The sequence below is a fragment of the Pseudomonas sp. sp1636 genome, from assembly GCF_030376615.1.
Lineage (GTDB): Bacteria > Pseudomonadota > Gammaproteobacteria > Pseudomonadales > Pseudomonadaceae > Aquipseudomonas.
The window spans coordinates 1-53,654 of sequence record NZ_JARRAB010000025.1 but is presented as its reverse complement, the minus strand read 5'-3'; the positions used below and the strand labels follow the sequence as shown (position 1 = coordinate 53,654).

Genomic DNA, 53,654 nt, shown 5'->3' with positions numbered 1-53,654 from the left:
CGCTGATAATCTTGCGACTAACAGTCTTACCTCACAAGCACCCACACGAATTGCTTGATTCAGTTGTTAAAGAGCAGTGGCTGAGCCTTTCGTCTCAACCGAGGCGCGCATTCTACAGCAGCCTCATCTTCCGTCAAGTTGTTTTTCGAAGTTATTTCCTTTCTACTCAACCGCTTGCGCCTCCGATCAGCTTCTGGCATCTCGTTAGCGGGAGGCGAATTCTACAGCGTTTCAAACCGCTGTCAACCACCTCTTTCACCGCCTCCGATCACCTCGACCGAAACACCGACAAGCTCAAACCACCACCTTGTCAGCCCGACGCATTCTACACAGCTTTCGCTGCTTTACAACCTCTCTTTTTACGCTAACTTCTTGTTTTACAAGAGATTTGCAGAGAGGCCTGCGCCGGAAGAGGTGCGGATTATAGGCCCAACAGAAACTGCGTCAAGCCTTTATTCGGCTTTTAGCGTAATGCGCGCAAAAGCCTTCTTGCCCGCCTGGCAGACGTGGGTTGCGCCCTGCTTATATATAAAGGAACGATCCACCACATCGCCATCTACTCGCACGCCACCGGAACCCAGCAAGTCACGCGCCATGGCAGCGTTCTTGACCAGTCCAGCCTTGTTCAACAAAGCCGCGATAGGCATATCCTCGACTGAGACCAATTCGATTTCCGGCAAGTCTTCCGGCAGCTCACCCTCGCGCATGCGGTTACCCGCCGAACGATGAGCGCTCGCCGCCGCCTCTTCCCCATGAAAGCGCGCCACTATCTCCTCAGCCAGCTTGATCTTGATATCACGCGGATTGGCACCGCTCTCGACATCGAGCTTGAGCTGAGCAATCTCCTCCATAGAGCGGAAGCTGAGCAACTCGAAGTAACGCCACATCAGCACATCAGGGATAGACACCAGCTTGCCATACATCACCCCCGGGGCTTCCTGTATGCCCACATAGTTGCCCAGCGACTTGGACATCTTCTTGACGCCGTCCAACCCCTCGAGCAGCGGCATGGTGACAATGCACTGCGACGCCTGGCCATAGGCACGCTGCAATTCGCGCCCCATCAGCAGATTGAACTTCTGATCGGTCCCGCCCAGCTCGACGTCCGCACGCAAAGCAACAGAGTCATAGCCCTGCACTAACGGATAGAGAAACTCGTGGATGGCAATAGGCTGATTGGTCGAGTAGCGCTTGCTGAAGTCGTCGCGCTCAAGCATGCGCGCAACCGTGTACTGCGAAGCCAGCCTGATAAAGTCGGCGGGGGTCAGCTGATCCATCCAGGTGGAGTTGAACGCCACCTCGGTTTTCGCCGGATCGAGGATCTTGAATACCTGCGCCTTATAGGTCTCGGCATTCGCCAGCACCTGGTCACGCGTCAACGGTGGTCGAGTTGCACTCTTGCCACTCGGGTCACCGATCATCCCGGTAAAATCGCCGATCAGGAAAATCACCTGATGGCCCAGCTCCTGGAACTGTCGCAGCTTATTGATAAGCACGGTATGCCCGAGATGGAGATCCGGCGCCGTCGGATCGAAGCCCGCCTTGATCCGTAGCGGCTGACCACGCTTGAGCTTTTCCACCAGCTCGGATTCAACCAAAACCTCTTCTGCACCGCGCTTGATCAGCGCTAGCTGCTCTTCGACCGACTTCATGACAGGACTCACGATCACACAAATTAAAAGGGAACCAACGATACAAGATCACGGACAAATAACAAGTTTTGCCCTGAAGCTCACATATCCGCAGCCAGCTGCCGTCTTTTCGGGGTTGCCTCACAGGCATTTTGGTTATATTTTATACAATTAATGCATATCCATCGTGTTTTTCATCTTTTCTTTTCATTTATTCAAAGTCAAAGCCATCTATGACCTCTATAAGCAAAGCGCCCCCGCCATACCCAAAAACTCACATTTTGGCTGCAAGCGGCATAGCCGCACTACTCAGCCTGGCCTTGCTAGTGTTCCCCTCGCGCGAAGTCGAGGCGAAGAAAACCTACCTCAGCCTTGAGCTAGACAACGGCTCAGAGCTTGTTTCGCTGGAACAGAATGGCCTGCTCCCGGATGACCTTGATGAAGATCAGAACACCTCGCCATTCGCCAAAATCGGGCACTCCTCGAGTATTCGCGACAGCGCCAAGGACAGCATTGACGCTGCCGACGACAGATCCCCTCTGAGCACCGAAGCATCCGCCTCCACGCCAACAGAACCCCGCCACAAGGTCGTCAGGGTTGCCAATGGCGATACGCTCTCCACGATATTTGCCAAAGTCGGCCTCTCCGCCAGCAACCTTCACGAGGTTTTGAACAGTGGCAAGGAGGCTAAGCAGTTCAGTCGTCTGAAAGTTGGCCAGGCGCTAGAGTTCCAGCTATCGGCAGACGGTCGACTCGAGAGCCTGAGCAGCAAACTCAGCGATCTCGAAAGCATCAGCCTGAGCAAAAATGATAACGGCTTTGCCTTTGAACGGGTGCTTGTCAAACCGGAGGTCAGAACCGCCTATGCCCACGGAGTGATCAATAGTTCGCTGTTTTTGTCGGCCAAACGCGCCGGTCTCTCCCATGGGTTGACCATGGAACTGGCCAACGTTTTCGGTTACGACATTGACTTTGCCATGGACATTCGCGACGGCGACGAGTTCGAGATGGTTTTCGAGGAGAAAGTGGTCAACGAAAAACCAGTCGGCACCGGCAATATTCTCTCGGCGCGCTTTACCAACCGCGGCAAGACCTACACTGCCGTGCGCTACACCGACAAACAAGGCAACACCAGCTACTACAGCGCAGATGGCACCAGCATGCGCAAGGCCTTCATCCGCACTCCAGTGGACTTTGCCCGCATCAGTTCGCGCTTCTCCAACGGCCGCCGCCACCCGATCCTGAACAAAATCCGCGCGCACAAGGGTGTCGATTACGCCGCAGCCCGCGGTACGCCGATCAAAGCGGCAGGCGATGGCAAGATTGCACTTGCCGGGCGTAAAGGCGGTTACGGCAATACCGTTGTCATCCAACACGGCAGCCGCTACCGCACGCTCTATGCCCACATGCAGGGTTTCGCCAAAGGCATCCGCACCGGCGGCAGCGTCAAGCAAGGTCAGATCATCGGCTACATCGGCACTACCGGCCTGTCCACCGGGCCACATCTGCATTATGAATTCCAGGTCAACGGCACCCACGTCGATCCTCTGAGCCAAAAACTGCCCATGGCCGACCCCATCGCCCGCAATGAAAAGCAGCGCTTCCTGCAACTGAGCGCCCCGTTGATGGCGCGCATGGATCAGGAAAAAACCACCCTGCTCGCTCTCGACAAGCGCTAAGGCCGATGCCGCTCTATCTTGGCCTGATGTCCGGTACCAGCCTCGATGGCCTGGATATCGCCCTGATCGAGCAGAGCGAGAAGACCGTTCTAGTCGCCACCCAGTATCTGCCCATGCCGCAAGAGCTCCGGGCTGAGCTGTTGGCTCTGTGCGCACCGGGCCCGGACGAGCTGGCGCGGGCCGCCATGGCGGAACAACGCTGGGTGAGACTGGCGGCCCAAGGCATACATACGCTACTCCAACAGCAAGAGCTCAGCCCCAAGTCGATCCGCGCAATAGGCAGCCATGGCCAAACCATTCGCCATGAACCGACCCGCGGGTTCAGCATCCAGATTGGCAACCCCGCCCTGCTTGCCGAACTGACCGGCATCAGCGTCGTGAGTGACTTTCGCCGCCGCGATATCGCCGCCGGAGGACAAGGCGCGCCGCTGGTGCCGGCGTTCCACGAGGCCTTATTTGGCAAACAACGCAGCTATCGCGCGGTATTGAATGTCGGCGGCTTCAGCAATCTCAGCCTACTCGCACCCGATCAGCCGGCACGCGGCTTCGATTGCGGCCCGGGCAACGTACTCATGGATGCCTGGATCCACCGCCATCGCGGCGACAGTTATGACCGCGATGGCGTCTGGGCCGCCAGCGGCACGGTGCAACCCGAGCTACTCAAGGCGTTGCTCGGCGCGCCCTTCTTCAGCACCCAGGGGCCAAAGAGCACCGGCCGTGAACTGTTCAACCTGGACTGGCTCGACCAGCACCTGAGCCAGCAACCGCGCTACGCCGCGGCGGATGTGCAAGCGACATTGCTGGAGCTGACAGCCGTCAGCATCAGCATGGCCTTGAACAGCGTCCAAAGCGAGACTGACGAGTTGCTGGTCTGCGGTGGTGGCGCCCATAACCGTACGCTGATGACACGCTTGGCTGCGCTGCTTCCAGGCTGTGCCGTCAACAGCACGCAACTTCATGGCGTGCCTGCAGACTGGGTCGAAGCCATGGCGTTTGCCTGGCTGGCACACTGTTGCCTAGAAGGCATACCAGCCAACCGACCGAGCGTTACCGGCGCCAATGGGCTGCGTGTGCTCGGCGCAATCTATCCTGCCTGATTACAGATTTCCGCAAGGACAGAAACGACAACGCCGCGCACTCGGGCACGGCGTCAATCAGCGGCAACGAGATCAGATCGAGAAGGACGAACCACAGCCGCAGGTAGTGGTGGCGTTTGGATTCTTGATCACGAAACGCGAGCCCTCCAAGCCTTCCTGGTAATCCACTTCGGCACCCGCCAGGTACTGGAAGCTCATCGGGTCGACGACCAGGCTCACCCCTTCGCGCTCGACAATGGTGTCGTCATCGGCGACTTCTTCATCAAAGGTGAAGCCATACTGGAAACCCGAACAGCCGCCGCCCGTCACGAACACGCGCAACTTCAGGCGAGGGTTACCCTCTTCATCGACCAGGCTCTTCACCTTGCTCGCCGCGCCCTGCGTGAATAGCAAAGCTGTGGGGGTGAAGGTTTCGACGCTCATGCTGACTATCTCCCGGCGCTAGACGCCATACTGCGTTGAGGCCCTGCATTATCCACTTACCCTACAAAAGCGGTCAACTATTCTGCAGTAACCAGGCTTTCGGGCAACTCCAATGGCCCGGGCTGCTCTTTAAGCGGGCACAAGCCCCCCTCGATCTGCGCCCCCATGGCCATTTCCATCAAGCCGTAATACAGGGTGCCACACACGCGCGCGCGACTGCCCAGCTCAAGGTGCTCGCTGGCGTAAACATCGCCGATCACCTCACCGTCGATCACTATGCGCGGGGCGCGCAGTTCACCTTCAACCTGCCCCTCGGCACTGACCCGAATCATCCCGTCGCTAGCCTGCAAGTTACCACAGACCCGCCCATCGACCTGTACCGCCCCTTGAAAACGTAAGTCTCCGTTCAGGTGCGCCCCTGCGGCAATCAGGCTGGTCTTGCCACTGAAGCGCTGCAGGTCGATCTTACGTTTGTCTTTATTCCACATGGGTAGCTGTTACTCCTGGCCGATCCATTTGAATGTACGCTCCAACGGCTTTTCACCTTTGACCTCGGCACGCACCCTGATCTGCTGCGCGGCAAAGCCGTCAGGCAACGTCAGCTCGGCGAAGCGTCCAGCTTCAGGAATCGCCTGAAAATGCTTAAACGCAAAGGGGATCACCTGACCTCTGAATTGATCAGACAAATCTTGCGTCAGTGCGGCCAGCCCCAAGCTGGCCGCCTTACCACCTTGACGCCCCTCCACTGTTACCACTAACTGGCCCTCCAGCGGTTTGTCGTCCTTGCCCACCCGGCTAAGCAGTATTTTGTAGCGGAAATGCCTTGGACTGTCCGTGGCCTGCAACTCAAAGGTGCGAATACGCAGACCCTCCCGACGACTGGCTGGCGCCAACACGCCTTTGTAGAATGCCAGGTCTTGCTGCTGCTTGAAAATCTGCTCTTCAAGCAACTTGATGGTCAGCCGGCTCTGTTCGTTGGCCTGCTGCGCGACTTTCTCGCCGCTGCTGAGCACGACCAGGCGTTGGCGCAACTGATCCAGCTCCTGCTCCAACGCGACCAAACGCTCCTGCATCGACTGGTACTCCTCCTGGAGCACCTCGGTCGTGCGCAGCTGCCACCAGGTTCCGGCATAGAACGCGATGGGAATAGCCAGAAGCGACAACAACAGCATCAGCCGTACCCGACCGGCGCGGCGCGGATCGCTCGGGCGGACTTCCCAGCCGCCGGCCATCAGGGCAGCATGGCCGCGTGCGACAGCCCCAGGCGCTCGTCAAGGCCGAAGAGGATGTTCATGTTCTGCACTGCCTGGCCGGAAGCACCCTTGACCAGATTATCGATCACCGACAACACCACCACCAAGTCGCCATCTTGCGGCCGGTGCACGGCGATGCGACAGACGTTGGCTCCCCGCACGCTGCGGGTTTCCGGGTGGCTGCCGGCGGGCATCACGTCGACGAACGGCTCGTCGGCATAGCGCTGCTCGAACAGCGCCTGCAGGTCGACCGAGCGGTCTGCCACGGTCGCATACAGGGTCGCATGGATGCCGCGAATCATCGGCGTCAGGTGCGGTACGAAAGTCAGCCCGACCGCGGAACCGGCCGCACGCCGCAAACCCTGGCAAATTTCCGGCAGATGGCGATGTCCTTTGACGCCGTAGGCCTTCATGCTTTCACCGGCCTCGCTGAACAACGAACCGACGCTGGCACCGCGCCCGGCGCCGCTGACTCCGGACTTGCAGTCGGCGATCAAGCGCGAAGTGTCGGCCAGGCCGGCTTCCAACAGCGGAATCAAGCCCAACTGTGCGGCGGTCGGGTAGCAGCCGGGCACGGCGATCAGGCGCGCCTGTTTGATCGCTTCGCGGTTGACCTCCGGCAAGCCATAAACCGCCTCCGGCAATAACTCCGCCGCGCCGTGGGGCTGGCCATACCACTGGCTCCACTCTGCGGCGTCCTGCAGACGGAAGTCGGCAGACAGGTCGATCACCTTGGTGCCGGCCGCCAGCAACTCGCCGGCCAGGGCATGGGCAACGCCATGCGGAGTGGCGAAGAACACCACATCGCAAGCCCCCAGGGTCGCGACATCCGGGACGCTGAAGAGCAGATCGGGGTAGTGACCGCGCAGGTTCGGATACATCTCGTCGACGCGCAAACCCGCCTCTGAGCGCGAAGTGATGACTGCAACTTGCGCCTGCGGGTGCTGCGCCAACAGGCGCAACAACTCCACACCGGTGTAGCCCGTGCCGCCGACGATACCGACCTTGACCATCACTTGCCCCTTGCAAAAAGCCATTGGAAAGCTGTCGATGATAAGGCCGTAACCGCCAACGGCCAACCGCGCAGATGACGTATCGGGCACAGGCCACTACTATCGAGCCAATTTATTCTTCCGGGAGTCAAACAATGCTCTTTCTGTGGCTCAAAGCCCTGCACATCATCGCCATGGTCTGCTGGTTCGCCGGGCTGTTCTATCTGCCACGCCTGTTTGTCTACCACGCCATGAGCGCAGACCAAACCAGCCGCGAGCGTTTCTGCGTGATGGAGCGCAAGCTGTATCGCGGCATCATGCTGCCGTCGATGATCGCCACCCTGACTCTCGGTATCTGGCTGCTCAGCCTCAACCCCGGCTACTACTTCAGCCAGGGCTGGATGCACGCCAAGCTCGGCCTGATCGTCCTGCTGATCGGCTACCAACATCTCTGCGGCGCCCAGCTCAAGCGTTTCGCCCGTGGCGAGAACCGGCGCAGCCATGTGTTCTACCGCTGGTTCAATGAGGCGCCGGTGCTGGTCTTGCTCGCGGTCGTCATCCTGGTCGTAGTCAAACCCTTCTGAACCTGCCCAAGGAATCCGTATGAGCCTTCCCGCCCTGCTCGAGCAACGCCTGCGCCTGCCCGTGGTGGCCGCCCCGATGTTCCTGGTGTCCAACCCGCAACTGGTTCTCGCCTGTTGCCGCAACGGCATCGTCGGCAGCTTTCCGGCGCTCAACCAGCGCGACAGCGGCGCCTTCGAAGCCTGGCTGGAAGAGATCGGCGCCGGCCTGGAGGCCGAGGCCGCGCCCTATGCGGTCAACCTGATCGTACACGGCAGCAATCCGCGCCTGCAGGCGGATCTCGCGATCTGCATCGAACAGCGCGTGCCCATCGTTATCACCAGCCTCGGCGCAGTCAAGGAAGTGGTCGATGCGGTACACGGCTACGGTGGCCTGGTATTTCACGACGTGACCACCCGCCGCCATGCGGAAAAGGCAGCAGAAGCCGGGGTCGATGGCCTGATCGCGGTCGCCGCTGGCGCCGGCGGCCATGCCGGCACCTGGAGCCCGTTCGCCCTGATTGCGGAAATCCGTCAGTTTTTCGACAAGACCCTGTTGCTTGCCGGCTGCCTCAATCACGGCCACGAAATTCTCGCCGCGCAATTGCTCGGTGCCGACCTGAGCTACCTCGGCACCCGTTTCATCGCGACCCAGGAGAACAACGCGCCGCCGGCTTACAAGCAGATGATCCTGGACGCCCAGGCCGCCGACATCCTCCACACCCCGGCGGTATCCGGCGTGCCGGCCAGCTTTATGCGCCAGAGTCTGGAACTGGCCGGCTACGACCTCAAGCAGTTGCACAACAAGGGCGAGATCGACTACGGCGAGAAGCTCAAGCCGATCAGCGACGAGGCCAAGGCCTGGAAAACCGTGTGGTCGGCCGGCCAGGGCGTCGGCACCATCGCCGACCTACCGAGCGTCGATGCACTGGTGGCGCGCCTGGATCGCGAATACCGCGACGCGCAGCGGCGCGCCCAATTGCTGCAACAACGCTGGCCGCGATGACACGGCAAGCCTCGGGCTGCTCGACGACGTCGGCACCTTAGGCCGATTACCGGGCCGGGGTCATGTCGACAACTGCAGGCCGCTCGCAAAGCTGTGAAGCAGCCGGCATATTTATGTTCGAGTGGCTGTCGGAGAATAGCGCTTGACGCCAAACTACAGATTGGCACTGAAGAACCAAACCCGGCAACATTCGCCTGTAGGGCCGCGGCACGCCGGTTTCGCGTGGCTCAGTTCGCGCGCCTGGCCCACCCTACAAGAATCGGCATTCGCGGACAGCCTGCTAGGCTATCGCGGCCATTTACCCATAGCGCCGACAAGGAAGCTCGCATGACTCAAGCCCGTTTCAAGATTGTCTTCAATGGCGAACTAATGCCCGAAGTGGCGCTGGAAACAGCCAAAGACAACCTGGCACGCCTGTTCAAAAGTGACCGCACGCGGATCAACTCGCTATTCAGTGGCAGCACCATCGCGATCAAACGCGATCTGCAGGAAAGCGAAGCCGACCAATACCTCGCGGCCCTGCACCGCGCGGGAGCGAAAGCGCGCAAGGAGCCGGATCTGGTCGCCAGCCTGAGCCTGGTGGATACCGAAGATCACCGCGCGGCAGGGAGTGCCGACGAAGCGGCCAGCCCCCGCACGATGACCTGCCCCAAGTGCGGTCACCAGCAAACCAAGGCGGTCGAGTGTTCGGCCTGCGGCATCATCATCGAGAAATTCATCGCCCGCCAAGCCATGCTTACGGATGCGGCAACGACGAATGCCCCGAGCACGGCCCGCGACTCGGCCAACGCCCCCTATGCCACGCCTCAGGCGGCGGTGGGTGAAGCGCTGCCTGCGTTCGCCGAACTGAATGTGTTCTCGATCGACGGGCGGATCGGCCGTCTGCGCTACCTGGCCTGGTCGCTGGTGCTGATGTTCGCCGCCACCGGGGTCATGGGCGTGGTGGCGATTGCCGCCAACATTTCCGAGGTGCTTGGCGGCATATTGAGCGTCGCCGTGCTGATCGGCATGCTGGTGGTCAGTGTACAGATCGGTGCGCAGCGCCTGCATGACATAGGCTGGAGTGGCTGGCTGTTGCTGCTCAACATCGTACCCATCGTCAACAGCCTGTTCTGGCTGCTGATGCTGGCAGCTCCCGGCAGCCAAGGCGCCAATCGTTTTGGCCCGCCACCACCCGCCAACAGCACGGCAGTCAAGATACTCGCCGGGCTGTTCCTGGCACTGCTGGTCGGCAGCCTGCTGGCCCTGTTCCTCGGTGGCTTCGCCATGCTTGGCCTGGCGCTCAGCGGCATGGATCTGAGCGCGCTGGGTACACCCGGCACCTGAGCGATCACTGGGCCGCGGCAATTCGGCCGCCGGCCCAGACAACCCAGAGACCCTGGCCGAAGCGCTGCCACGCCGACTAGGCTAAGACGCTCAATTGGCGCTGACCGTACGGCCCCGGGCCCAGGCGCGCAGGGCATTGAGGTCTTCGGCCATCACCACCGACAAGGGTGCAGTGCTCTGGATGCTGTGCAGCAGCAAGGCCTGATCCACCGCCTGTTGCTGCGCCTGGGCGGCATACAGGGCGCTGACCACCGCCTGCTCGATCTCCGCCCCGGAGAATCCCTCGCTGGCAAGCGCCAGCAGAGGCAGATCGAAGCCGCTGGGCTCCAGCTCGCGCCGCAGCAGATGAATGCGGAAGATCTCCGCGCGCACGGCCCGATCCGGCAAGTCGACGAAGAACAGCTCATCGAAACGGCCCTTGCGCACCAACTCGGGCGGCAGGCGCTGGATAGCGTTGGCGGTCGCCACCATGAATACCGGCGCCTTGCGTTCGGCCATCCAGGTCAGCAGGGTGCCGAGCACACGCTGGCTGACGCCGCCGTCATGCTCGCCGCTGGCCAGACCTTTCTCGATCTCGTCGACCCACAGCACGCAGGGCGCCATCTGCTCGGCAAGCCGCAAGGCCTCACGCAGGTTGCGCTCGGTCTCGCCAAAGAACTTGTTGTACAGGCAGGCAAAGTCCAGACGCAGCAGGGGCAAGCCCCACAATCCGGCCACGGCCTTGGCGGCCAGGCTCTTGCCGCCGCCCTGCACGCCGACCAGCAGCATGCCCTTGGGCAGGTCGACGCCCTTGCCCTCGAGAAAAATCCCCTGGCGTTCGCCCAGCCAGCGCTTCAGGGTGCTCAAGCCGCCGACATCGGCGAAGCGTGCGGTGTCGTATTCGAAGCTCAACACCCCCTCAAGATCCAGTAACTGGAACTTGGTCTTGTTCAACTCCGGCAAATCCTCCTGGGTGATCGCGCCGTCATCGCAGATCACATTGCGCGCCAGCATCCGGGCTTCGGCATGGCTCAAGCCGCGCAGGTTCTTCACCACCTGCTGCAAGGTGCGATTATCGGTGCGCACCCGGGCATTGCGATTACGCTCGCTCCAGCGGCTGGCTTCCTCGCGCACGATGGCCAGCAACTCGTCTTCCGCCGGCAGGGCCAGACTGAAGCGCGCGGCGAAGCGCTGCACCTCCGCCGGTAACTTGCAGGCATGGGAAACCAATACCAGGGTCGGCGCATGTAACGCATCGCGCATGGCGACCTCTTTGAGCAGGCGCACCAGCCTGGGGTTGTCATCGAGGAAGGGATGCAGGTCGCAGAACACATACAAATTGGCCTGCGGATCGGCCTTGACCAGCCGCAACGCGGCTTCCGGCTCTTCGGTCGCGCCCTCGCCCCGCGGCTCGCCAGCAAAGCCGAGACCCTGCAGGCCCTCGGTCGCCGACCAGATATGCAACCCGAGACCGCGCTTGAGCGCCAAGCCGGTCAGGGTTTGCAGCACGCGCGGCTCATCCCAGGACTCGATAAGGATCAGCTTGACCTTGGAATCGAGCACCAGGCCCAGATCATGGATATCGTTCTTCACACCCGCTCCTTGTGGCGGCCTTCTGGCCGGGATCGACCCAACCCGTTAGCAGGCCGTTGAAAAACTACTGCGCTCGGCTATGCGGCGTTGAAATCGGCCTCAAAATGCTCATGTACTGCTCGTACACTCCGCTTTTTCGGCTGATTTCGCCTTGCCTAGCCGTCGCTCGCTACATTTTTCAACGGCCTGCTAGACTCGGGCCTCATTCAACAGGCCAGGAGACTGTCCCATGGACTGTCTGTTCTGCAAGATCGTCGCTGGGGAAATACCCGCGCGCAAGCTTTACGAAGACGATCAGGTGTTCGCCTTCCACGATATTGGCCCCAAGGCCCCGGTGCATTTTCTGGTGATCCCGAAAAAGCACATTCATACCCTCAACGACCTCGGCGAAGACGACAAAGCCCTGGCCGGGCACATTCTCTATACCGCCCAGCGCCTGGCCAAAGAACAAGGCTGCGAACAGGGTTTTCGCGTGGTGATGAATTGCAATGAACTGGGCGGGCAAACCGTTTACCACATCCATATGCACGTCCTGGGGCAACGGCAGATGACCTGGCCGCCGGGCTGAACAACGCCCCCTGCCGAATGGCCCTGACGCCGGTCAAGCCGCGGCACGCCGATTGGAGTAGACTTGCCGCTCTCTTCTCGCCGGAGGCGCCCGATGGCCAGCGAACGTCACTACTCCCCCGTAGACCGCCTGTTCCTGCAAGCGGACGCGGCTCTGCGTACCTTGCTTCCCTTCAGCGGCCAGCCCAGTCGCCCCTCGCCAGCCATCGTGCAGGCGGAGACCGAACTGGATGAGCCCACCACGCGGCATGTCGCCGGCCTGATGCGTATCAACCACACCGGGGAAGTCTGCGCCCAGGCGCTGTATCAAGGCCAGGCGCTGACCGCCAAGCTCGCGCAGGTGCGTACGGCCATGGAACAGGCCGCCGATGAGGAAATCGATCATCTGGCCTGGTGCGAGCAGCGTATCCGTCAGCTGGGCAGCCACCCGAGCGTGCTCAATCCGCTGTTTTATGGCCTGTCTTTTGGCGTCGGCGCAGTGACCGGCCTGATCAGCGACAAGATCAGCCTGGGATTTGTCGCCGCCACCGAAGATCAGGTGGTCAAGCACCTGGACGAGCACCTGTTGCAGATACCCGAGCAAGACCAGAAGTCCCGCGCCATTCTTGAACAGATGCGCGTCGACGAAGAGCAGCACGCCTGCAATGCTCTGGAGGCCGGCGGCCTGCGCTTCCCGGCGCCGCTCAAGTTCGGCATGAGCCTGCTGGCCAAGGTGATGACCAAGAGCACCTACCGCCTCTAGCAGCAAGCAGCCGTCAGTGTACCGGTGCTCGCACGGCCGAACGCCGTCCGACTTTTACTTGAGGCTTGTAATGTGGCGCGGCGTCTAACCCAGCTCGACAATCTCGTAATCGTGGCTGATCTCGACCCCGGCACGACCGAGCATGATCGAGGCCGAGCAATACTTCTCCGCCGACAGCTCCACTGCACGCTTGACCTGAGCCTCTTTCAAGCCTCGGCCCTTGACCACGAAATGCAGGTGGATCTTGGTGAACACCTTGGGTTCCTCGGTGGCGCGCTCGGCCTCGAGAAAGGCTTCACAACTCTCTACCGACTGCCTGGATTTTTTCAGGATGCTGACCACATCGAAGTTGCTGCAACCGCCCAGGCCGATCAGCAGCATCTCCATCGGGCGCACACCCAGGTTGCGGCCACCGCTCTCCGGCGGGCCATCCATCACCACCGCATGACCGCTGCCCGACTCGCCAAGAAACAGGGCTTCGCCGGCCCATTGAATGCGCGCTTTCATTACCAAGCCTCCGCTGTTAAAAAGGAACGCAGCTTAGCACAGCCCTTTTCGACGCCTGGCTGCAGCCTTCTGCATGAAAGTTCCACGACTAGATGTTAGCCATGTCGCAAAACCGGCCCTGGCCTTGGCGCGACGGTTAAGCTGACGTCGAATTACTGGCACACTGGTGCCATATAACTATAAGAAATTGCCAGTCAGACAAAGGCTTACCTTTTTATTTTCAGGACTCGGGCATGGTTGCAATAACCCTTACACCTAAAATCAAGAACCTCGACAAACTCCTCGCGCATTGTCACCGTCGGCGCTATACGGCCAAAAGCACCATCATCTATGCAGGCGATCGCTGCGAAACCCTGTTCTTCATCGTCAAGGGTTCGGTCACCATCCTCATCGAGGACGACGATGGCCGCGAAATGATCATCGCCTACCTCAACCCCGGCGACTTCTTCGGCGAGATGGGCCTGTTCGACAAGGATGGCACGGAGAAAGAACGCAGCGCCTGGGTGCGCGCCAAGACCGAATGCGAAGTAGCGGAGCTCAGCTACGCCAAGTTCCGTGAACTGACCCAGCAAGACCCGGACATCCTCTACGCCCTCGGCAGCCAGATGGCCGAACGCCTGCGCAACACCACGCGCAAGGTCGGCGACCTGGCCTTCCTCGACGTCACCGGCCGCGTCGCGCGCACCCTGCTCGACCTGTGCAAGCAACCGGACGCCATGACCCACCCGGACGGTATGCAGATCAAGATCACCCGCCAGGAAATTGGCCGCATCGTCGGCTGTTCGCGCGAGATGGTCGGCCGTGTGCTCAAGGCCCTGGAAGAGCAGGGTCTGGTTCACGTCAAAGGTAAAACCATGGTGGTGTTCGGCACCCGCTGAAGTCGCCGGGTATAAAAAAAACCGGCGCATGCGCCGGTTTTTTATTCGCCTGGATCAGTCCACATCGGAGCTGGCAATCACCCGCCGGCGCTCGGGGAAGAACAGCCGTTCCAGTTCGGCCCCCGGATTCTCCGCACGCATGAAGGCCTCGCCGACCAGGAAGGCATAGACCTCGCTGATTTCCATCAACTCGACGTCGGCGCGGTTGAGGATGCCGCTCTCGGTCACCACCAGGCGGTCGCGCGGGATTCGCGGCAACAGATCCAGAGTGGTCTCCAGATTGAGCTCGAAGGTGTGCAGGTTGCGGTTGTTGACCCCTACCAGCGGCGTGTCCAGGGTATTCAGCGCCCGTTCCAACTCATCGCCATCGTGCACCTCGACCAGCACGTCGAGGTCGAAGGCCTTGGCGGTCGCCGCCAGCTCGGCCAGCTGCGCATCGGACAGCGCCGCGACTATCAGCAGCACGCAATCGGCGCCCAGGGCCCGGGACTCGACGATCTGGTAGGGGTCGATCATGAAGTCCTTGCGGATCACCGGCAGGGCACAGGCGTTGCGCGCTTCCTGCAGGTAGCGGTCGGCGCCCTGAAAGAAATCCACGTCGGTCAACACCGACAGGCAGGTCGCCCCACCGGCCTGATAACTGCGGGCGATGTCCGCCGGGACGAAATGCTCGCGCAGCACCCCCTTGCTCGGCGAGGCCTTCTTGATTTCGGCGATCACCGCCGGCTGCTTGCGTTTGGCCTGCTCCAGCAGAGCCCGGGCAAAGCCACGCGGGGTATCGGCGGCGCGGGCCTGCCGCTCGAGGTCCTCGAGGCCGACGATGGCGCGCCGCGCCGCGACTTCTTCGGCCTTGCGGGCGAGGATCTTCTCCAGAACGGTGGGAATGCTCACCCTTGATTCTCCTGTTTGAATACCGCGGTAAAGGACACCAATTCCTGCAGTTTCTCCCAGGCCAGCCCGGTATGCAGGGCATCGTGGGCCAGGCTCACGCCGTCTTTCAGGCTACCGGCCAGATCCGCCGCATACAGTGCCGCCCCGGCATTCAGCACGATCATGTCGGCCGCCTTCTGCCCGGCTTCGGTGCTGCGCTTGCTCAGGGCGTCACGGATTAGCGCCAGCGAGGCCTCCGGCCCCTCCACTGCCAGGCCGATCAGGCTCTGACTCTTGAGCCCGAGGTCTTCCGGTTGCACTTCATACTCGCTGATCACGCCGTCCTTCAGTTCGGCGACGTGGGTCGCCGCGGCCAGACTGAACTCGTCCAGACCGTCGCGCGAGTGCACCACCAGGATGTGCTGGCTCCCCAGGCGCTTGAGTACCTCGGCCAGGGGTCGGCACAGCGCCTGACTGAACACCCCGACCACCTGGTGCTTGACGCCCGCGGGATTGGTCAGCGGGCCGAGCATGTTGAAGATGGTGCGCAGGCCCAGTTCGCGGCGCGGCGCGGCGGCATGCTTCATCGCCGCGTGATGCACCTGGGCGAACATGAAGCCGACGCCGACGCTGTCGATGCACCGGGCCACCTGCTCGGGCTTCAGGCTGAGGTAGATGCCGGCAGTTTCCAGCAGGTCGGCGCTGCCGCTCTTGCCCGAGACCGCACGATTGCCATGCTTGGCCACCTTGCCACCGGCGGCGGCGACGACGAAGCTGGCGGCCGTCGACACGTTGAAGATGTTCGCTCCGTCGCCGCCGGTACCGACCACGTCGACCACATGCTCCAGGCTGTCCAGCTGCACATGGCTGGCCAGCTCGCGCATCACCGCGACCGCGCCAACTATCTCGTCGATGCTTTCGCTCTTCATGCGCAGGCCCATGAGGAAGGCGCCGATCTGCGCGTCGGTGCACTGGCCGGTCATGATCTCGCGCATCACGTCCTGCATTTCCTCGGTGGACAGGTCGAGCTGGCCGACGATCCGGTTAAGCGCTTCCTTGATGTTCATCCGCGCACGCCTCCGTGTTGTTTGAGGAAGTTGGCAAACAGTTCGTGGCCCTGCTCGGTGAGAATGGACTCGGGGTGGAACTGCACGCCTTCGATGTTCAGGGTCTTGTGGCGCAGGCCCATGATCTCGTCGAGTGCGCCGTCTTCGAATTGGGTCCAGGCGGTGACTTGCAGGCAGTCCGGCAGGGTTTCGCGCCTGACCACCAGGGAATGATAGCGGGTCACCGTCAGCGGGTTGTTGAGGCCGGCGAACACCCCGCTATTTTCGTGGAACACCGGGCTGGTCTTGCCGTGCATCACCTGGCGCGCGCGCACCACCTCGCCGCCGAAGGCCTGGCCGATGCTCTGGTGGCCCAGGCAGACGCCGAGGATCGGCAGCTTGCCGGCGAAGTGCTCGATTACCGCCAGCGAGACGCCGGCCTCGTTGGGCGTACAGGGCCCGGGCGAGACCACGATGCGCTCAGGCTGCAGGGCGGCGATCTCGGCGACGCTCAACTGGTCGTTGCGAATCACCTGGACGTCCGCCCCCAACTCGCCGAGGTACTGCACCACGTTATAGGTAAAGGAGTCGTAGTTATCGATCATCAGCAGCATGGCAAGACTCCTCAGCGCGGGTTCTGGTCAAAGACGGTTTGTTCGGCCAGCGCGACCGCGCGGAACATGGCGCGGCGCTTGTTCAGGGTTTCTTCCCACTCCAGCGCCGGTACCGAGTCGGCGACGATGCCGGCGCCGGCCTGCACGTGCAGCTCGCCGTCCTTGATCACCGCGGTGCGGATGGCGATGGCGGTGTCCATGTTGCCGTTCCACGCCAGGTAGCCCACCGCACCGCCATAGACGCCGCGCTTGACCGGCTCCAGCTCGTCGATGATTTCCATGGCGCGAATCTTCGGCGCCCCGGACAGGGTGCCGGCCGGCAGGATCGCGCGCAGCGCGTCCATGGCGCTCAAACCTGGCTTCAGTTGGCCGGTGACATTGGAGACGATGTGCATGACGTTGGAATAGCGCTCGATCACCATCTTCTCGGTGAGTTTGACCGAGCCGGTGCTGGCGACCCGGCCGACGTCGTTGCGGCCCAGATCGATCAGCATCAGGTGTTCGGCGACTTCCTTGGCATCGGCGAGCAGATCCCGTTCCAGGGCCAGATCGGCCTCTTCGTTGGCGCCGCGCGGGCGGGTGCCGGCGATGGGGCGCACCGTGACCAGGCCGTCCTCGAGACGCACCAGTACCTCGGGCGAACTGCCGACCACATGGAAGTCGCCGAAATTGAAGAAGTACATATAGGGCGTCGGGTTGATGCAGCGCAGCGCCCGGTACAGGTCGATAGGTGCGGCCTCGAACGGGATCGACATGCGCTGGGAAATCACCACCTGCATGCAGTCGCCGGCGAGGATGTATTCCTTGATCGCGTTGACCGAATGTTCGTAGTCCGCGCGGCTGAAGCTGGAGCGAAACGCCGGCTCGGCAGCGGGCGGGGCATTCAGGTCGACGCCCAGGCGCGGGGTAATGGGCTGGCGCAGCTTGTGCAGAAGCGCCTGCAGACGCGCCTGGCCTCGTTCCAGCGCCCCCTCCTCGGCCGGATCGGCGAGGACGATGGCGTGCATCTTGCCGGCCAGGTTGTCGAACACCACCACGGCGTCGGACACCATCAGCAGGATATCCGGGGTGCCGAGCGGGTCGGGATTGCTCCCCGCCGCCAGCTTCGGCTCGACATAGCGCACGCTGTCGTAGCCGAAGTAGCCGACCAGGCCGCCGTTGAAGCGCGGCAGCCCGGCCAGGGTCGGCACCCGGTAGCGCGCCTGGAACTGCTCGACGAAGGCCAGCGGATCGGCGCACTCGTGGCGCTCCACCTCGACGCCATCGACGCTGATGCTGACGCGGTGGCCGTAGGCGCGCAGCACGGTGCGCGCCGGCAGGCCGATGATCGAATAACGGCCCCATTTCTCGCCGCCCTGCACCGACTCCAGCAGGTAGCTGTTGGCCTCATCGGCCAGCTTCAGGTAGAGCGACAACGGGGTATCGAAGTCGACCAGGGTTTCATAGGCAAGCGGAATGCGGTTATAGCCGGCAGCGGCTAAACGCAGGAATTCTTCGCGGGTCATATCAGCCTCGTGGCTTGAGGGTAAACGGTCGTGTGCAGGCGGGCTTTATGCAAAGCCAAGATCAGGTCAGAGGCGCCAGCGCCAACGGGCCAGGGCCTTGATGATTTTCATACCGGTTCTTGCGGACCAGCGCGTGCAGGTAACCACCACGGGGCTCTCTCAGGCGGGAGTAAAGTCTGGCAACACTAGCGCAGCCGCCAGACCTAAGCAACCCGGCCCGCCACCAGCAGCTGGCGCAAATCATCCAGCACCCGCAGCGGGCCCTCTTCGGCGATCGGCCGACCGTGGTTGTAGCCGTAACTCAGCGCCACGCAAGGCACACCGGCCGCCTTGGCCGCCAGCACGTCGTTGCGCGAGTCGCCGATAAACAGCGCCTGCCGCGCCTCGACCCGGGCCAGCTGCAACACATGCAGCAGTGCGGCCGGGTCGGGCTTCTGCTGCGGCAGGGTATCGCCGCCGATGATCCAGCGAAAATAACCACCCAGGCCCTTGTCATCCAGCAGCGGCCCGACGAAGCGCTCCGGCTTGTTGGTGATGATCGCCATCTCGACCTGTTGCGCGCGCAGCCAGTCGAGGGTCGCCAGCACGCCCGGATAAACCCGGGTCAAGCTGTGATCCTCGGCATAGGCCTGCATGAACAGCTCGAGCGCCTGCTCGGCGTGGGCCTCGTCGACATGTTCGTGCTGCAGGCCGCCGGCCAGGGCGCGGCGCACCAGCACCCGCGCACCATTGCCGACCCAGTCGCGTACCTGCAGGGCGCCGGCCGCCGGCTGGCCGAGCAAGACCAGGGTCTTGTCGATAGCCGCCGCCAGATCCGGCACCGAGTCGACCAGGGTGCCGTCCAGGTCGAACATCACCAGGCGCGGCAGCTCGCCAGCGAACAGTTCATGCAGTGCGGTCACCCGCGCACCTGGGCCAGCTCGGCACGCATGGCATCGATCACGGTTTTATAGTCCGGCTGGCTGAAGATCGCCGAGCCGGCGACGAAGGTGTCGGCCCCGGCGGCGGCGATCTCGCGGATGTTCTGCACATTCACCCCGCCGTCGATCTCCAGGCGGATCTCACGACCGCTGGCGTCGATCAGGGCGCGGGCCTCCTTGAGTTTCTCCAGGGTATGGGGGATGAACTTCTGCCCGCCGAAGCCCGGGTTGACGCTCATCAGCAAGATCATGTCGACCTTGTCCAGCACGTGCTTGAGCACCTCCAGCGGGGTGGCCGGGTTGAACACCAGGCCGGCCTTGGCCCCGCCCGCCTTGATCAGCTGCAGGGAGCGGTCGATATGCTCGGACGCTTCCGGGTGGAAGGTGATGTAGCTGGCGCCAGCCTCGATGAAGTCGCCGATGATGCGATCCACCGGTTTGACCATCAGGTGCGCGTCGATGGGTGCGCTGATACCGTACTTGCGCAGCGCCGCGCAGACCATCGGGCCGATGGTCAGGTTGGGCACATAGTGGTTGTCCATCACATCGAAGTGAACGATGTCGGCACCCGCGGCGAGCACCTTGTCCACTTCCTCGCCCAGGCGGGCGAAATCGGCGGAGAGGATCGACGGGGCGATGGCGAAGGGTTGCATGGCGCACCTCGGTGGCATTCACGAAAGTGGCGCATTGTACCCGAGCGAAACAGGGGGCGCCGCTCGGACGATAGTCGGCCCTTCGCAACGCAAAAGACCCGCCGCAGCGGGTCTCTTATCCAGCATCGTTTACGCCAGTTCGGCGAAGCACTCTTCGATGATCGCCAGACCGCGATCCAGCAGTTCGTCTTCGGCGGTCAGCGGCACCAGCACCCGCAGCACGTTGCCGTAGGTGCCGCAGGACAGCAGGATCAGACCCTTGTCGCGGGCCTTGGCGACGATCTGGCCGACCAGCGCGGCATTCGGTTTGTGCACATCGCCGTCCTCGCACAACTCCATGGCGATCATCGCGCCGAGGGCACGCACCTCGCCGATGCTCTTGTGCTTGGCCTGGATGGCTTTCAGACCCGTGACCAGACGCTCGCCCACCGCCTTACAGCGCTCCAGCAGGTTTTCTTCTTCGAACACCTCGATCACCGCCAGGGCCGCGGCGCAGGCCAGCGGGCTGCCGGCGTAGGTGCCGCCCAAGCCGCCGGGGGCGATGGCGTCCATGTACTCGGCCTTGCCGCACACGCCGGCCACCGGAAACCCGCCGGCGATGGATTTGGCGAAGGTGGTCAGGTCGGCGGCCACGCCCATCTGCTCCATGGCGAAGAAGGTGCCGGTACGCCCGGCGCCGGTCTGCACCTCGTCGGCGATCAACAGGATGCCGTGCTGGTCACAGAGGGCGCGCAGGCGCTGCATGAATTCTTGCGGCGCCACATAGAAGCCGCCCTCGCCCTGCACCGGCTCGATGATGATCGCGGCGATGTCGCGCGGCTCGGCGTCGTTCTTGAAGATCCGCTCGATGCTGGCGATGGCGTCAGCCGTGCTGACCCCGTGCAGCGCGCAGGGGTACTGGGCGCGGAACACGCCGCCGGGCATCAGGCCCATGCCGGCCGAATAGGGATTGACCTTGCCGGTCAGCGAGAGGGTCATCATGGTGCGGCCGTGGTAGCCGCCGGTGAAGGCGATCACCCCGGCGCGGCCGGTGGCGGCGCGGGCGATCTTCACCGCGTTCTCCACCGCTTCGGAGCCGGTGGTGACCAGCAGGGTCTTCTTGGCGAAGTCGCCCGGCACCCTGGCGTTGATCTTCTCGCACAGCTCGACGTAGGGCTCGTAGGCCAGCACCTGGAAGCAGGTGTGGGTCAGTTTGCTCAGTTGCTCCTGCACCGCCGCCACCACTTTGGGGTGCAGGTGGCCGGTGTTGAGCACCGCGATGCCGCCGGCGAAGTCGATGAACTCGCGGCCCTCGACGTCGGTGACGGTGGCATTCTGCGCGCGGTCGGCGAAGATCGGGTGGATCTGGCCGACGCCGCGGGGGACGGCGGCAGTGCGGCGTTGCATCAGGGAATCGTTGGTCTTGCTCATGGCGTCCTCGTTGGGGATGCAGGTTGTTCTGGCGGTGGAAGACGCTGCGCGGTCTTCCACCCTACGGAGCTGCAATAGGTGCGTATAGGAGCCTGGCCTAGATGCCCAGACACAGGTATTTGATTTCCAGATACTCGTCTAAACCATATTTCGAACCTTCACGGCCCAGGCCCGAGGCCTTCATGCCGCCGAACGGCGCCACCTCGGTGGAGATCACCCCGGTGTTGATGCCGACCATGCCGTATTCCAGGGCCTCGGCCACGCGGAACACCCGACCCAGGTCGCGGGCGTAGAAGTAGGCGGCCAGGCCGAATTCGGTGTCGTTGGCCTGGCGGATCACCTCGGCCTCGTCCTCGAAACGGAACAGCGGCGCCAACGGGCCGAAGGTTTCCTCGCGGGCCACCGCCATCTCGGCGGTCACCCCGCTGACGATGGTCGGCGCGAAGAAGTTGCCGCCCAAACGGTAGCCGCCGGCGACCAGGGTCGCGCCCTTGTCCAGGGCGTCGGCCAGATGGCGCTCGACCTTGGCCACGGCCTCGGCGTTGATCAACGGGCCGGTGGTGATGCCTTCCTGCATGCCGTTGCCGACCTTGAGCTTGGCCACTGCCGCCTTGAGCTTGGCGGCGAAGGCATCGAAGACGCCGTCCTGCACGTACAGGCGGTTGGCGCAGACGCAGGTCTGCCCGGCGTTGCGGTACTTGGAGATGATCGCGCCCTCGACTGCCGCATCCAGATCGGCGTCGTCGAAGACGATGAAGGGGGCGTTGCCGCCCAGTTCCAGCGAGAGCTTCTTCAGGGTCGGCGCGCACTGCTGCATCAGCTGGATGCCGACGCCGGTGGAGCCGGTGAACGACAGCTTGCGCACGATGGGGTTAGCGCACAGCTCGGCGCCGACCTCGCGGCTGGCCTCGACGTCGGCCGGGATCACGCTGAGCAGCCCGGCGGGGATGCCGGCGCGCTCGGCCAGCGCGGCCAGGGCCAGGGCCGAGAACGGCGTCTGCGGCGCCGGCTTGAGCACCATGGCGCAACCCGCCGCCAGGGCCGGACCGGCCTTGCGGGTGATCATGGCGCTGGGGAAGTTCCACGGGGTGATGGCGGCGGTGACGCCGACGGCTTCCTTCTGCACCAGGATGCGCTTGTCCGTGGCATGGGCCGGGATCAGGTCGCCGTAGGCGCGCTTGGCTTCCTCGGCGAACCACTCGATAAAGGAGGCGGCGTAGGCGATCTCGCCACGGGCCTCGGCCAGGGGCTTGCCCTGTTCAAAGGTCATGATCCGCGCCAGGTCTTCCTGGTTGGCCAGGATCAGCTCGAACCACTGGCGCAGGCGATTGGCCCGCTCTTTTGCGGTCAGCGCGCGCCAGGCCGGCTGAGCGGCTTGCGCGGCCTCGATGGCGCGGCGGGTTTCGCCGCGGCCCATGTTCGGCACGCTGCCGATCAGCTCGGCGGTGGCCGGGTTGAAGATCTCGCTGCGCGCGCCGCTGTCGGCTTCGCACCACTGGCCGTTCACGTAGGCCTGCTGACGCAGCAGGCTGGGGTCGTTGAGTTGCAGGCTCATAGGGTTCTCTTGTTATTCGCCAGATCAGGTGGGTTGCTGGGTGCGCAGTTTTTCGCTACGCCCGCGCAGCCATTCCAGGGTCAGCAACAGCAGGATGGAGAAGCCGATCAGCAGGGTCGCCGCCGCGGCGATGGTCGGCGACAGGTTCTCGCGGATGCCGCTGAACATCTGCCGCGGCAGGGTGGCCTGCTCGGGGCCGGCGAGGAACAGGGTGACCACCACTTCGTCGAAGGAGGTGGCGAAGGCGAACAGCGCGCCGCTGATCACCCCCGGGGCGATCAGCGGCAGGGTCACCCGGCGGAACGCGGTCAGCGGCGAGGCGCCGAGGCTGGCCGCGGCACGCACCAGGTTGTGGTTGAAGCCCTGCAGGGTGGCCGACACCGTGATGATGACGAAGGGCACGCCCAGCACCGCATGCACCACGATCAGCGACAGGTAACTGTTGCCCAGGCCCAGCGGGGCGAAGAACAGGTAGCTGGCCACCCCGACGATCACCACCGGCACCACCATGGGCGAGATCAGCAGGCTCATCACCAGCGCCTTGCCGCGGAACTCGCCGCGGGTCAGGCCGATCGCCGCCAGGGTGCCGAAGACCATGGCCAGCACGGTGGCGGCCGGGGCGATGATCAGGCTGTTCTTCAGCGAACGCATCCAGTCAGCGGACATGAAGAAGTCTTCATACCAGCGCAGGGAAAAGCCCTGCAGCGGGTAGACCAGAAAGCTGCCGGAGTTGAACGACAACGGGATGATCACCAGCACCGGCAGGATCAGGAACAGCAGCACCAGCGCGCAGAGGCTGCGCAGGCTGTAGTACCAGATGCGTTCGACGGGTGACAGGTAGGGGCTCAGCATAGATCTCTCTCCATCCTAAGGTTGTCCTCGCCCAGCGGGCGAGGACGACAGGGTCAGGTCAGGCCAGGCGCAACCGGCTGGCGCCGACCAGCCAGCTGTAGACCACGTAGAGCACCAGGGTGGCGCCCAGCAGCAGGCCGCCGAGGGCCGTGGCCATGCCCCAGTTGATGGTGGTGTTGGTATAGAAGGCGACGAAATAGCTGATCATCTGGTCGCTCGGGCTGCCCAGCAGCGCCGGGGTGATGTAGTAGCCGATCGACAGGATGAACACCAGCAGGCAGCCGGCGCCGACCCCGGCCAGGGTCTGCGGGAAGTACACCCGCCAGAAGCTGGCGAAGGGGTGGCAGCCCAGCGACACTGCCGCGCGCATATAGGTGGGCGAGATGCCCTTCATCACGCTGTAGATCGGCAGGATCATGAACGGCAGCATGATGTGCACCATGGCGATGTACACCCCGCTGCGGTTGAACACCAGCTGCAAGGGTTCGTCGATGATGCCCAGCGACAGCAGCGCACCATTGATCAGGCCGCCGGACTGCAACAGCACGATCCAGGCCGCCACCCGCACCAGGATCGAGGTCCAGAACGGCAGCAGCACCAGGATCATCAGCAGGTTGCTCTGCCGGGTCGGCAGGTTGGCCAGCAGGTAGGCCAGCGGGTAGGCCAGCACCAGGCAGATGGCGGTGATCACCAGACTCATCCAGAAGGTGCGCACGAAAATGTCCAGGTAGATGGCCTGGTCCGGGGTGGCACTGGCCAGCTCGCCGAGATCGTCGATGCGATGGTCGAGGGCGGCCAGCAGGTAATAGGGGGTGAAGCTCGAACTGTTGCGGCGGATCACCTGCCAATAGGCCGGGTCGCCCCAACGCTCGTCCAGGCTTTCCAGGGCGTCCTTGTAGGACGCAGGTTCGCTGGCGAAGGGCAGCGCACGGGCGGTGCTGCTGATCAGGCTGCGAAAGCCGGCCAGTTCCATGTTCAGGCGCTTGGACAGGTCGCCCAGATTACGCTGGCTGCGCGCCTCGACGATGTCCAGGCTCACGGCGCGATAGACCGCCTCGCCCGGCAGTGCCTTGCCGTTCCATTCGGTGATGGCCGCGACGGTAAGCGGCAGGCTGGCGACCACTTCCGGGTTGTCCACGCTGCGCCAGAGCAAGGCGCCGATGGGCACCAGGAAGGTCAGCAGGAGAAACACCAGCAAGGGCAGGATCAGCGCCTTGGACTTCAGCCGATTGAAGCGTTCGGCGCGGGCCAGACGCTGCTTGAGACTGGTACTGGTGATGGGCAGGTCGGTGACAGGCATTACGCTGGCCATGGAAAACTCCGCATGCAACGGCCGCACTAGGCGACGGGTAAACACAGGCAAAACAGGCAAGGCCCCGGCCTTGCGGCCGGGGTCGGGGCGGCTTTAGTTGCGCGCAGCCCAGGCATTGAAGCGCTGTTCCAGCTGCTCGCCGTAGTCGGCCCAGAAGGTCACGTCGATGGCTACCTGATCCTTGATGTTTTCCGGCGTGGTCGGCATCACGTTCAGACGCTCGGGCGCCAGCAGGTCGATGGCCTGTTTCTTGGCCGGGCCGTAGGCGATGTTTTCGGCGAAGACTTTCTGCGGCTGCGCTTGCACCGAGAAGGCGATGAACTGCTTGGCTGCTTCCTGATTCTTGGCACCGCGCGGAATGGCCCAGGAGTCGAAATCGTAGATGCCGCCGCTCCACACCACCTGCAGGTTGCTCTCGGCCTGCACCGCGGCGATCCGACCGTTGTAGGCCGAACTCATGACCACGTCGCCGGAGGCCAGGTACTGCGGTGGCTGGGCGCCGGCTTCCCACCACTGGATATGCGGCTTGAGCTCATCCAGCTTGCGGAAGGCCCGGTCGACGCCGTCACGGGTCGCCAGCACCTTGTACACCTCGGTCGGCGCAACGCCGTCAGCCATCAGGGCGAATTCCAGGGTGTACTTGGCGCCCTTGCGCAGGCCGCGCTTGCCGGGGAATTTCTTCACATCCCAGAAATCGCTCCAACCGGTCGGTGCGCCGCTGAGCTTGTCGGCGTTGTAGGCGAGCACCGTCGACCAGACGAAGAAGCCCACGCCGCACGGCTGGATAGCGCCGTCGATGAAGTCGTCCGGGTTGCCGAACAGCGCCGGATCGAGCGGCTCGAACAAGCCCTCGTCACAGCCGCGGGCCAGCTCGGGCGATTCCACTTCGAGCAGGTTCCAGTTCACGCTGTTGGTGTCGACCATGGCTTTGACCTTGGCCATCTCGCCGTTGTACTCGCCGGCCAGGATCTTGTTGCCGGTGCTTTTCTCGAAGGGCTCGTAGAAGGCCTTGACCTGCGCCTCCTTGCTCGCGCCGCCGAATGAAATCGCAGTCAGGTCGGCCGCCATCGCCGGAACTGCAAGGGCCACCCCAACGGCCAGGGCCGCCAACTTCAGGGATTTCGACATTGTTGTTATCTCCTCTGTGTCACATGGGTAAGGATGAAGCACTGTTAGTGGTTCAGTCAGGCTGCTGTGGATCGAGGGCGCGGACGTGCTCGACCTGCCAGCCGAGCGGCACCAGATCGCCAACGGCCAGAGCGGAATCCAGCTCGGCCACCGGCTGCTTGATGTAGAAATCGCTTTTGCCGCAGACCTCCATGCGGATGCGCACGTGGTCGCCCAGGTAGATGAACTCGGCGACGCGCCCGGAGAAGCGGTTCGGGCAGGCCTCGCTGTGGCCGTTCAGGCGAATCCGCTCGGGGCGTACCGACAGGGTCACCGGCTCGCCCGGCTGGCCGACGTTGACCGCCAGCGCCTCGACCCGCTCGCCACGGGCCAGGCCGACCACGCAGCGCTCGCCAGCGCGGCTGATCAGGTGGCCGCTGAGGCGGTTGTTCTCGCCGATGAAGTTGGCGACGAAGGTATTGCTCGGCTGCTCATAGAGGATGCGCGGCTCGGCGATCTGCTGGATCTCGCCCTGATGGAACACCGCGACCCGGTCGGACATGGTCAGCGCCTCGCCCTGGTCGTGGGTGACGTAGACCACGGTCACGCCCAGACGCTGGTGCAGGTGCTTGATCTCCATCTGCATGTGCTCGCGCAACTGCTTGTCCAGCGCCCCAAGGGGTTCGTCCATCAGCACCAGCTGCGGTTCGAACACCAGGGCGCGGGCCAGGGCCACACGCTGCTGCTGGCCGCCGGAGAGTTGCCCGGGATAGCGGTTGCGGAAGCTGTCCAGCTGCACCATCGACAGCGCACGCTTGACCCGTTCGCTGGTATCGGTGCGCGACAGGCCGCGCACGCTCAGGGGAAAGGCCAGGTTCTCGGCCACGGTCATGTGCGGGAACAACGCATAGTTCTGGAACACCATGCCGATGTCGCGCTTGTGCGGTGGCAGCTTGGTCAGCGAGCGACCGCCGAGGAGGATTTCTCCGGCGGTGGGGGTTTCGAAACCGGCCAGCATCATCAAGCTGGTGGTCTTGCCCGAACCGGACGGCCCGAGCAGGGTCAGGAATTCGCCCTTGCGGATGTCCAGATTGAGATCCTTGACGATCAGGTTCTCGCCGTCATAGCTCTTCTGCACACCGCGAAAACTCACCAACACATCGTTTGCCTGAGACTCGGACATCACCGCACCCTTTGTTGTTGTCTGTACGTCGTTGAGCACAGATTAGGCGCGAGGGGACACGGGAAAAATCGGCCGGGATGACGAACTGCTATCAGACCGGCGGAGAGATTGCTGTAGGAATCGCCCTACAATTTCCCAGCATGGCCGTCGGCCTTTCTCGGCCGACGGTAGGGCTCATGGCTGGCGTAGGGTGCGCCGCGCGCACCGGCGATCGACGCGGTCTATACACCCAAACTGATCGATATGTCTCCACGGCTCAGGGCAGAAATCGACGAGGCATTGGTGCGCGCGGCGCACCCTACCCGATCGGTACGGTTCCACGGCTCAAACCAGGCGATGCTCCATGGCATAGCGCACCAGATCGGCCATCGAGTGCACCCCGAGCTTCTGCATCAGGCGCGCCTTGTGGGTGCTCACGGTCTTGTTGCTGATCGCCAGGTGCAGGGCGATGTCGTTGACCCCTTCGCCGCGCACCAGGCGCTCGAACACCGAGAACTCGCGCTCCGAGAGCTGGGCATGGGGCGGCCGCGAATCGGTCAGGCCGACCTCGAAAACCATGCGGTCGGCCAGCTCAGGATCGATGTAGCGGCCGCCGCCGGCCACCTTGCGGATGGCGCTGATCAGCAGCGCCGGGTCGCTGTCCTTGGTCGCATAACCGGCGGCGCCGACCTTGAGCGCGCGGGCGGCCATCTGCGCCTCGTTGTGCATCGACAGCACCAGGATCGCCGGCCCGTTGGCCAGCGCGCGGATCCGCGGAATCGCCTCCAGGCCGTTGACCCCGGGCATGCTGATATCCAGCAGCACCACGTCGCAGGCCGTCTTGCGCAGGCACTCGAGCAACTGCTCGCCATTGCCGGCCTCGCCCACCACCTCGAGGTCGCGGGCCAGGCCGATCAACTGCTTGATGCCTTCACGCACGATGGCGTGGTCTTCAGCCACCATTACCCGAATCACGCCACTGCCTCCTCGGCCACTGCCACTCGTGCGCACAGAGTAGTGCCCTCGCCGGGCTGGCTGTCAATCTGCAACTGGCCGCCGAGCATCAATACCCGCTCCTGCATGCCGACCAACCCAAACGACTGACCCGGCTGGCGCTGCTCGGGCACGAAGCCTTTGCCGTCGTCGCTGACGCACAGGCACAGTTCGCCGTCCTCCAGGCGCAGGCTGACCTGCACGCTGTGTGCGCCGGCGTGGCGCATGATGTTGGTCAGCGCCTCCTGGAGAATGCGAAACAGGCCGATGGCCTTGGCGTCGCTGAGTGTCGGCAGGCTCTCCGGCACCTCGACCATGCACGGGATCTGGGTGCGCGCCTCGAAGCGGCGCACCTGCCACTCGATGGCCGAGGCGATGCCGGCGTCGAGAATCGGCGGGCGCAACGCGGTGGCGACATCGCGCACCAACTGAAACAGCTGGGCGATCAGGCGTTTCATGTTCTGCAGATGCCGATCCAGCTCCGGCAACTGGCCGGAGCAGGCCAGCTCGCACATGGCGGTTTCCAGCTTGAGCACGGTGAGTACCTGGCCCAGTTCGTCGTGCACTTCGCGGGCGATGCGCGCCTTTTCCTCTTCGCGCACGCTCTCCAGGTGCGCCGAGAGGTCACGCAGGCGCGCCCGCGACTCGCTCAACGCCAGTTCCACCTGCTTGTTCTCGGTGATGTCCCAGACGATCCCGTCCCACACCACCCGGCCCTCGCCCAGACGGCGCGCCGTGGCCTTGATGTCGGCCCAGCGCAACTGGCCGGCACGGGTGAGGATCCGCCCCTGCCACTGCCAGTCGCTGTCGCCGGCCAGGGCCGCGCCCTGGGTTAGCCGGTAGCTGGCCTGATCGTCGGGGTGCACCAGACTGCGAATGCCGCGGTCGGCGCGCTGCAACTCGACGGCCGGATAACCGACCAGTTCGGCACTGGCCTCGCTGATATAGGCGAACACCACCTCCTCCTCGAACGCACTGCGCTCCAGGCGAAACACCAGGCCGGGCACGTTGCCGGCGATGCCCTTGAACCGCGCCTCGCTCTCCTGCAGGGCGGCGCGGGCACGCCGGCGCTCGGTGACATCGGCGAGGAACACCACCAGGTATTCCGCCCGGTCGAAGCGCAGGAAACTCAGCGATACGTCCACCGGCAAGCCGCTGCCATCGGCGCGCAGGCACTCGCTCTCGAACCCCGGCAAGGCCTCGTCGCTACCGCGCGCCAACTTCCACAGGCTCAACCAGCGGTCCATATCCAGACTCGGTTCCAGGGCCTGTAACGGCAGCTCCACCAGCGCCCCGCCGGCATAGCCGAGCATCTCCTCGGCGGCGCGGTTGGCATAACGCACATGGCTGTCCCAATTGACCCAGAGAATGCCCACGGTGCTGTGGTCGATGGAGAACTGACTGAGGCGCAGGGCCTGCTCGGCCACCTCGCGCTGGCTCAACTCCTGGCGCACGCCGAGCAGTTGGCGCTCCAGACCGCGGCGCTGCTGACGCAGATGCAGGACGATGGCCGCGGTGCTGAGCAAGGCCAACAACAGCAACAGCGCGAGGCCGCGCCAGAAGGCCAGGGACTCGCCGATCTGCGGGTATTTCAACGGCAGCCAGCGCTCGCGCAGGCGCTCGATCTCGCGCCCGGGCATGGCCTCCAGGGTTCGTTCGAGGATCTCCGCCAGCAGCGGCTGGTCGCGCCGACTGGCGACGCGCAGCAACTGCGGCAGACCGATATCGCCGACGATGCTCAGGGCCGCGAACTGCGGCTCGCGCAGCAGCAGGCTGAGGCGCGCCTCGTCGACCACCGCGTAGCTGACCTCCTGACGCAACAGGCGCAGCAGGCCCACCCGCTCCGAACTCACCGCCTGCAGGCGCAGGTTGTTATGGGTCTTGTACAGGTACTCGAACACCGGGCTCGGCTCGCGCACCGCGACCAGCTCATCGTGCCCCAGACGGTCGAGATCGACCGCACTGATGCCGCGCTGCTCGCTCACCACCAGATGGGGCACGCGCATATAGGGTGCGGAATAGAGCCACAGGCGCAGGCCGCGCGGGGTCTGCTGCAACCCCGGCGCGAGGTCGACCTCGCCACGCCTTAGCGCGCTATCCAGCTCGCCCTGATCGGCGTAGCGCAGCCATACCGGCTCGACGCCCATGCCCTGCAGCAGGCGCGTCATCAGCTCGACGTTGGCCCCGGAAAGCCGCTGCAGGCGCCGGTCATACAGGGCCCAGGGCGCTTGCATGAGCAGACCTACGCGCAACTGCCGGTGCTCGCCGAGCCAGGCCTGCTGCTCGGCGGTGTAGAGCGGACGCAGGGGCAACGCCGAGTCTTCGGCCCAGGTCAAAAACGGCCACACCAGCAGTAGAAAGAGGATGCGCGACCAGATAGGACTCATTGCCAAAATTACTCTGCCAGGGCACCAGGGGAACATTCAGCGGCGGTGAAAATATCGCATCTCGTCGCGAGGCAGTCGCCGCAGGCGGCAAAGTTCTCACACGTGCGCATACCTTACTCCAGTCCAGGCCGGGCTAGCCAAGGGTTAGCGCTGACAAGGCGCTCGCCAAACAGTAGGCTGAGGCGCTCATCGTTCCCCCTGGAGTCCGCCATGCCCCACCTCATTCCCTCCCTGCTGGCGACCCTGAGCCTGATACTGCCGATCGGCTCAGCGCTGCAGGCGGCAGAAGCCAACACGGAGAGCCACGGCGAGCGCGCGCCACTCGCTCCGTCCGCCACCGACCTGAGCCGCCCGCCACCCGCCGAGCGCAGTGCGGATGCGGCCAGCGCGCTGAGCCGCCAGTTGCCCAGCCAGGAGCAACAGTTACTGCAGGCCGGAGATGAGTCTTTCCTGGCCCTGTGGCAAGCCGCCAATGCGGCCGAGGCCCATGGCGTGGTGGTGCTGGTCGCCGGCGATGGCGAAAGCGCCGACTGGCCCAAAGTGCTCGGCCCGCTGCGGCGCAAGCTGCCGGATGGCGGCTGGCACAGCCTGAGTCTGAGCCTGCCCGACCCGCAGGACGCCCAGCCGCTGGCGCCCGAGATTAAGCTCGCAAGCGCAGCCACAGCGGCCGATGAGCCGCCGGCCGACGCCTCCACGCCGGCCGCGGAGGGGTCGGCAGCCGCCAGCGACACCGCGCCAGCCGCCCCGACCAGCCAGGCCGACCAACCCATGGCAGACCCCGGCGCACGTCACGCCCGGCGCATCAAGCAGCGCATCCAGGCGGCGCTGGAACTGGCCCGCCAGCAGCAGGCCAAGCACATCATCCTGCTCGGCCATGGCAGCGGCGGCTACTGGAGCATGCGTTATCTCAGCGAAGAGCAACCCGCCGACGTGCGCAGCCTGCTGCTGGTGGACGTCAAGCCGGCAGCCGATGCCAGCCCGGGGCTGGCCGAGCTGCAAGCCGACCTCAAGCTGACCACCGGCGACTTCTACTACAAGGATCGACAACCCGAGCGCAACGCGGCCGCCAGACGCGCCCAGGCCAGCAAGCGGCAGGAACATCCGGCCTATACCCAGGTGGCACTCAAGGCCTTGCCGGGCAACCCCGAAGTCGAGCAGGAACAGCTGTACCGCCGACTGCGTGGCTGGCTCAGCCGGCAACTGCAGAGCCGTTGACGCGCTTGCGTCCGCCCCGCCTAACGAAAGCCGCGACGCTGGCGAACCAGCCCATAGGCCTGGTGCAGTTCACGGGTCTTTTCCGTGGCCTCGCGCAGCCGCTCAGGCGATACGCCGCTGCCGGCCAGCTTGTCCGGATGGTGGCGACTCAATAGCCGTCGGTAGGCACGCTTGATCTGCGCCGGCTCGCTCTCGGCGGTCACCCCGAGCATGCTCAGCGCCGCCTGATAGCTGCCGCTGGCAGAAACCAACGATCCCTGCTTGGGCGCATAGGCCGCGCTCAGTACTTGCTGGGTCGCCATCGACACGGCCAACCACTTGCCCCACAGCAGAATCAACTCGCGCTCGGCCTGACTGACCCGGCCGTCCACCCAGGCCATGCGCCAGCACGCACGCAGCAAGGCTTCGGCCTGCGCGCGCTGGCGGCGCAAGGGGCTGCGCAGGCCATCGCGGCCGGTCTTGCCGCGGGCGAAGGCCGCCACCGCCCGCCGCTGTCCCGGCGCATCCAGGCCCAGGCGCTGCATCTCGGCGCGCGCCTGCAGAATATGCGCCGGCAGCACCCGGCCATCGCACTTGGCCAGGCGACCGAGCAGGACGAACAGCAACTCCTCGTCGCCCGGATGCGGCTTGCCGCCCAGCCGCTCGCGCAACGCCGCCCAGCCGTGCAAGCGCAAACGCCGATCCACCACCTGACCGAGCAACCCGCCGAGCAAGGCGCCGGGAATGCTGGCCAGGGCCAGGCCGCCAACGGCGCCGAGCAGGGTCGCCGGCCAGAGCATCTCAGTGCCCCGCGGCGAGCAGACGCTCGACTTCGGCCAAGCGCTCATGGGTGCCGACATCGACCCAACGCCCGGCGAAGCGTTCGCCGCTGAGCAAACCTTCGCCCATGGCGCGGCGCAACAGCGGGGCCAGCTTGAAGGCACCCGGCTGACAACCGGCAAACAAGGCCGGGGCCAGCACGGCGATGCCGCTGTAGGTCAGGCTCGGCTGACCGGTTTGCGCCTCGCCGACCCGCTCGGCGCACAAGGCAAAGTCGCCAGCGCAGTGGTGCGGCGGATTATCCACCAGCACCAGATGAGCCAACCCAGCCAGGGGGCGACGCAGCCGGGCAAAGGGGTAATCGGTAAAGATGTCGCCATTGACCAGCACAAAGGGTTGTTCGCCCAGCAGCGGTAGCGCGCGGAAAATCCCGCCGCCGGTTTCCAGCGGCTCGCCTTCGGCCGAATACTGGATACTCAAGCCAAAATCCGCGCCATCGCCCAGGTAGTCCTCGATCTGCTGGCCGAGCCAGGCGTGGTTGATCACCAGCTCGCGGAAACCGGCGACGGCCAGGGCGCGCACGTGGTATTCGATCAAGGGTACGCCAGCGGCCTGCACCAGCGGCTTGGGCGTGTGCAGGGTCAAGGGGCGCAGGCGTTCGCCCTTGCCGGCCGCCAGGATCATTGCCTTCATGCCGGCACCGCGGCGGTCTGCGGCAGGCTGGCGAACAACTCGCCGAGTTCGGCCAACTCCGGGCGGCGCGCCAGCACGGCCTCTATATAGGCGAAGAAGCGCGGCACATCGCCCAGGTATCTGGGCTTGCCGTCACGGTGACAAATCCGTGCGAAAATGCCGATCACCTTGAGATGCCGCTGCACGCCCATCAGGTCGCTGGCACGCAGGAATTCGTCCAGCTCGGCCTGCACGGGGATTCCTGCGGCCCCGGCCTGCCGCCAATAGCCCTCGAGCCAAGCACGCACCCGCGCCTCGGGCCAACTGAGAAAAGCATCCTTGAACAGGCAGGTGACGTCGTAGGTCACCGGGCCGTAAACCGCATCCTGAAAGTCCAGCACTCCGGGGTTCGGTGCGCTGAGCATCAGGTTGCGCGGCATGTAGTCGCGGTGCACCAGCACCTTGGGCTGGGCCAGGGCGCTGTCGATCAGCAGCGCGCAGATCCGCTGCCAAGCGGCCTGCTGCGCCTCGCTCAACTCGACGCCCAGGTGGCGCCGCACATACCACTCGGGAAATAGTTGCAGCTCGCGGCGCAGCAAGGCGTCGTCATAGCTGGGCAGCGGCGCATCCATCGGCAGCCGCTGAAAAGCCAGCAAGGCCTGCACGGCATCGTCAAACAGCCGATCGGCGTTCTCTGCGTCGATCACCTCCAGGTAGGTCTGCCGGCCCAGATCGCCGAGCAGGAGAAAACCCCGCTGCAGGTCTTGGGCGAGAATCTGCGGCACATTGACCCCGGCCCCGGCCAGCCGTTCGGCGACCTTGACGAAAGGTCGGCAGTCCTCCTGCGGCGGCGGCGCATCCATCAGGATCAGGCTGCGGCCAGCGCCCTGCCAACGGAAATAACGGCGAAAACTGGCGTCGCTGCTGGCGGGCGTCAAGGTGCCGAGCGGCACGGCGCCCCAACCGCGGGCGGCGAACAAGGCCGGCAGTTGCTGGTCGAGCCAATGTTTAAGGAGCTGCAGGCGTATATCTTCATCAGGCATTACAAGGGTCTCCGACGGCGCTAGCCGTTGCGCGGGTCATGCTTTATTATCCAGCATCTTTTTCAGCCCATCGAGAGGCGTGCGGCCCCTGGGCCCAATGCGCGCAGGAAGCCCGGAAAACAAGATGGCAGTAAAATACCCTAGGTTCCGCAAAAAATTCCCTCTTCTGGTAACTGGCGGCCTTCTGGCCCTTCAGCCATTGGCCAGTCAATTCGCTGTCGCTGCCGAGCAATACGACTGCCAGGCATCCGCTACCGGAGGCTGGGCGTGCGCCCCGAAAACCAGTAGCGCTGCCGTGCCGGAGCGGCCCGAGCCGAGAGTTGCGAGCACGACCCAGCGCCGGGACAGTTCTGACGCGAGTCGAACCTCCCGCGCCACCCTGGTCACGCAGAGCGGCGGCAAAGCCCTGGCTTCGCGCAGCGCCGACTACAGCCACCTGGATTGGGTGCCTCGCGAGAATCTCAGCGAAGCGCAACTGGCGGAGGTCGGCCCTTACTGTGCTGGCGGCTATATCGAGCCAAGCCGGCCGGGGATGAACGACAAGACGCCGATGAACGAGGCACCGCTGTTCGTTTCCGCCAAAGCCTCGCGCTATGAGCAGGAACAACAAGTCGCGACCCTGGCCGGCGATGTGGTACTGCGCCAGGCCGGCATGCAGGTCGAGGCCGACGAAGCCAATCTGCGTCAAGCCGAGAACCGCGGCGAGCTGATTGGCAACGTGCGCCTGCGCGACCAGGGCATGCTGGTAGTCGGCGATCGCGCCGAACTGCAACTGGACAACGGCGAAGCCAAGGTCGACAACGCCGAGTATGTGCTGCACAAGAGCCATACCCGCGGCAGCGCGCTCTACGCCAAGCGGGAAGAAAGCGCGGTGATCCGCCTGAAAGACGGCACCTACACCTCCTGCGAGCCGGGCAGCAACACCTGGCACCTGAAAGGCAACAACGTCACCCTGAACCCGGCCACCGGTTTCGGCACGGCGACCAACGTGACCCTGCGGGTGAAGGATTTCCCGGTTTTCTACACCCCCTACATCTACTTCCCGATCGACGACCGCCGTCAGTCCGGCTTCCTGCCGCCAAGCTTCAGCAGCTCCAGCGATAACGGCTTCACCCTGCAGACGCCCTACTACTTCAACCTGGCGCCCAACTACGACGCCACGCTCTACCCGACCTACATGGCCGACCGCGGCCTGCTCCTGGAAGCCGAGGGCCGCTACCTGACCAAGAGCAGCGAAGGTCAACTGGGCGCGGCCTACCTCGCCGACAGCAACGACGAGCGCAAGCTGCAGTCCGACTACGAAGACCAGCGCTGGCTGTATAGCTGGCAACACAAGGGCGGCCTCGACTCGCGCCTGCTGGCCGAAGTCGACTACACCGACATCAGCGACCCCTATTACTTCCAGGATCTGGACACCGATCTCGGCATTGATTCCACCAGCTACGTCAACCAGCGCGGCACCCTGACCTATCGCGGCGACAGCTATGTTGCACGGTTGAATGCGCACGCCTACGAGCTGGCCAATATCACCGACATCACCCCGTACAACCGTTTGCCGCAGATCACCCTGAATGGCGCCCTGCCGTTCCAGCCGGGCGGTCTGAACATCAGCTACGGCAGCGAACTGGTGCGTTTCGACCGGGATCTGCGCTCGGGCAGCTTTATCAACGAAGACGGCATCGCCGAGCAACCCTGGTATGACGCCAACTTACGCGGCCTGGCCCGCGCCAACGGCACTCGCCTGCACCTGGAGCCGGCCGTCAGCCTACCGCTGGATTGGAGCTGGGGCTTCGTCAAGCCCCAGGTCAAATACCTGCACACCAACTACGACCTGAGCCTCGATCAGCGGGGCAAGACCAGCCTGCTGGCCGAACAGCAGTTCAACAGCAGCCAGAACCGCGGCGTACCTATCCTCAGCGTCGACAGCGGCCTGTACTTCGACCGCGACACCCAGTGGTTCGGCAAGAGCTATCGCCAGACCCTGGAACCGCGGCTGTTCTACCTCTACGTTCCGGAAGAAGACCAGACCGACATTCCGGTGTTCGACAGCGGCGAGAGCACCTTCAGCTATTCGTCGCTGTTCCGCGAGAACCGCTTCTCCGGCAAGGATCGCATCGGCGACGAGAACAAGTTGTCGCTGGGCGTGACCAACCGCTGGATCGAGAGCAACGGCTTCGAGCGTCAGCGCTTCAGCATCGGCCAGGCCTTCTACTTCGAAGACCGCCAGGTGCAGATGCCGGGCATCGACTACAAAACACGCCAGGACGCCCAGGCGTCGCAATCGCCTTACGCCCTGGAGTACCTGTACCGCTTCAACCGCGACTGGCGCCTCTCGTCGGACTTCAACTGGGATCCGGACACTCACCGCACCCGCTCGGGCAGCGCGATGTTCCACTACCAGCCGGAAGACAACCCGAACAAGGTGGTCAATGCCGGCTACCGCTACCGCAACGACACGATCCGCTTTGACCAAACCAGCGGCAACTGGGTGGTCGGCGGTGGCGACTACGGCACCCCGGGCAGCGCCAACTTCATCAAGGACTACTACAAGGTCAGCCAGCACGACTTCTCGGTGATCTGGCCGATCGTCCCGCAATGGAGCGCGATCTCCCGCTGGCAGTACGATTACGGCCGCAACCGTACCCTCGAGGCCTTCGGCGGTTTCGAGTACGACAGCTGCTGCTGGAAGCTGCGCCTGATCAATCGCTACTGGATCGACTATGACGAAGTCAGCCTGAACCCGTCGCTGAATGACGAGCCAGACCGTGGCATTTTCCTGCAAATCGTCCTCAAGGGTCTGGGCGGCGTGACAGGCAACAAGGTTGAGACTTTCCTCGACCAAGGCATTCAAGGTTATCGTGAACGTGAAGATCAAGCTTTCTGATTGCGTGCGCCCGCTGCTGCTGGGCGCGCTGTTTCTGGGTGCCGCGGTGCAAGCCGAGGTACAGCCCCTCAACCGCGTCGTAGCGATTGTCGACAACGACGTGATCATGCAGAGCCAGCTGGATGCGCGCCTGCGCGAGGTGCAGCAAACCATCGCCAAGCGCGGCGGCGCCTTGCCGCCGGAGCAGATTCTCAGCCAACAGGTGCTCGAGCGCCTGATCGTCGAGAATCTGCAACTGCAGATTGGCGACCGCTCCGGCATCCGCATCACCGACGAAGAACTCAACCAGGCACTTACCAGCATTGCCCAGCGCAACGGCATGAGCCTCGAGCAGTTCCGCGCCGCCCTGGTGCAGGATGGCCTGTCCTATGCCGATGCCCGCGACCAGGTACGCCGCGAGATGGTCATCAGCCGCGTGCGGCAACGCCGGGTGGCCGAACGCATTCAGGTCACCGATCAGGAAGTGCAGAATTTCCTGAGTTCCGACCTCGGCAAGCTGCAGCTGTCGGAAGAGTTCCGCCTGGCCAACATCCTCATTCCGCTGGCCGACGGCTCTTCCCCGCAGGCCATCCAGGCGGCTGAGCGCCAGGTACAGGAGCTTTACCAGCAACTGCGCGAAGGCGCCGACTTCGCCCAGATGGCGATAGCCCGCTCGGCCAGCGAGACCGCCCTTGAGGGCGGCGAAATGGGCTGGCGCAAGGCGGCGCAACTGCCACCGCCATTCGATGCCATGCTTGGCGCGATGGCGGTGGGCGATGTCACCGAGCCCATGCGCACCCCGGGCGGCTTCATCATGCTCAAGCTGCTGGAAAAACGCGGCGGCAGCAGCCAGGTGCGCGACGAGGTCAATGTTCGGCATATCCTGATCAAACCCAGCGAGATTCGTAGCGAGGCGGAAACCAAACGTTTGGTCGAGCGCCTGCATGAACGCCTCCTGGCCGGCGAAGATTTCAGCGAACTGGCGAAGAGCTTCTCGGAAGACCCGGGTTCGGCGCTCAATGGCGGCAGCCTCGACTGGATCGACCCCAGCGTACTGGTGCCCGAATTCCGCGAGGTGATGAGCAACACCGCCAGCGGCGAACTGTCCAAACCGTTCAAGAGCCCTTACGGCTGGCATGTGCTGCAGGTTGTAGGCCGCCGCGCCACCGATGGCAGCGCGCAGTTCCGCGAGCAACAGGCCTTGACCGTGCTGCGTAACCGCAAGTACGACGAAGAACTGCAAGCCTGGCTGCGGCAGATCCGCGACGAGGCCTACATCGAAATCAAGCTGTAGGCAAAGCGGATCAGACCAAAGCCCGGCGCTTGCTTCTCGCAGCTCCGGGCTTTTTTCGTTCGGCAGCCGGCGCGGCGTAACATAGCGCCCACGCCATGCACCGACGCCCTCCCCCGGCGCCACCATCGAGAATACGCCCATGACTACAGCGCCACTCTTCGCAGTCACCCCCGGCGAACCGGCCGGCATCGGCCCGGATCTGTGCCTGCTCCTGGCCCGAGAAGCGCAGCCCTACCCCCTGATCGCCATCGCCAGCCGCGACCTGCTCGCCAAACGGGCCACGCAGCTAGGCCTGGCCATCGAGCTGATCACGGTCGCCCCGAGTGCCTGCCCGACCCACGCGGCCAAAGCCGGTAGCCTGTACGTCTGGGATACGCCACTGGCCGCCCCGGTCATCGCCGGCCAACTGAATCCGGCCAATGCCGGCTATGTCCTGGAAACCCTGAGCCGCGCCGGCCAGGGCTGCCTCGACGGGCATTTCGCCGGGATGATCACCGCACCGGTGCACAAGGGCGTGATCAACCAGGCCGGTATTCCCTTCTCCGGACACACCGAATTTCTCGCCGACCTGACGCACAGCGAACAGGTGGTGATGATGCTCGCCACCCACGGCCTGCGCGTAGCCCTGGTGACCACCCACCTGCCGCTCAAGGAGGTTGCCGCCGCCATCACCGCCGAGCGCCTGACCCGGGTCAGCCGCATCCTCGACCATGACCTGCGCACTAAATTCGGCATCGCCCGGCCGCGCATCCTGGTCTGCGGCCTCAACCCGCACGCCGGCGAAGGCGGCCACCTCGGCCGCGAAGAGCTTGAGGTGATCGAACCGACCCTCGAGCGACTGCGCGGCGAAGGCATCGACTTGATCGGGCCGCTGCCGGCCGACACCCTGTTCACCCCCAAGCACCTCGATGATTGCGACGCCGTGCTGGCGATGTACCACGACCAGGGCCTGCCGGTACTCAAGTTCAAGGGCTTCGGCGCCGCGGTCAATATCACCCTGGGTCTGCCGATCATCCGCACCTCGGTCGACCACGGCACGGCGCTGGATCTGGCCGGCAGCGGCAGGATCGACACCGGCAGCCTGCGGGTCGCCCTGGAAACCGCCTACCAGATGGCCGCCAGTCAGGGCTGACGACTGCCAGCCAATCAGGATGCCGTCGGCGCGCGCAACTGGTAAGCTGCGCGCCTTTGCCTTGCTGCTTTGGGCGCTTGCGTGACGCTTGCAGCTTGAGGCTTGGAGCTGCCCCCATGTCCGAACACCCCCAACACCGTGCGCGCAAGCGCTTCGGCCAGAATTTTCTGCACGACGCCGGGGTCATCCACCGCATCCTGCGCGCCATTCATGCCCGTGAAGGCGAACGCATGCTGGAAATCGGCCCGGGCCAGGGCGCCCTCACCGAAGGGCTGCTCGGTAGCGGCGCACAACTCGACGTGATCGAACTGGATCGCGACCTGATCCCCCTCCTCAATGCCAAGTTTGCCGCAGAGCCGCGCTTCCAGTTGCATCAGGGCGACGCCCTGAAGTTCGACTTCGCCAGCCTGAACCCTGCCCCCCATAGCTTGCGGGTAGTCGGCAACCTGCCGTACAACATCTCCACCCCGCTGATTTTCCACCTATTGAACAACGCCGGGCTGATCCGCGACATGCACTTCATGCTGCAAAAGGAAGTGGTCGAGCGCCTGGCCGCAGGCCCCGGCGGCAAGGACTGGGGGCGCTTGTCGATCATGGTGCAATACCACTGCCGAGTGGAGCATCTGTTCAATGTCGGCCCCGGCGCGTTCAATCCGCCGCCCAAGGTCGACTCGGCGATAGTGCGGCTGGTGCCGCATGCAGTGCTGCCCCATCCGGCCAAGGATCACCGCCTGCTCGAGAACGTGGTGCGCGAGGCCTTCAACCAGCGGCGCAAGACCCTGCGCAACACGCTCAAGGCCCTGTTGAGCGCAACGGAAATCGAGGCGGCCGGCGTCGATGGCAGCCTGCGCCCCGAACAGCTGGATCTGGCCGCCTTCGTCCGCCTGGCCGATAAGCTGGCCGAGCAACCCAGCATCGACCGACCCAGCTAGACTGGTTTTCAGTTTACCGAGTACTAGTCAATGTCAGATCCCCGTTACCAGGTCGACGTCAACGTCACCACCCGCTATTTGCCGGAGCAGTCGCAGCCGGAGCAGAACCGCTTCGCCTTCGCCTATGACGTGACCATCGCCAACAACGGACAACTGCCGGCCAGATTGCTTTCGCGTCACTGGCTTATCACCGATGGCAACGGCCACGTGCAAGAAGTGCGGGGCGCGGGCGTGGTCGGCCAACAACCGCTGATTGCTGTCGGCGCCAGCCACACCTATAGCAGCGGTACCGTCATGGCCACCCACGTCGGCACCATGCAGGGCAGTTACCAGATGCTCGCCGAAGACGGCCAACACTTCGACGCCCTTATCGCGCCGTTCCGCCTGGCGGTGCCAGGCTCGCTGCACTGATGGCGACTTATGCCGTCGGCGACCTGCAGGGCTGCCTGAAACCCCTGCAATGCCTGCTGCAGCGGGTCGCATTCGAGCCCGGCAAAGATCGCCTGTGGCTGGTCGGCGACCTGGTCAACCGCGGCCCGCAATCGCTGGAAACCCTGCGCTTCCTCTACCAGATGCGCGATGCGCTGACTTGCGTGCTGGGCAACCATGACCTGCACCTGCTGGCCGTCGCGGCCAATATCGAACGACTGAAGAAGAGCGACACCCTGCAGGAGATTCTCGACGCCCCCGACCGCGCCGACCTGCTCGATTGGCTGCGCCGACAGAAGCTGCTGCATTACGACGCCGAGCGCGACCTCGTCCTGGTGCATGCCGGCATTCCACCGCAGTGGTCGCTGCAGAAAGCGCTCAGGCGCGCCGCCGAAGTAGAAGAGGCCCTGCTCGACGATGCACGCTTTCCGCTGTTTCTCGATGGCATGTACGGCAACGATCCGGCCAGATGGGACAAGAACCTGCACGGCGTGACCCGCCTGCGGGTGATCACCAACTATTTCACCCGCATGCGTTTCTGCACAGCCGATGGCACCCTGGATCTGCACAGCAAAGAAGGCATCGGCACCTCGCCACCCGGCTATGCGCCCTGGTTTAGCCACAAACAGCGCAAGACCCGCGGACAGAAGATCATCTTCGGCCACTGGGCCGCCCTGGAAGGTCGCTGCGACGAACCCGGCCTGTTCGCCCTGGACACCGGCTGCGTCTGGGGCGGCGCCCTGACCCTATTGAATATCGACAGCGGCGAACGCCACCGCTGCGACTGCAGTGAGGTGCCCGCATGAGCGAATTCACCCGTATTTCCCCGGCCCAGGCCCAGGTTCTGCGCCAGCAAGGCGCCGTCGTGGTCGACATCCGCGACCCGCAAAGCTTTGCCGCCGGCCACATCAAAGGCTCGCAGCACCTGGACAATCATTCGCTGCATGACTTTATCGCCAAGGCCGACCTCGACCAGCCGCTGATCGTCAGCTGCTACCACGGCAACTCCAGCCAGAGTGCCGCCGCCTACCTGGTCGGCCAAGGGTTCTCGACCGTCTACAGCCTGGATGGCGGCTTCGAGCTGTGGCGTGCGACCTTCCCGCAAGAGACCGCGCAAACCCCGGACGACTAATTGAACCGACCCGGTACCTCCCTCAGCTCTTCGGCCGGCCCGTCGCCATTCCAACGACGCCCTGGACAAGCGCAAAGCTGGCCTTATGCAGGCGGCGCGGCGGATCACCGAAGCGCAGGCCTGGCGAAGTGGGCCAACGCGGCATTGGCTACGCGACCAGGAAAATTTATTCGGCCCCGAGACCACGCCAATACTGGGCTACCGGCCAGGTCTAACCGGCGGTAATATCCTGTTATCGTTCGTTGCCACTTGACCTTGCCGATTCCGAACTATCCTTTAGCGCAGGCCATCCAAAACTAAGGTAGAGCCGGCCATCCGGCATCCGGGCCATCGGTAAGACCTTTAGGTGTTCTGGGGGATTCTTCTCGGCTGACACGTCAGCCGATTACCAGCACCCGCACGACCGATGCCACGGCGGCTTTATGCATCGAGCGAGGTGAAGTCATGAGCATTTTCAGCCACTTCCAGCAACGTTTCGAGGCGACCCGGCAGGAGGAGTACTCCCTGCAGGAGTATCTCGAACTGTGCAAGCAGGATCGCAGCGCCTACGCCACCGCAGCAGAGCGTCTGCTGCTGGCGATTGGCGAGCCTGAATTGCTCGATACCTCAAGCAACTCGCGGCTGTCGCGGATCTTCTCCAACAAGGTGATCCGCCGCTATCCGGCCTTCGCCGACTTCCACGGCATGGAAGAATGCATCGACCAGATCGTCTCCTACTTCCGCCATGCCGCCCAGGGTCTGGAAGAGAAGAAGCAGATCCTCTACTTGCTCGGCCCGGTTGGTGGCGGCAAGTCGTCGCTGGCGGAAAAACTCAAACACCTGATGGAAAAGGTGCCCTTCTATGCCATCAAGGGCTCGCCGGTGTTCGAGTCGCCGCTCGGCCTGTTCAACGTCGATGAGGACGGCGTCATCCTCGAAGAGGAATACGGCATCCCGCAGCGCTACCTGAACAGCATCATGTCGCCCTGGGCGACCAAGCGCCTGACCGAGTTCGGCGGCGACATCAGCCAATTCCGCGTGGTCAAGCTGTACCCCTCGATCCTCAACCAGATCGCCATCGCCAAGACCGAGCCGGGCGACGAGAACAACCAGGACATCTCCGCCCTGGTCGGCAAGGTGGATATCCGCAAACTGGAAGAATTCCCGCAGAACGACGCCGATGCCTACAGCTATTCCGGCGCCCTGTGCCGCGCCAACCAGGGCCTGATGGAGTTCGTCGAGATGTTCAAGGCGCCGATCAAGGTGCTGCACCCCCTGCTCACCGCCACCCAGGAAGGCAACTACAACAGCACCGAGGGCCTCGGCGCGATTCCCTACAGCGGCATCCTGCTGGCCCACTCCAACGAGTCGGAATGGCACAACTTCCGCAACAACAAGAACAACGAGGCGTTCATCGACCGTATCTACATCGTCAAGGTGCCCTACTGCCTGCGCGTCACCGACGAAATCAAGATCTACGAGAAACTCCTCACCAACAGTTCGCTGGCCAAGGCCCATTGCGCACCGGACACCCTGAAAATGCTCGCCCAGTTCTCGGTGCTGAGCCGCCTGAAGGAGCCGGAGAACTCGAATATCTACTCGAAGATGCGCGTCTACGACGGCGAAAACCTCAAGGACACCGACCCCAAGGCCAAGTCGATCCAGGAGTACCGCGACAATGCCGGGGTCGATGAAGGCATGAACGGTCTGTCGACCCGCTTCGCCTTCAAGATTCTGTCCAAGGTGTTCAACTTCGACCCCCACGAGATCGCGGCCAACCCGGTGCACTTGCTCTATGTGCTGGAGCAGCAAATCGAGCAGGAACAATTCCCCGCCGAAACCCGCGAACGCTACCTGCGCTTTATCAAGGAGTACCTGGCGCCGCGTTATATCGAATTCATCGGCAAGGAAATCCAGACCGCCTACCTGGAGTCCTACAGCGAATACGGGCAGAACATCTTCGACCGTTATGTGCTGTACGCCGACTTCTGGATTCAGGATCAGGAATACCGCGATCCGGAAACCGGCGAGATCCTCAACCGCGTCGCACTCAACGAGGAGCTGGAAAAGATCGAAAAACCGGCCGGCATCAGCAACCCGAAGGATTTCCGCAACGAGATCGTCAACTTCGTGCTGCGTGCCCGGGCCAACAACAACGGCAAGAACCCGACCTGGCTCAGCTACGAGAAACTGCGCGTGGTGATCGAGAAGAAAATGTTCTCCAACACCGAAGACCTGCTGCCGGTCATCAGCTTCAACGCCAAGGCGAGCAAGGAGGATCAACAGAAACACAACGACTTCGTCACTCGCATGGTCGAGCGCGGTTACACCGACAAGCAGGTGCGCCTGCTGTCCGAATGGTATCTGCGGGTTCGTAAATCGCAGTGAAGCAGCCATAAGCAACAAGCTTTAAGCTGCAAGCAAAGGTGGCCGCTCGCCGGAGCCGCACTTGCAGCGTGTGGCTTGTGGCTTGCAGCTCCCCGGAGGGGCCCTATGAGCCATGTGATCGACCGACGCCTGAACGGCAAGAACAAGAGCACGGTTAACCGCCAGCGCTTCTTGCGGCGTTACCGTGACCACATCAAGAAAGCCGTCGAAGAGGCGGTGAGCCGCCGTTCCATTACCGACATGGAGCATGGCGAACAGATCAGCATTCCCGGGCGCGACATCGACGAGCCGGTGTTTCACCACGGCCGCGGCGGCAAGCAGACCGTGGTGCATCCGGGCAACAGGGAATTCACGACCGGCGAACGCATCCCCCGTCCGCCGGGCGGCGGCGGCGGTCGAGGTGCTGGCAAGGCCAGCAACAGCGGCGAAGGCATGGATGAGTTCGTCTTTCAGATCACCCAGGAAGAATTTCTCGACTTCATGTTCGAAGACCTCGAGCTGCCCAACCTGGTGAAGCGCCACCTGACCGGCGCCGATACCTTCAAGACCGTGCGCGCGGGCATCAGCAACGAGGGCAACCCATCGCGGATCAACATAGTCCGCACCCTGCGCTCGGCCCACGCCCGGCGCATCGCACTGTCCGGCAGCAGCCGCGCCAAACTGAAAGAGGCACAGCTCGAACTGGAGCGACTGAAACGCGAAGAGCCGGACAACTTCGGCGATATTCAGGATATTGAAGCGGAAATCATCAAACTTCAGGCCCGCATTAAACGCGTGCCCTTCCTCGACACCTTCGACCTCAAATACAACCTGCTGGTCAAACACCCCAATCCCAGCTCGAAAGCGGTGATGTTCTGCCTGATGGACGTCTCCGGCTCCATGACCCAGGCCACCAAGGATATTGCCAAGCGCTTCTTCATCCTGCTGTACCTGTTTCTCAAGCGTAACTACGACAAGATCGACGTGGTGTTCATCCGCCACCACACCAGCGCCAAGGAGGTGGACGAGGAGGAGTTCTTCTACTCCCGCGAAACCGGCGGCACCATCGTCTCCAGCGCGCTCAAATTGATGCAGGAGGTCATGGCCGAGCGTTATCCCACCAACGAATGGAATATCTACGGTGCCCAGGCGTCGGATGGCGACAACTGGAACGACGACTCGCCGATCTGCCGGGATATATTGATCAAGCAGATCATGCCGTTCGTGCAGTACTTCACCTACGTCGAGATCACCCCGCGCGAGCACCAGGCGCTGTGGTTCGAGTACGAGCAGGTCAGCGAGGCCTTTGACGACACCTTTGCCCAGCAGCAACTGGTGTCGGCAAGCGATATCTATCCAGTGTTCCGCGAACTGTTCCAGCGGAGGCTATCGACATGACAGCGTATGACAGCGCCACGCATGAGAAGAAACGTCAACCGATCTCCATCAGCTCGGAGTGGACCTTCGAGCTGATCCGCGCCTACGACCGCGAGATCGGCCGGCTCGCCGAGCGCTATGCACTGGACACCTATCCCAACCAGATCGAGCTGATCACCGCCGAACAGATGATGGACGCCTACGCCTCGGTGGGCATGCCGCTGGGTTATCACCACTGGTCCTACGGCAAGCACTTCCTCAGCACCGAGAAGAATTACAAACGCGGGCAGATGGGCCTGGCCTACGAAATCGTGATCAACTCCGACCCTTGCATCGCCTACCTGATGGAAGAGAACACCATGTGCATGCAGGCACTGGTGATTGCCCATGCCTGCTACGGCCACAACAGCTTCTTCAAGGGCAACTACCTGTTCCGCACCTGGACCGACGCCAGCTCGATCGTCGACTACCTGGTGTTCGCCAAGCAATACATCATGCAGTGCGAGGAGCGCCATGGCATCGATGCGGTGGAAGACCTGCTCGACTCCTGCCACGCCCTGATGAATTACGGGGTCGACCGCTACAAGCGGCCCTACCCGATTTCCGCCGAGGAGGAACGGCGCCGGCAGAAGGAGCGCGAGGAACACCTGCAAAAACAGATCAACGACCTCTGGCGCACCATTCCCAAGGGCGCCGGCAAACGCGGCGAGTACGACAACAAGCGCTTCCCCTCGGAACCCCAGGAAAACATCCTGTATTTCCTGGAAAAACATGCGCCCCTACTCGAGCCCTGGCAGCGGGAGGTGATCCGCATCGTGCGCAAGATCGCCCAGTACTTCTACCCGCAGCGCCAAACCCAGGTGATGAACGAGGGCTGGGCCTGCTTCTGGCATTACACCCTGATGAACGACCTGTACGACGAGGGTCTGGTCACCGACGGCTTCATGATCGAGTTTCTCCAGTCGCACACCAGCGTGATCTACCAACCGCCCTTCGACAGCCCCTATTACAGCGGCATCAACCCCTACACCCTGGGCTTCGCCATGTACCGCGACATCCGTCGGATCTGCGAAGAGCCCACCGCCGAGGACAAACACTGGTTCCCCGATATCGCCGGCAGCGACTGGCTGACCACCCTCAAGTTCGCCATGAGCAGCTTCAAGGACGAGAGCTTCATCCTGCAGTACCTGTCGCCCAAGGTGATCCGCGACCTCAAGCTGTTCAGCATCCTCGATGACGACCAGAAGGATGAGCTGATAGTCCCGGCCATCCATGACGAACCGGGCTACCAAAGCATCCGCGAAACCCTGGCCGCCCAGTACAACCTGGGCAATCGCGAACCCAACATCCAGATCTGGAGCATCGACCGCCGCGGCGACCGCTCGCTGACCCTGCGCCATCAGCAGCACGACCGCAAACCCCTGGGCAACTCCACCGACGAAGTGCTCAAGCACCTGCATCGCCTCTGGGGTTTCGACATTCACCTGGAGACCCTGCAGGGCGACAAATTGATCGACACCCAGCACGTACCGCCCAAGGGGGACAACGATCAGGGCAACGACTACCCCCGACTCGACCTGAGCATTCCGCCGATTTGATCGGCGGCGTGAAGCCTGCGCCAGGCGCCGATCCGGCAACTTCCTGGCCGCCCGCGCACCCGAACCGTTATCCTCTGCGCTCAGCGGAGGAACAGACATGCAAATCTACAAAGTCGGCGGCGCGGTGCGCGATCGCCTGCTGGGTCGAACGGTGACCGAGGTCGACTGGGTGGTGGTCGGCGCCAGTGCCGAGCAGATGCTGGAGCAGGGCTATCGCCCGGTGGGCGCAGACTTCCCGGTGTTCCTGCACCCGCAAACCGGCGAGGAGTATGCCCTGGCGCGCACCGAGCGCAAGAGCGGGCGCGGCTATGGCGGCTTCACCTTCTACGCCAGCCCGGACGTCACCCTCGAAGAAGACCTGATCCGCCGCGACCTCACCGTCAACGCCATGGCCGAGGATGCCCAGGGCCGCCTGATCGACCCCTATGGCGGCCAGCGCGACCTCGCCGCCAAGCTGCTGCGGCACGTCTCCCCGGCCTTCGCCGAAGACCCGCTGCGGGTGCTGCGGGTCGCCCGCTTCGCCGCGCGCTACGCACCACTGGGCTTTCGCGTGGCGCCCGAGACCCTGGCCCTGATGCGGCAACTGAGCGGCTCCGGCGAGCTGGCGGCGCTGACCGCCGAGCGCAGCTGGAAGGAAATTTCCCGCGCCCTGCTCGAACCGCGCCCCGACGTGTTCGTCCAGGTACTGCGCGACTGCGGCGCCCTCGAGGCGCTGCTGCCGGAAGTCGACGCCCTGTTCGGCGTGCCCCAACCACCCGCCCATCACCCGGAAATCGACACCGGCGCGCATGTCCTCAGCGTGCTGCGTCAATGCGCCGAACACCAACAACCGCTGGCGGTGCGCTGGGCCTGCCTGCTGCACGATGTCGGCAAAGGCCTGACCCCGGTCGCCGACTGGCCGCGGCATATCGCCCACGAGCAGCGCGGCCTGAAGCTGATCCGCGCGATCAACCAGCGCAGCAAGGCACCGAAAGACTGCCAGGAACTGGCCCTGCTGGTCGGCGAATACCACACCCACGGCCACCGCGCCCTGGAGCTGAAAGCCTCGACCCTGCTGAAACTGCTGCAGCACTTCGACGTATTTCGCCGCCCGCAGCGCTTCGAGGCATTCATCGCGGCCTGCGAAATGGATGCCCGCGGGCGGGACGGGCTGGAACAACGCGACTACCCGCAGGCCGGCTACCTGCGCGGCGCCATGCAGGCGGTGCGTGCCGTGGCGGTACAGCCGCTGCTGGAGCAGGGCTTGCAAGGCCCCGAGCTGGGCGAGGCGCTTATGCGCGAGCGCCTCAAGGCGCTCAAGGCCTACAAGGCACAGCCGTAGGCCCGTGCCCTGACGGATGGCGCAGGGCCGCCTAGGCGCGCCGTGGAGAGGCCTGAAGCAACTCGGCCGGGGTCAGCTCGCGGCCGCGCCACTGGAATGCCACAGGCTGGAGTTGCTGCTCGATCCGCGCCGCCCGCCACAGCGCGGCAAAGCTGCGCTGTTCGGCGGGGTGCAGGGTATCCGGCAGCAGCAGCGCCAACGGCCAGAGCACAAAGGCGTTTTTCAGGATTTCCGCGCGCGGCAGCACCAGCCCGTCGAAATTGCCGACCTGATCGCCATACAGCAGCACATCGATATCCAACGGCAGACCCTTGCGCTCGGGCGCATAACGGCCGTTGTCCGCCTCGATGAACTTCAGCCGGCGATCCAATTCACCCAGCGGCAGCTCGCTATAGCCCGTCACCACCAGATTGAAGAAGGGCCCGCTCTTGATGCCCACCGCCTGACTTTCGAACACTGGCGAGCAGCGCATGTCGCGAAGGATAGCGGCCAACGCATCGAGCCCGGCGTGCAAATGAGCCTCACGCTCGATATTGCTACCCAGGCCAAGCACAACCGGAATTAGCGACATCCGCGCTCGATCTCCACGCCAACACCGCCAATCGCCGCCGGCACCGCACCGGGCTTGGTCACCCTGAGGCGCAGCCAGGGAATCTGGAACTCGCTCATCAACACCGCGGCCAGCCGCTCGGCAAAGGTCTCCACCAGAATGAACTGCGCCTCGCTGGCGAAGGCCTGCACGCGCGCCGACACCGCCGCGTAATCGAGCGCCCGGTTCAGGTCGTCACCCGCCGCTGCCGGACGGTTGTCCCAACCCAGGCACAGATCCAGGCGCAAACACTGGCGAATGGTTCGCTCCCAGTCATAGGCGCCGATTACCGTATCGACTTCCAGACCTTCAATAAAAACTATGTCCAAGCACTCTCTCCACAACACGACAAACCACCACACGACAAAGTCGCACCATATCGCTGGCTGACCGAGGAACCACTACTGCGCACGACTATACGGCGTTGAAATCAGGTTTAGCTGCTCATTTGCGACTCGTACACCACGCTTTCGACTCATCGTGCTCGCCCTGCAAGCCATCGCCCACCGCACCGGGGTTAGCACCTTGCGCAGTACAACCGTGTTAAGCCCGACAGGCTGCTAGCAGGCCGTTGAAAAACTACCTACGTTGCCGATACGGCGTTAAAAACAGGCTCGGAATGCTCATTTACAGCTCGTAAACTCCGCTTCCTCGCCTGTTTTTGCCTTGTCTCGACTGCCTCGCCTACGTTGCTCAACGGCCTGCTAGAATCCAGCCATTCCCTCAGCGAGCAATGGATACCATGTTTTGGCTACTGGCGATCCTCGCCTACCTGCTCGGCTCACTGTCCTTCGCCATTCTCCTCAGCCGCAAGACGGGCGGGCCGGATCCGCGCGCCAGTGGCTCCGGCAACCCCGGTGCCACCAATATGCTGCGCCTCGCCGGTAAACGCTTGGCCACCCTGACCCTGCTCGGCGACCTGTTCAAAGGCTTGCTCCCGGTACTGGGCGGCGCCCTGCTTGGCTTGAGCCTGCAGCAACAAGCCTGGCTGGGCCTCGCCGCCGTCATCGGCCACCTGTACCCGCTGTACTTTCGCTTCCGTGGCGGCAAAGGCGTTGCCACTGCCGCGGGCATGCTGCTGGGGCTTTACCCGCCAGCGGCACTGCTGGCCGCCGGCACCTGGCTACTGAGTTTCAACCTGACCCGCACCAGCTCATTGGCCGCCCTGATCGCCACCCCACTGAGCCTGCCACTGCTGGCCTGGCAACAACCGGAAGCATTGCTGCCGATGAGCGCCGTGACCGGCCTGATCGTCTGGCGGCACCGCAGCAACCTGCGCGACCTGCTCGACGGCCGAGAGCGGCAGTTCTGAGGGACGCCCAAGCGATACCCAGCAGCATCAAGCGTTCTCGGCGCCCCCGGCACCGGCTTGTAGTCTGCCTCTAGAGCGCCGGCAGCTGCTCCATCGGCCAACGCGCCTGCACCGTGATGCTCAAGCCGTCATGCTGGCCGGCCTGGAGACGCTGGCAGCCGGCATAGGCGATCATCGCGCCATTGTCGGTGCAGAACGCCGGACGAGCATAGAACACCTGCCCCCTGAGCTCGCCCAGCATGTTTTCCAGGCCCGAACGCAACGCCTTGTTCGCACTGACACCGCCGGCGATCACCAGGCGATTCAAGCCGGTCTGTTTGAGCGCCCGCCGGCACTTGATGGTCAGGGTCTCGACCACCGCCTGCTGGAACGCCAGGGCGACGTCACTGCGGGTCTGCTCGCCGTCATCGCCGGCGGCGCGGCACTGCTGCCAGGTATTCAGGGTAAAAGTCTTCAAACCGCTGAAACTGAAATCCAGCCCCGGCCGATCGGTCATCGGCCGCGGGAAGGTAAAGCGTCCCGGCGTGCCCTGCTCGGCCAGCCGCGCGATTTCCGGCCCGCCCGGGTATTGCAGGCCCATCAACTTGGCGGTCTTGTCGAAGGCTTCGCCGGCGGCATCGTCGAGGGACTCGCCGAGCAACTGATAACGACCGATGCCATCGACCCGCACCAGCTGGGTATGGCCACCGGAGACCAACAAAGCGACGAACGGAAAAGCCGGCGGATTTTCTTCCAGCATCGGCGCCAGCAAGTGGCCTTCCATATGGTGCACGCCCAGCGCCGGAATGCCCCAGGCAAAGGCCAGCGCCTGGGCACAGGAAGCCCCCACCAGCAGCGCCCCGACCAGGCCGGGGCCGGCGGTATAGGCAATGGCCTGGATATCGCCGGCTGTGCATTCGGCCTCGGCCAATACCTCGCGAATCAACGGCAGCATGCGTTTGACGTGATCGCGCGAGGCCAGTTCGGGCACCACCCCGCCGTAGATACGGTGCTGATCGATCTGGCTGAACAACGCATCCGCCAGCAGGCCACGCTCGCTATGATAGAGTGCGACACCGGTCTCATCGCAGGAAGTTTCCAATCCCAGTACCAGCATGGGCAACGCCTTGATATCGAGGGCTAAACGCCAGAAGGCGCGCATGATAATCGGCGCCGACGGACTCAGACCAGCGCTTTTCGATCAGAGGCTTTGCATTCCGGCCAATGAGGCGGTAACATCCGCAACCCTTAAAAACGTACGTTCTCCAGCGCCATTTGCCAGGAGTACGACACCCCCCGGTAATAAAGAAGGTACGCCCTGGATGCCAGCCGTCAAAGTTAAAGAGAACGAACCCTTCGACGTAGCTCTGCGTCGTTTTAAGCGCTCCTGCGAAAAAGCCGGTGTTTTGGCCGAAGTTCGCAGCCGTGAATTTTATGAAAAGCCGACTTCCGAGCGTAAGCGCAAAGCAGCAGCCGCTGTTAAGCGTCACGCCAAGAAAGTACAGCGCGAACAGCGCCGTAGCGTCCGCCTGTACTAAGCGCCGCGGCTTTCGCCTGCACGCATAGCTACAAGCGCAACGCCTGAATGCCCGGCCTCGGCCGGGCTTCGCTTTGGGACTCCGCACCACCCACGGGTGGCGCGGAGTCTTTTAGTTTCCGTTTCCCGCAATATTTGTCCAGCCGCCTCGCACGGCAGTATCCTGAGCGCCTATGGCCGGCCTGATCCCACAGTCTTTTATCGATGACCTGCTCAACCGCACCGACATCGTCGACGTGGTCGCCTCGCGCATCCAGCTGAAAAAGGCCGGCAAGAATTACACCGCCTGCTGCCCCTTCCATAAAGAAAAAACCCCCTCGTTCAGCGTCAGCCCGGACAAACAGTTCTATTACTGCTTCGGCTGCGGTGCCGGTGGCAACGCCCTGGGCTTTGTCATGGATCACGACCAACTGGACTTCCCCCAGGCGGTCGAAGATCTGGCCAAGCGCGCCGGCATGGACGTGCCGCACGAGGAAGGCGGACGCAACAGCAACAACAAACCGCGCCAACCCAGCGACTCACCGCTTTACCCGCTGCTGAGCGCCGCCGCCGAGTACTACCGCCAGGCCTTGAAGGGCCACCCGCAGCGTCAGGCCGCCGTCGACTACCTCAAGGGCCGCGGCCTGTCCGGCGAGATCGCCCGCGATTTCGGCCTCGGCTTCGCCCCGCCCGGCTGGGACAACCTGCACAAGCACCTGGCCAGCGACAGCCTGCAACAGAAGGCCATGATCGATGCCGGCCTGCTGGTGGAAAACGCCGACAACCCGGAGAAAATCAAGCGCTACGACCGCTTCCGCGACCGGGTGATTTTCCCCATCCGCGACAGCCGCGGCCGGGTGATCGCCTTCGGCGGGCGAGTGCTCGGCGACGACAAACCCAAGTACCTGAACTCCCCGGAAACCCCGGTTTTCCACAAGGGCCAGGAACTCTACGGCCTGTTCGAGGCCCGCAAGAGCAACCGCGACCTCGACGAGATCATGGTGGTCGAGGGCTACATGGACGTCATCGCCCTGGCCCAGCAAGGCCTGCGCAACGCCGTCGCCACCCTCGGCACCGCCACCAGCGCAGAACACCTCAAGCGCCTGTTCCGCATCGTGCCCAGCGTGCTGTTCTGCTTCGACGGCGACGCGGCCGGGCGCAACGCGGCCTGGCGCGCCCTGGAGGCGACCCTGCCCAGCCTGCAGGACGGTCGGCGCGCGCGCTTCCTGTTCCTCCCCGACGGCGAAGACCCGGACACCCTGGTGCGCAGCGAAGGCACCGACGCCTTTCGCGCCCGCATCAACCAGCAGGCGCAACCGCTGGCCGACTACTTCTTCCAGCAGCTCAGCGAAGAGGCCGACCCGCGCTCACTGGAGGGCAAGGCGCACCTGGTGACCCTGGCCGCCCCGCTGATCGACAAGATCCCCGGCCACAACCTGCGCACCCTGATGCGCCAGCGCCTCAGCGAAATCACCGGCCTCAGCGGCGAAGCCCTGAGCCAGATGGCACCCGCCGCCAAGAGCAGC

General features: G+C 63.7%; 50 protein-coding genes and 1 pseudogene. 24 read left to right on the top strand and 27 right to left on the bottom strand.

The window, feature by feature from the left end; translation table 11 throughout:
• Window positions 1-368, top strand: a 368-nt coding sequence (locus tag P8H27_RS19535; RefSeq protein ID WP_289639392.1) for a hypothetical protein, incomplete at its 5' end; no start/stop codon positions are given.
• 84 nt (window positions 369-452) lie between these two features.
• Here P8H27_RS19535 and tyrS read toward each other — a convergent pair.
• On the bottom strand, window positions 453-1,652 hold the full coding sequence (gene tyrS, locus P8H27_RS19530) for a tyrosine--tRNA ligase (protein ID WP_289639391.1): 1,200 nt from the start codon (window positions 1,650-1,652) through the stop codon (window positions 453-455).
• Between the two features lie 212 nt (window positions 1,653-1,864).
• On the opposite strand from tyrS, the gene P8H27_RS19525 reads away from it, so the two are divergent.
• Window positions 1,865-3,310 carry a peptidoglycan DD-metalloendopeptidase family protein gene (locus P8H27_RS19525; RefSeq protein ID WP_289639390.1) on the top strand — a complete coding sequence of 482 codons (1,446 nt, stop codon included), beginning with the start codon at window positions 1,865-1,867 and terminating at the stop codon, window positions 3,308-3,310.
• Between the two features lie 5 nt (window positions 3,311-3,315).
• A complete protein-coding gene (locus P8H27_RS19520) occupies window positions 3,316-4,407 on the top strand; it encodes an anhydro-N-acetylmuramic acid kinase (protein ID WP_289639389.1) in 1,092 nt (363 codons plus the stop codon).
• Between the two features lie 72 nt (window positions 4,408-4,479).
• Here P8H27_RS19520 and erpA read toward each other — a convergent pair whose 3' ends face one another.
• The 4 genes from erpA to argC all read right to left on the bottom strand — a co-directional run bounded on the left by erpA (window position 4,480) and on the right by argC (window position 7,096).
• Window positions 4,480-4,830, bottom strand: coding sequence for an iron-sulfur cluster insertion protein ErpA (gene erpA, locus P8H27_RS19515; RefSeq protein ID WP_069520772.1), 351 nt, complete (start codon window positions 4,828-4,830; stop codon window positions 4,480-4,482).
• 77 nt (window positions 4,831-4,907) lie between these two features.
• Complete coding sequence (locus tag P8H27_RS19510; RefSeq protein WP_289639388.1) at window positions 4,908-5,318, bottom strand: polymer-forming cytoskeletal protein; 411 nt, start codon at window positions 5,316-5,318, stop codon at window positions 4,908-4,910.
• Between the two features lie 9 nt (window positions 5,319-5,327).
• Window positions 5,328-6,062 carry a DUF6776 family protein gene (locus P8H27_RS19505; RefSeq protein WP_289639387.1) on the bottom strand — a complete coding sequence of 245 codons (735 nt, stop codon included), beginning with the start codon at window positions 6,060-6,062 and terminating at the stop codon, window positions 5,328-5,330.
• Complete coding sequence (gene argC, locus P8H27_RS19500; protein WP_289639386.1) at window positions 6,062-7,096, bottom strand: N-acetyl-gamma-glutamyl-phosphate reductase; 1,035 nt, start codon at window positions 7,094-7,096, stop codon at window positions 6,062-6,064. Before argC ends, P8H27_RS19505 begins: the two co-directional genes overlap by 1 nt.
• A 134-nt stretch (window positions 7,097-7,230) precedes the next feature.
• Here argC and hemJ point away from each other — a divergent pair, with 134 nt between their 5' ends.
• The 3 genes from hemJ (at window position 7,231) to P8H27_RS19485 (ending at window position 9,967) form a co-directional block, all read left to right on the top strand.
• Window positions 7,231-7,659 carry a protoporphyrinogen oxidase HemJ gene (gene hemJ / locus P8H27_RS19495; RefSeq protein WP_289639385.1) on the top strand — a complete coding sequence of 143 codons (429 nt, stop codon included), beginning with the start codon at window positions 7,231-7,233 and terminating at the stop codon, window positions 7,657-7,659.
• Between the two features lie 19 nt (window positions 7,660-7,678).
• Entirely contained in the window at window positions 7,679-8,641 is a 963-nt protein-coding gene (locus P8H27_RS19490) for a nitronate monooxygenase family protein (protein WP_289639384.1), read from the top strand.
• A gap of 327 nt (window positions 8,642-8,968) precedes the next feature.
• A complete protein-coding gene (locus P8H27_RS19485; protein ID WP_289639383.1) occupies window positions 8,969-9,967 on the top strand; it encodes a DUF805 domain-containing protein in 999 nt (332 codons plus the stop codon).
• A gap of 90 nt (window positions 9,968-10,057) precedes the next feature.
• Here the strand turns inward: P8H27_RS19485 and P8H27_RS19480 are convergent, their stop codons facing one another.
• Window positions 10,058-11,539, bottom strand: coding sequence for an AAA family ATPase (locus P8H27_RS19480; RefSeq protein ID WP_289639382.1), 1,482 nt, complete (start codon window positions 11,537-11,539; stop codon window positions 10,058-10,060).
• Between the two features lie 229 nt (window positions 11,540-11,768).
• On the opposite strand from P8H27_RS19480, the gene P8H27_RS19475 reads away from it, so the two are divergent.
• Together P8H27_RS19475 and coq7 are read left to right on the top strand one after the other, a co-directional pair.
• On the top strand, window positions 11,769-12,107 hold the full coding sequence (locus tag P8H27_RS19475; RefSeq protein ID WP_289639381.1) for a histidine triad nucleotide-binding protein: 339 nt from the start codon (window positions 11,769-11,771) through the stop codon (window positions 12,105-12,107).
• Between the two features lie 93 nt (window positions 12,108-12,200).
• On the top strand, window positions 12,201-12,848 hold the full coding sequence (gene coq7, locus P8H27_RS19470; protein WP_289639380.1) for a 2-polyprenyl-3-methyl-6-methoxy-1,4-benzoquinone monooxygenase: 648 nt from the start codon (window positions 12,201-12,203) through the stop codon (window positions 12,846-12,848).
• A gap of 84 nt (window positions 12,849-12,932) precedes the next feature.
• On the opposite strand, the gene P8H27_RS19465 is transcribed toward coq7, so the two are convergent.
• Window positions 12,933-13,355 carry an OsmC family protein gene (locus P8H27_RS19465; protein WP_289639379.1) on the bottom strand — a complete coding sequence of 141 codons (423 nt, stop codon included), beginning with the start codon at window positions 13,353-13,355 and terminating at the stop codon, window positions 12,933-12,935.
• A 233-nt stretch (window positions 13,356-13,588) separates the two neighbouring features.
• On the opposite strand from P8H27_RS19465, the gene crp reads away from it, so the two are divergent.
• Entirely contained in the window at window positions 13,589-14,233 is a 645-nt protein-coding gene (gene crp, locus P8H27_RS19460; RefSeq protein WP_289639378.1) for a cAMP-activated global transcriptional regulator CRP, read from the top strand.
• A gap of 54 nt (window positions 14,234-14,287) precedes the next feature.
• On the opposite strand, the gene trpC is transcribed toward crp, so the two are convergent.
• The 14 genes and pseudogenes from trpC to P8H27_RS19390 all read right to left on the bottom strand — a co-directional run bounded on the left by trpC (window position 14,288) and on the right by P8H27_RS19390 (window position 30,619).
• Complete coding sequence (gene trpC, locus P8H27_RS19455) at window positions 14,288-15,124, bottom strand: indole-3-glycerol phosphate synthase TrpC (protein ID WP_289639377.1); 837 nt, start codon at window positions 15,122-15,124, stop codon at window positions 14,288-14,290.
• Window positions 15,121-16,170 (bottom strand): anthranilate phosphoribosyltransferase, encoded by a 1,050-nt coding sequence (trpD, locus tag P8H27_RS19450; protein ID WP_289639376.1) that lies wholly within the window; start codon window positions 16,168-16,170, stop codon window positions 15,121-15,123. The genes trpC and trpD overlap by 4 nt, the downstream gene beginning before the upstream one ends.
• Window positions 16,167-16,763: an aminodeoxychorismate/anthranilate synthase component II gene (locus tag P8H27_RS19445; protein WP_289639375.1), complete on the bottom strand. Its 597-nt coding sequence runs from the start codon at window positions 16,761-16,763 to the stop codon at window positions 16,167-16,169. The genes trpD and P8H27_RS19445 overlap by 4 nt, the downstream gene beginning before the upstream one ends.
• An 11-nt stretch (window positions 16,764-16,774) precedes the next feature.
• Window positions 16,775-18,268, bottom strand: coding sequence for an anthranilate synthase component I (trpE, locus tag P8H27_RS19440; protein WP_289639374.1), 1,494 nt, complete (start codon window positions 18,266-18,268; stop codon window positions 16,775-16,777).
• Between the two features lie 66 nt (window positions 18,269-18,334).
• Window positions 18,335-19,170 (bottom strand): annotated as a pseudogene (locus P8H27_RS19435) (phosphoglycolate phosphatase).
• Entirely contained in the window at window positions 19,167-19,841 is a 675-nt protein-coding gene (gene rpe, locus P8H27_RS19430) for a ribulose-phosphate 3-epimerase (RefSeq protein ID WP_289639372.1), read from the bottom strand. The pseudogene P8H27_RS19435 and the gene rpe overlap by 4 nt, the downstream one beginning before the upstream one ends.
• Window positions 19,842-19,970: 129 nt before the next feature.
• Window positions 19,971-21,251: a 4-aminobutyrate--2-oxoglutarate transaminase gene (gabT, locus tag P8H27_RS19425; protein WP_289639371.1), complete on the bottom strand. Its 1,281-nt coding sequence runs from the start codon at window positions 21,249-21,251 to the stop codon at window positions 19,971-19,973.
• A 97-nt stretch (window positions 21,252-21,348) separates the two neighbouring features.
• Window positions 21,349-22,800 (bottom strand): NADP-dependent succinate-semialdehyde dehydrogenase, encoded by a 1,452-nt coding sequence (gene gabD, locus P8H27_RS19420; RefSeq protein WP_289639396.1) that lies wholly within the window; start codon window positions 22,798-22,800, stop codon window positions 21,349-21,351.
• Between the two features lie 30 nt (window positions 22,801-22,830).
• Entirely contained in the window at window positions 22,831-23,658 is an 828-nt protein-coding gene (locus P8H27_RS19415; RefSeq protein WP_289639370.1) for an ABC transporter permease, read from the bottom strand.
• Window positions 23,659-23,716: 58 nt separating this feature from the next.
• Window positions 23,717-24,958, bottom strand: coding sequence for an ABC transporter permease (locus P8H27_RS19410; protein ID WP_374761374.1), 1,242 nt, complete (start codon window positions 24,956-24,958; stop codon window positions 23,717-23,719).
• Between the two features lie 105 nt (window positions 24,959-25,063).
• A complete protein-coding gene (locus P8H27_RS19405; protein WP_289639368.1) occupies window positions 25,064-26,098 on the bottom strand; it encodes an ABC transporter substrate-binding protein in 1,035 nt (344 codons plus the stop codon).
• A gap of 52 nt (window positions 26,099-26,150) precedes the next feature.
• Entirely contained in the window at window positions 26,151-27,260 is a 1,110-nt protein-coding gene (locus tag P8H27_RS19400) for an ABC transporter ATP-binding protein (RefSeq protein ID WP_289639367.1), read from the bottom strand.
• Between the two features lie 324 nt (window positions 27,261-27,584).
• Window positions 27,585-28,202 (bottom strand): response regulator transcription factor, encoded by a 618-nt coding sequence (locus tag P8H27_RS19395; RefSeq protein ID WP_289639395.1) that lies wholly within the window; start codon window positions 28,200-28,202, stop codon window positions 27,585-27,587.
• Between the two features lie 8 nt (window positions 28,203-28,210).
• Window positions 28,211-30,619, bottom strand: coding sequence for a PAS domain S-box protein (locus tag P8H27_RS19390; protein ID WP_289639366.1), 2,409 nt, complete (start codon window positions 30,617-30,619; stop codon window positions 28,211-28,213).
• Window positions 30,620-30,829: 210 nt separating this feature from the next.
• On the opposite strand from P8H27_RS19390, the gene P8H27_RS19385 reads away from it, so the two are divergent.
• Window positions 30,830-31,834: an alpha/beta hydrolase family protein gene (locus P8H27_RS19385; RefSeq protein WP_289639365.1), complete on the top strand. Its 1,005-nt coding sequence runs from the start codon at window positions 30,830-30,832 to the stop codon at window positions 31,832-31,834.
• A 20-nt stretch (window positions 31,835-31,854) separates the two neighbouring features.
• On the opposite strand, the gene P8H27_RS19380 is transcribed toward P8H27_RS19385, so the two are convergent.
• From P8H27_RS19380 to P8H27_RS19370, 3 genes are read right to left on the bottom strand one after another with little or no spacing between them, the layout of a single operon-like run.
• Window positions 31,855-32,613, bottom strand: coding sequence for a DnaJ domain-containing protein (locus P8H27_RS19380; RefSeq protein ID WP_289639394.1), 759 nt, complete (start codon window positions 32,611-32,613; stop codon window positions 31,855-31,857).
• 1 nt (window position 32,614) lies between these two features.
• Window positions 32,615-33,286, bottom strand: a complete 672-nt coding sequence (gene murU, locus P8H27_RS19375) for an N-acetylmuramate alpha-1-phosphate uridylyltransferase MurU (RefSeq protein ID WP_289639364.1) — start codon at window positions 33,284-33,286, stop codon at window positions 32,615-32,617.
• Window positions 33,283-34,308, bottom strand: a complete 1,026-nt coding sequence (locus P8H27_RS19370) for an aminoglycoside phosphotransferase family protein (RefSeq protein WP_289639363.1) — start codon at window positions 34,306-34,308, stop codon at window positions 33,283-33,285. Before P8H27_RS19370 ends, murU begins: the two co-directional genes overlap by 4 nt.
• A 124-nt stretch (window positions 34,309-34,432) precedes the next feature.
• On the opposite strand from P8H27_RS19370, the gene lptD reads away from it, so the two are divergent.
• From lptD to P8H27_RS19315, 11 genes are all read left to right on the top strand, one after another.
• Entirely contained in the window at window positions 34,433-37,192 is a 2,760-nt protein-coding gene (gene lptD / locus P8H27_RS19365; protein ID WP_289639362.1) for an LPS-assembly protein LptD, read from the top strand.
• A complete protein-coding gene (locus P8H27_RS19360; protein ID WP_289639361.1) occupies window positions 37,173-38,465 on the top strand; it encodes a peptidylprolyl isomerase in 1,293 nt (430 codons plus the stop codon). Before lptD ends, P8H27_RS19360 begins: the two co-directional genes overlap by 20 nt.
• A 139-nt stretch (window positions 38,466-38,604) precedes the next feature.
• Complete coding sequence (gene pdxA / locus P8H27_RS19355; protein WP_289639360.1) at window positions 38,605-39,597, top strand: 4-hydroxythreonine-4-phosphate dehydrogenase PdxA; 993 nt, start codon at window positions 38,605-38,607, stop codon at window positions 39,595-39,597.
• A gap of 116 nt (window positions 39,598-39,713) precedes the next feature.
• Complete coding sequence (gene rsmA, locus P8H27_RS19350) at window positions 39,714-40,529, top strand: 16S rRNA (adenine(1518)-N(6)/adenine(1519)-N(6))-dimethyltransferase RsmA (RefSeq protein WP_289639359.1); 816 nt, start codon at window positions 39,714-39,716, stop codon at window positions 40,527-40,529.
• Between the two features lie 30 nt (window positions 40,530-40,559).
• Window positions 40,560-40,940 (top strand): Co2+/Mg2+ efflux protein ApaG, encoded by a 381-nt coding sequence (gene apaG / locus P8H27_RS19345; RefSeq protein ID WP_289639358.1) that lies wholly within the window; start codon window positions 40,560-40,562, stop codon window positions 40,938-40,940.
• Entirely contained in the window at window positions 40,940-41,764 is an 825-nt protein-coding gene (locus P8H27_RS19340; protein ID WP_289639357.1) for a symmetrical bis(5'-nucleosyl)-tetraphosphatase, read from the top strand. Before apaG ends, P8H27_RS19340 begins: the two co-directional genes overlap by 1 nt.
• The gene (gene glpE, locus P8H27_RS19335) at window positions 41,761-42,090 is read left to right on the top strand and encodes a thiosulfate sulfurtransferase GlpE (protein WP_289639356.1); all 330 of its coding nucleotides are present in this window, start codon (window positions 41,761-41,763) and stop codon (window positions 42,088-42,090) included. The genes P8H27_RS19340 and glpE overlap by 4 nt, the downstream gene beginning before the upstream one ends.
• A gap of 444 nt (window positions 42,091-42,534) precedes the next feature.
• Complete coding sequence (locus P8H27_RS19330; RefSeq protein ID WP_289639355.1) at window positions 42,535-44,457, top strand: PrkA family serine protein kinase; 1,923 nt, start codon at window positions 42,535-42,537, stop codon at window positions 44,455-44,457.
• Between the two features lie 105 nt (window positions 44,458-44,562).
• On the top strand, window positions 44,563-45,834 hold the full coding sequence (locus P8H27_RS19325) for a YeaH/YhbH family protein (protein ID WP_289639354.1): 1,272 nt from the start codon (window positions 44,563-44,565) through the stop codon (window positions 45,832-45,834).
• Window positions 45,831-47,411, top strand: coding sequence for a SpoVR family protein (locus P8H27_RS19320; protein ID WP_289639353.1), 1,581 nt, complete (start codon window positions 45,831-45,833; stop codon window positions 47,409-47,411). Before P8H27_RS19325 ends, P8H27_RS19320 begins: the two co-directional genes overlap by 4 nt.
• 97 nt (window positions 47,412-47,508) lie before the next feature.
• A complete protein-coding gene (locus tag P8H27_RS19315) occupies window positions 47,509-48,732 on the top strand; it encodes a multifunctional CCA addition/repair protein (RefSeq protein ID WP_289639352.1) in 1,224 nt (407 codons plus the stop codon).
• 31 nt (window positions 48,733-48,763) lie between these two features.
• Here P8H27_RS19315 and folK read toward each other — a convergent pair whose 3' ends face one another.
• A complete protein-coding gene (gene folK / locus P8H27_RS19310; protein ID WP_289639351.1) occupies window positions 48,764-49,303 on the bottom strand; it encodes a 2-amino-4-hydroxy-6-hydroxymethyldihydropteridine diphosphokinase in 540 nt (179 codons plus the stop codon).
• Window positions 49,294-49,650 (bottom strand): dihydroneopterin aldolase, encoded by a 357-nt coding sequence (gene folB / locus P8H27_RS19305; RefSeq protein WP_289639350.1) that lies wholly within the window; start codon window positions 49,648-49,650, stop codon window positions 49,294-49,296. The genes folK and folB overlap by 10 nt, the downstream gene beginning before the upstream one ends.
• Before the next feature lie 413 nt (window positions 49,651-50,063).
• Here folB and plsY point away from each other — a divergent pair, with 413 nt between their 5' ends.
• The gene (gene plsY, locus P8H27_RS19300; protein WP_289639349.1) at window positions 50,064-50,633 is read left to right on the top strand and encodes a glycerol-3-phosphate 1-O-acyltransferase PlsY; all 570 of its coding nucleotides are present in this window, start codon (window positions 50,064-50,066) and stop codon (window positions 50,631-50,633) included.
• Between the two features lie 70 nt (window positions 50,634-50,703).
• On the opposite strand, the gene tsaD is transcribed toward plsY, so the two are convergent.
• On the bottom strand, window positions 50,704-51,729 hold the full coding sequence (gene tsaD, locus P8H27_RS19295; RefSeq protein ID WP_289639393.1) for a tRNA (adenosine(37)-N6)-threonylcarbamoyltransferase complex transferase subunit TsaD: 1,026 nt from the start codon (window positions 51,727-51,729) through the stop codon (window positions 50,704-50,706).
• 205 nt (window positions 51,730-51,934) lie between these two features.
• On the opposite strand from tsaD, the gene rpsU reads away from it, so the two are divergent.
• Both rpsU and dnaG read left to right on the top strand, forming a co-directional pair.
• Window positions 51,935-52,150: a 30S ribosomal protein S21 gene (gene rpsU / locus P8H27_RS19290; RefSeq protein WP_003296736.1), complete on the top strand. Its 216-nt coding sequence runs from the start codon at window positions 51,935-51,937 to the stop codon at window positions 52,148-52,150.
• A gap of 172 nt (window positions 52,151-52,322) precedes the next feature.
• Window positions 52,323-53,654: DNA primase (gene dnaG / locus P8H27_RS19285; RefSeq protein WP_289639348.1), on the top strand; the 1,332-nt coding region annotated here is incomplete at its 3' end.

What these genes read in the sequence shown, in the direction of transcription:
- tyrS (WP_289639391.1), bottom strand. Translation starts at nt 1,652, where the DNA reads ATGAAGTCGGTCGAAGAGCAGCTAGCGCTGATCAAGCGCGGTGCAGAA.
- P8H27_RS19525 (WP_289639390.1), top strand. Translation starts at nt 1,865, where the DNA reads ATGACCTCTATAAGCAAAGCGCCCCCGCCATACCCAAAAACTCACATT.
- P8H27_RS19520 (WP_289639389.1), top strand. Translation starts at nt 3,316, where the DNA reads ATGCCGCTCTATCTTGGCCTGATGTCCGGTACCAGCCTCGATGGCCTG.
- erpA (WP_069520772.1), bottom strand. Translation starts at nt 4,830, where the DNA reads ATGAGCGTCGAAACCTTCACCCCCACAGCTTTGCTATTCACGCAGGGC.
- P8H27_RS19510 (WP_289639388.1), bottom strand. Translation starts at nt 5,318, where the DNA reads ATGTGGAATAAAGACAAACGTAAGATCGACCTGCAGCGCTTCAGTGGC.
- P8H27_RS19505 (WP_289639387.1), bottom strand. Translation starts at nt 6,062, where the DNA reads ATGGCCGGCGGCTGGGAAGTCCGCCCGAGCGATCCGCGCCGCGCCGGT.
- argC (WP_289639386.1), bottom strand. Translation starts at nt 7,096, where the DNA reads ATGGTCAAGGTCGGTATCGTCGGCGGCACGGGCTACACCGGTGTGGAG.
- hemJ (WP_289639385.1), top strand. Translation starts at nt 7,231, where the DNA reads ATGCTCTTTCTGTGGCTCAAAGCCCTGCACATCATCGCCATGGTCTGC.
- P8H27_RS19490 (WP_289639384.1), top strand. Translation starts at nt 7,679, where the DNA reads ATGAGCCTTCCCGCCCTGCTCGAGCAACGCCTGCGCCTGCCCGTGGTG.
- P8H27_RS19485 (WP_289639383.1), top strand. Translation starts at nt 8,969, where the DNA reads ATGACTCAAGCCCGTTTCAAGATTGTCTTCAATGGCGAACTAATGCCC.
- P8H27_RS19475 (WP_289639381.1), top strand. Translation starts at nt 11,769, where the DNA reads ATGGACTGTCTGTTCTGCAAGATCGTCGCTGGGGAAATACCCGCGCGC.
- coq7 (WP_289639380.1), top strand. Translation starts at nt 12,201, where the DNA reads ATGGCCAGCGAACGTCACTACTCCCCCGTAGACCGCCTGTTCCTGCAA.
- P8H27_RS19465 (WP_289639379.1), bottom strand. Translation starts at nt 13,355, where the DNA reads ATGAAAGCGCGCATTCAATGGGCCGGCGAAGCCCTGTTTCTTGGCGAG.
- crp (WP_289639378.1), top strand. Translation starts at nt 13,589, where the DNA reads ATGGTTGCAATAACCCTTACACCTAAAATCAAGAACCTCGACAAACTC.
- trpD (WP_289639376.1), bottom strand. Translation starts at nt 16,170, where the DNA reads ATGAACATCAAGGAAGCGCTTAACCGGATCGTCGGCCAGCTCGACCTG.
- P8H27_RS19445 (WP_289639375.1), bottom strand. Translation starts at nt 16,763, where the DNA reads ATGCTGCTGATGATCGATAACTACGACTCCTTTACCTATAACGTGGTG.
- trpE (WP_289639374.1), bottom strand. Translation starts at nt 18,268, where the DNA reads ATGACCCGCGAAGAATTCCTGCGTTTAGCCGCTGCCGGCTATAACCGC.
- rpe (WP_289639372.1), bottom strand. Translation starts at nt 19,841, where the DNA reads ATGCAACCCTTCGCCATCGCCCCGTCGATCCTCTCCGCCGATTTCGCC.
- gabT (WP_289639371.1), bottom strand. Translation starts at nt 21,251, where the DNA reads ATGAGCAAGACCAACGATTCCCTGATGCAACGCCGCACTGCCGCCGTC.
- P8H27_RS19415 (WP_289639370.1), bottom strand. Translation starts at nt 23,658, where the DNA reads ATGCTGAGCCCCTACCTGTCACCCGTCGAACGCATCTGGTACTACAGC.
- P8H27_RS19410 (WP_374761374.1), bottom strand. Translation starts at nt 24,958, where the DNA reads ATGCCTGTCACCGACCTGCCCATCACCAGTACCAGTCTCAAGCAGCGT.
- P8H27_RS19405 (WP_289639368.1), bottom strand. Translation starts at nt 26,098, where the DNA reads ATGTCGAAATCCCTGAAGTTGGCGGCCCTGGCCGTTGGGGTGGCCCTT.
- P8H27_RS19400 (WP_289639367.1), bottom strand. Translation starts at nt 27,260, where the DNA reads ATGTCCGAGTCTCAGGCAAACGATGTGTTGGTGAGTTTTCGCGGTGTG.
- P8H27_RS19395 (WP_289639395.1), bottom strand. Translation starts at nt 28,202, where the DNA reads ATGGTGGCTGAAGACCACGCCATCGTGCGTGAAGGCATCAAGCAGTTG.
- P8H27_RS19390 (WP_289639366.1), bottom strand. Translation starts at nt 30,619, where the DNA reads ATGAGTCCTATCTGGTCGCGCATCCTCTTTCTACTGCTGGTGTGGCCG.
- P8H27_RS19385 (WP_289639365.1), top strand. Translation starts at nt 30,830, where the DNA reads ATGCCCCACCTCATTCCCTCCCTGCTGGCGACCCTGAGCCTGATACTG.
- P8H27_RS19380 (WP_289639394.1), bottom strand. Translation starts at nt 32,613, where the DNA reads ATGCTCTGGCCGGCGACCCTGCTCGGCGCCGTTGGCGGCCTGGCCCTG.
- murU (WP_289639364.1), bottom strand. Translation starts at nt 33,286, where the DNA reads ATGAAGGCAATGATCCTGGCGGCCGGCAAGGGCGAACGCCTGCGCCCC.
- P8H27_RS19370 (WP_289639363.1), bottom strand. Translation starts at nt 34,308, where the DNA reads ATGCCTGATGAAGATATACGCCTGCAGCTCCTTAAACATTGGCTCGAC.
- lptD (WP_289639362.1), top strand. Translation starts at nt 34,433, where the DNA reads ATGGCAGTAAAATACCCTAGGTTCCGCAAAAAATTCCCTCTTCTGGTA.
- pdxA (WP_289639360.1), top strand. Translation starts at nt 38,605, where the DNA reads ATGACTACAGCGCCACTCTTCGCAGTCACCCCCGGCGAACCGGCCGGC.
- rsmA (WP_289639359.1), top strand. Translation starts at nt 39,714, where the DNA reads ATGTCCGAACACCCCCAACACCGTGCGCGCAAGCGCTTCGGCCAGAAT.
- apaG (WP_289639358.1), top strand. Translation starts at nt 40,560, where the DNA reads ATGTCAGATCCCCGTTACCAGGTCGACGTCAACGTCACCACCCGCTAT.
- P8H27_RS19340 (WP_289639357.1), top strand. Translation starts at nt 40,940, where the DNA reads ATGGCGACTTATGCCGTCGGCGACCTGCAGGGCTGCCTGAAACCCCTG.
- glpE (WP_289639356.1), top strand. Translation starts at nt 41,761, where the DNA reads ATGAGCGAATTCACCCGTATTTCCCCGGCCCAGGCCCAGGTTCTGCGC.
- P8H27_RS19330 (WP_289639355.1), top strand. Translation starts at nt 42,535, where the DNA reads ATGAGCATTTTCAGCCACTTCCAGCAACGTTTCGAGGCGACCCGGCAG.
- P8H27_RS19325 (WP_289639354.1), top strand. Translation starts at nt 44,563, where the DNA reads ATGAGCCATGTGATCGACCGACGCCTGAACGGCAAGAACAAGAGCACG.
- P8H27_RS19320 (WP_289639353.1), top strand. Translation starts at nt 45,831, where the DNA reads ATGACAGCGTATGACAGCGCCACGCATGAGAAGAAACGTCAACCGATC.
- P8H27_RS19315 (WP_289639352.1), top strand. Translation starts at nt 47,509, where the DNA reads ATGCAAATCTACAAAGTCGGCGGCGCGGTGCGCGATCGCCTGCTGGGT.
- folK (WP_289639351.1), bottom strand. Translation starts at nt 49,303, where the DNA reads ATGTCGCTAATTCCGGTTGTGCTTGGCCTGGGTAGCAATATCGAGCGT.
- plsY (WP_289639349.1), top strand. Translation starts at nt 50,064, where the DNA reads ATGTTTTGGCTACTGGCGATCCTCGCCTACCTGCTCGGCTCACTGTCC.
- tsaD (WP_289639393.1), bottom strand. Translation starts at nt 51,729, where the DNA reads ATGCTGGTACTGGGATTGGAAACTTCCTGCGATGAGACCGGTGTCGCA.
- rpsU (WP_003296736.1), top strand. Translation starts at nt 51,935, where the DNA reads ATGCCAGCCGTCAAAGTTAAAGAGAACGAACCCTTCGACGTAGCTCTG.